53 protein-coding genes (1 of these 53 only partly in view) are annotated in these 56,208 nt (G+C 71.7%); 29 read left to right on the top strand and 24 right to left on the bottom strand.

The features are described from left to right. The 3 genes in view from ACIA8D_RS25530 to ACIA8D_RS25520 are tightly spaced (at most 2 nt apart) and all read left to right on the top strand, a layout consistent with a single transcriptional unit that may run on beyond the window. Positions 1-48, top strand: the 3' portion of a protein-coding gene (locus ACIA8D_RS25530; RefSeq protein ID WP_399235823.1) for a hypothetical protein. It extends 216 nt beyond the left edge of the window; 48 of the gene's 264 nt are visible here — the last part of the coding sequence; its start codon lies beyond the left edge, outside the window; its stop codon occupies positions 46-48. A 2-nt stretch (positions 49-50) separates the two neighbouring features. After that, positions 51-1,322 carry an adenylosuccinate lyase gene (purB, locus tag ACIA8D_RS25525; protein ID WP_399235777.1) on the top strand — a complete coding sequence of 424 codons (1,272 nt, stop codon included), beginning with the start codon at positions 51-53 and terminating at the stop codon, positions 1,320-1,322. Then, complete coding sequence (locus tag ACIA8D_RS25520) at positions 1,306-1,707, top strand: GNAT family N-acetyltransferase (protein ID WP_399235775.1); 402 nt, start codon at positions 1,306-1,308, stop codon at positions 1,705-1,707. Before purB ends, ACIA8D_RS25520 begins: the two co-directional genes overlap by 17 nt. 13 nt (positions 1,708-1,720) lie before the next feature. Here the strand turns inward: ACIA8D_RS25520 and ACIA8D_RS25515 are convergent, their stop codons facing one another. The 9 genes from ACIA8D_RS25515 to ACIA8D_RS25475 all read right to left on the bottom strand — a co-directional run bounded on the left by ACIA8D_RS25515 (position 1,721) and on the right by ACIA8D_RS25475 (position 12,385). Then, complete coding sequence (locus ACIA8D_RS25515) at positions 1,721-3,673, bottom strand: multicopper oxidase family protein (protein WP_399235773.1); 1,953 nt, start codon at positions 3,671-3,673, stop codon at positions 1,721-1,723. 95 nt (positions 3,674-3,768) lie between these two features. Further along, complete coding sequence (locus ACIA8D_RS25510; protein ID WP_399235820.1) at positions 3,769-5,574, bottom strand: ABC transporter ATP-binding protein; 1,806 nt, start codon at positions 5,572-5,574, stop codon at positions 3,769-3,771. Beyond that, positions 5,574-6,794: a ketosynthase chain-length factor gene (locus ACIA8D_RS25505; RefSeq protein WP_399235771.1), complete on the bottom strand. Its 1,221-nt coding sequence runs from the start codon at positions 6,792-6,794 to the stop codon at positions 5,574-5,576. The genes ACIA8D_RS25510 and ACIA8D_RS25505 overlap by 1 nt, the downstream gene beginning before the upstream one ends. Further along, a complete protein-coding gene (locus ACIA8D_RS25500) occupies positions 6,791-8,065 on the bottom strand; it encodes a beta-ketoacyl-[acyl-carrier-protein] synthase family protein (protein WP_399235769.1) in 1,275 nt (424 codons plus the stop codon). The genes ACIA8D_RS25505 and ACIA8D_RS25500 overlap by 4 nt, the downstream gene beginning before the upstream one ends. After that, a complete protein-coding gene (locus ACIA8D_RS25495; protein ID WP_399235767.1) occupies positions 8,062-8,388 on the bottom strand; it encodes a TcmI family type II polyketide cyclase in 327 nt (108 codons plus the stop codon). Before ACIA8D_RS25495 ends, ACIA8D_RS25500 begins: the two co-directional genes overlap by 4 nt. A gap of 292 nt (positions 8,389-8,680) precedes the next feature. Next, positions 8,681-10,033, bottom strand: coding sequence for a sulfate adenylyltransferase subunit 1 (locus ACIA8D_RS25490; protein WP_399235766.1), 1,353 nt, complete (start codon positions 10,031-10,033; stop codon positions 8,681-8,683). A gap of 2 nt (positions 10,034-10,035) precedes the next feature. After that, positions 10,036-10,974, bottom strand: coding sequence for a sulfate adenylyltransferase subunit CysD (gene cysD, locus ACIA8D_RS25485; RefSeq protein WP_399235764.1), 939 nt, complete (start codon positions 10,972-10,974; stop codon positions 10,036-10,038). Further along, on the bottom strand, positions 10,971-11,561 hold the full coding sequence (gene cysC / locus ACIA8D_RS25480) for an adenylyl-sulfate kinase (RefSeq protein ID WP_399235762.1): 591 nt from the start codon (positions 11,559-11,561) through the stop codon (positions 10,971-10,973). The genes cysD and cysC overlap by 4 nt, the downstream gene beginning before the upstream one ends. 47 nt (positions 11,562-11,608) lie before the next feature. Continuing rightward, positions 11,609-12,385: an alpha/beta fold hydrolase gene (locus ACIA8D_RS25475; RefSeq protein WP_399235760.1), complete on the bottom strand. Its 777-nt coding sequence runs from the start codon at positions 12,383-12,385 to the stop codon at positions 11,609-11,611. Positions 12,386-12,664: 279 nt separating this feature from the next. Here ACIA8D_RS25475 and ACIA8D_RS25470 point away from each other — a divergent pair, with 279 nt between their 5' ends. Next, positions 12,665-14,275 carry an AMP-binding protein gene (locus tag ACIA8D_RS25470; RefSeq protein ID WP_399235758.1) on the top strand — a complete coding sequence of 537 codons (1,611 nt, stop codon included), beginning with the start codon at positions 12,665-12,667 and terminating at the stop codon, positions 14,273-14,275. Positions 14,276-14,321: 46 nt separating this feature from the next. Here the strand turns inward: ACIA8D_RS25470 and ACIA8D_RS25465 are convergent, their stop codons facing one another. Both ACIA8D_RS25465 and ACIA8D_RS25460 read right to left on the bottom strand, forming a co-directional pair. Further along, positions 14,322-14,837: a GNAT family N-acetyltransferase gene (locus tag ACIA8D_RS25465; RefSeq protein ID WP_399235757.1), complete on the bottom strand. Its 516-nt coding sequence runs from the start codon at positions 14,835-14,837 to the stop codon at positions 14,322-14,324. A gap of 41 nt (positions 14,838-14,878) precedes the next feature. Then, positions 14,879-15,592: a hypothetical protein gene (locus ACIA8D_RS25460; RefSeq protein ID WP_399235755.1), complete on the bottom strand. Its 714-nt coding sequence runs from the start codon at positions 15,590-15,592 to the stop codon at positions 14,879-14,881. A 257-nt stretch (positions 15,593-15,849) separates the two neighbouring features. Here ACIA8D_RS25460 and gcl point away from each other — a divergent pair, with 257 nt between their 5' ends. Next, entirely contained in the window at positions 15,850-17,637 is a 1,788-nt protein-coding gene (gene gcl, locus ACIA8D_RS25455) for a glyoxylate carboligase (RefSeq protein WP_399235754.1), read from the top strand. A gap of 2,040 nt (positions 17,638-19,677) precedes the next feature. On the opposite strand, the gene ACIA8D_RS25450 is transcribed toward gcl, so the two are convergent. The 3 genes from ACIA8D_RS25450 to ACIA8D_RS25440 all read right to left on the bottom strand — a co-directional run bounded on the left by ACIA8D_RS25450 (position 19,678) and on the right by ACIA8D_RS25440 (position 23,148). Continuing rightward, on the bottom strand, positions 19,678-21,141 hold the full coding sequence (locus ACIA8D_RS25450) for a catalase (protein WP_399235752.1): 1,464 nt from the start codon (positions 21,139-21,141) through the stop codon (positions 19,678-19,680). Positions 21,142-21,350: 209 nt separating this feature from the next. Beyond that, positions 21,351-22,247, bottom strand: coding sequence for a 2-hydroxy-3-oxopropionate reductase (locus ACIA8D_RS25445; RefSeq protein WP_399235750.1), 897 nt, complete (start codon positions 22,245-22,247; stop codon positions 21,351-21,353). 64 nt (positions 22,248-22,311) lie between these two features. Then, the gene (locus ACIA8D_RS25440) at positions 22,312-23,148 is read right to left on the bottom strand and encodes a TIM barrel protein (RefSeq protein ID WP_399235818.1); all 837 of its coding nucleotides are present in this window, start codon (positions 23,146-23,148) and stop codon (positions 22,312-22,314) included. Between the two features lie 271 nt (positions 23,149-23,419). Here ACIA8D_RS25440 and ACIA8D_RS25435 point away from each other — a divergent pair, with 271 nt between their 5' ends. The 10 genes from ACIA8D_RS25435 (at position 23,420) to ACIA8D_RS25390 (ending at position 32,572) form a co-directional block, all read left to right on the top strand. Continuing rightward, positions 23,420-23,953, top strand: a complete 534-nt coding sequence (locus tag ACIA8D_RS25435) for a hypothetical protein (RefSeq protein ID WP_399235748.1) — start codon at positions 23,420-23,422, stop codon at positions 23,951-23,953. A 260-nt stretch (positions 23,954-24,213) separates the two neighbouring features. Then, a complete protein-coding gene (locus tag ACIA8D_RS25430) occupies positions 24,214-25,278 on the top strand; it encodes a hypothetical protein (protein WP_399235746.1) in 1,065 nt (354 codons plus the stop codon). Continuing rightward, positions 25,269-25,535 carry a hypothetical protein gene (locus ACIA8D_RS25425; RefSeq protein ID WP_399235745.1) on the top strand — a complete coding sequence of 89 codons (267 nt, stop codon included), beginning with the start codon at positions 25,269-25,271 and terminating at the stop codon, positions 25,533-25,535. Before ACIA8D_RS25430 ends, ACIA8D_RS25425 begins: the two co-directional genes overlap by 10 nt. A 50-nt stretch (positions 25,536-25,585) precedes the next feature. Further along, positions 25,586-25,897, top strand: a complete 312-nt coding sequence (locus ACIA8D_RS25420; RefSeq protein WP_399235817.1) for a helix-turn-helix domain-containing protein — start codon at positions 25,586-25,588, stop codon at positions 25,895-25,897. A 160-nt stretch (positions 25,898-26,057) separates the two neighbouring features. Further along, positions 26,058-26,564 carry a 2-oxo-4-hydroxy-4-carboxy-5-ureidoimidazoline decarboxylase gene (gene uraD / locus ACIA8D_RS25415; RefSeq protein ID WP_399235744.1) on the top strand — a complete coding sequence of 169 codons (507 nt, stop codon included), beginning with the start codon at positions 26,058-26,060 and terminating at the stop codon, positions 26,562-26,564. Between the two features lie 20 nt (positions 26,565-26,584). Beyond that, positions 26,585-26,983, top strand: coding sequence for a hydroxyisourate hydrolase (uraH, locus tag ACIA8D_RS25410; RefSeq protein ID WP_399235743.1), 399 nt, complete (start codon positions 26,585-26,587; stop codon positions 26,981-26,983). Positions 26,984-26,988: 5 nt separating this feature from the next. After that, entirely contained in the window at positions 26,989-27,924 is a 936-nt protein-coding gene (pucL, locus tag ACIA8D_RS25405; protein WP_399235742.1) for a factor-independent urate hydroxylase, read from the top strand. 86 nt (positions 27,925-28,010) lie between these two features. Beyond that, positions 28,011-29,420: a nucleobase:cation symporter-2 family protein gene (locus ACIA8D_RS25400; RefSeq protein ID WP_399235740.1), complete on the top strand. Its 1,410-nt coding sequence runs from the start codon at positions 28,011-28,013 to the stop codon at positions 29,418-29,420. 43 nt (positions 29,421-29,463) lie between these two features. Continuing rightward, on the top strand, positions 29,464-30,849 hold the full coding sequence (locus ACIA8D_RS25395) for an 8-oxoguanine deaminase (protein WP_399235738.1): 1,386 nt from the start codon (positions 29,464-29,466) through the stop codon (positions 30,847-30,849). A 259-nt stretch (positions 30,850-31,108) separates the two neighbouring features. Continuing rightward, positions 31,109-32,572, top strand: a complete 1,464-nt coding sequence (locus ACIA8D_RS25390) for a nucleobase:cation symporter-2 family protein (RefSeq protein WP_399235736.1) — start codon at positions 31,109-31,111, stop codon at positions 32,570-32,572. A 49-nt stretch (positions 32,573-32,621) separates the two neighbouring features. Here ACIA8D_RS25390 and ACIA8D_RS25385 read toward each other — a convergent pair whose 3' ends face one another. From ACIA8D_RS25385 to ACIA8D_RS25365, 5 genes are all read right to left on the bottom strand, one after another. Continuing rightward, on the bottom strand, positions 32,622-33,578 hold the full coding sequence (locus ACIA8D_RS25385) for a hypothetical protein (protein WP_399235733.1): 957 nt from the start codon (positions 33,576-33,578) through the stop codon (positions 32,622-32,624). Between the two features lie 183 nt (positions 33,579-33,761). Further along, on the bottom strand, positions 33,762-34,256 hold the full coding sequence (locus tag ACIA8D_RS25380; RefSeq protein WP_399235732.1) for a GNAT family N-acetyltransferase: 495 nt from the start codon (positions 34,254-34,256) through the stop codon (positions 33,762-33,764). Positions 34,257-34,281: 25 nt separating this feature from the next. After that, positions 34,282-34,704, bottom strand: coding sequence for an acyl-CoA thioesterase (locus ACIA8D_RS25375; protein ID WP_399235731.1), 423 nt, complete (start codon positions 34,702-34,704; stop codon positions 34,282-34,284). An 83-nt stretch (positions 34,705-34,787) separates the two neighbouring features. Continuing rightward, positions 34,788-35,435, bottom strand: coding sequence for a hypothetical protein (locus ACIA8D_RS25370; RefSeq protein ID WP_399235730.1), 648 nt, complete (start codon positions 35,433-35,435; stop codon positions 34,788-34,790). 73 nt (positions 35,436-35,508) lie between these two features. Further along, complete coding sequence (locus ACIA8D_RS25365) at positions 35,509-36,102, bottom strand: histidine phosphatase family protein (protein ID WP_399235729.1); 594 nt, start codon at positions 36,100-36,102, stop codon at positions 35,509-35,511. 199 nt (positions 36,103-36,301) lie between these two features. On the opposite strand from ACIA8D_RS25365, the gene ACIA8D_RS25360 reads away from it, so the two are divergent. Both ACIA8D_RS25360 and ACIA8D_RS25355 read left to right on the top strand, forming a co-directional pair. Beyond that, positions 36,302-39,190 carry a DEAD/DEAH box helicase gene (locus tag ACIA8D_RS25360; protein ID WP_399235727.1) on the top strand — a complete coding sequence of 963 codons (2,889 nt, stop codon included), beginning with the start codon at positions 36,302-36,304 and terminating at the stop codon, positions 39,188-39,190. Continuing rightward, complete coding sequence (locus tag ACIA8D_RS25355) at positions 39,187-40,509, top strand: SWIM zinc finger family protein (protein ID WP_399235725.1); 1,323 nt, start codon at positions 39,187-39,189, stop codon at positions 40,507-40,509. The genes ACIA8D_RS25360 and ACIA8D_RS25355 overlap by 4 nt, the downstream gene beginning before the upstream one ends. A 127-nt stretch (positions 40,510-40,636) precedes the next feature. On the opposite strand, the gene ACIA8D_RS25350 is transcribed toward ACIA8D_RS25355, so the two are convergent. Together ACIA8D_RS25350 and ACIA8D_RS25345 are read right to left on the bottom strand one after the other, a co-directional pair. Next, positions 40,637-41,269: a peptidase gene (locus tag ACIA8D_RS25350; RefSeq protein ID WP_399235723.1), complete on the bottom strand. Its 633-nt coding sequence runs from the start codon at positions 41,267-41,269 to the stop codon at positions 40,637-40,639. A 1-nt stretch (position 41,270) separates the two neighbouring features. Continuing rightward, positions 41,271-42,479, bottom strand: coding sequence for a pyridoxal phosphate-dependent aminotransferase (locus ACIA8D_RS25345; RefSeq protein ID WP_399235721.1), 1,209 nt, complete (start codon positions 42,477-42,479; stop codon positions 41,271-41,273). A 106-nt stretch (positions 42,480-42,585) separates the two neighbouring features. On the opposite strand from ACIA8D_RS25345, the gene ACIA8D_RS25340 reads away from it, so the two are divergent. The 10 genes from ACIA8D_RS25340 to ACIA8D_RS25295 all read left to right on the top strand — a co-directional run bounded on the left by ACIA8D_RS25340 (position 42,586) and on the right by ACIA8D_RS25295 (position 50,927). Then, complete coding sequence (locus ACIA8D_RS25340; RefSeq protein WP_399235719.1) at positions 42,586-43,230, top strand: winged helix-turn-helix transcriptional regulator; 645 nt, start codon at positions 42,586-42,588, stop codon at positions 43,228-43,230. A gap of 442 nt (positions 43,231-43,672) precedes the next feature. Then, positions 43,673-44,455 (top strand): MHYT domain-containing protein, encoded by a 783-nt coding sequence (locus ACIA8D_RS25335; RefSeq protein WP_399235717.1) that lies wholly within the window; start codon positions 43,673-43,675, stop codon positions 44,453-44,455. Between the two features lie 51 nt (positions 44,456-44,506). After that, positions 44,507-46,915, top strand: coding sequence for a nitrate- and nitrite sensing domain-containing protein (locus ACIA8D_RS25330; protein WP_399235716.1), 2,409 nt, complete (start codon positions 44,507-44,509; stop codon positions 46,913-46,915). Beyond that, the gene (locus ACIA8D_RS25325) at positions 46,912-47,352 is read left to right on the top strand and encodes a roadblock/LC7 domain-containing protein (RefSeq protein ID WP_399235715.1); all 441 of its coding nucleotides are present in this window, start codon (positions 46,912-46,914) and stop codon (positions 47,350-47,352) included. The genes ACIA8D_RS25330 and ACIA8D_RS25325 overlap by 4 nt, the downstream gene beginning before the upstream one ends. 20 nt (positions 47,353-47,372) lie before the next feature. Next, entirely contained in the window at positions 47,373-47,780 is a 408-nt protein-coding gene (locus ACIA8D_RS25320) for a DUF742 domain-containing protein (protein ID WP_399235815.1), read from the top strand. Continuing rightward, on the top strand, positions 47,761-48,339 hold the full coding sequence (locus ACIA8D_RS25315; protein ID WP_399235714.1) for a GTP-binding protein: 579 nt from the start codon (positions 47,761-47,763) through the stop codon (positions 48,337-48,339). Before ACIA8D_RS25320 ends, ACIA8D_RS25315 begins: the two co-directional genes overlap by 20 nt. Before the next feature lie 24 nt (positions 48,340-48,363). Further along, on the top strand, positions 48,364-49,278 hold the full coding sequence (locus ACIA8D_RS25310) for a HipA family kinase (RefSeq protein WP_399235813.1): 915 nt from the start codon (positions 48,364-48,366) through the stop codon (positions 49,276-49,278). 100 nt (positions 49,279-49,378) lie between these two features. After that, positions 49,379-49,861, top strand: a complete 483-nt coding sequence (locus tag ACIA8D_RS25305) for an ATPase (protein WP_399235712.1) — start codon at positions 49,379-49,381, stop codon at positions 49,859-49,861. Further along, the gene (locus tag ACIA8D_RS25300; RefSeq protein WP_399235710.1) at positions 49,858-50,196 is read left to right on the top strand and encodes an ArsR/SmtB family transcription factor; all 339 of its coding nucleotides are present in this window, start codon (positions 49,858-49,860) and stop codon (positions 50,194-50,196) included. The genes ACIA8D_RS25305 and ACIA8D_RS25300 overlap by 4 nt, the downstream gene beginning before the upstream one ends. Next, positions 50,193-50,927, top strand: coding sequence for a DUF899 family protein (locus ACIA8D_RS25295; protein ID WP_399235708.1), 735 nt, complete (start codon positions 50,193-50,195; stop codon positions 50,925-50,927). The genes ACIA8D_RS25300 and ACIA8D_RS25295 overlap by 4 nt, the downstream gene beginning before the upstream one ends. 58 nt (positions 50,928-50,985) lie before the next feature. Here ACIA8D_RS25295 and aceB read toward each other — a convergent pair whose 3' ends face one another. Then, positions 50,986-52,608: a malate synthase A gene (gene aceB, locus ACIA8D_RS25290; RefSeq protein WP_399235706.1), complete on the bottom strand. Its 1,623-nt coding sequence runs from the start codon at positions 52,606-52,608 to the stop codon at positions 50,986-50,988. Positions 52,609-52,808: 200 nt separating this feature from the next. Continuing rightward, positions 52,809-53,411 (bottom strand): NTP transferase domain-containing protein, encoded by a 603-nt coding sequence (locus ACIA8D_RS25285; protein ID WP_399235705.1) that lies wholly within the window; start codon positions 53,409-53,411, stop codon positions 52,809-52,811. A gap of 221 nt (positions 53,412-53,632) precedes the next feature. On the opposite strand from ACIA8D_RS25285, the gene ACIA8D_RS25280 reads away from it, so the two are divergent. After that, positions 53,633-53,950, top strand: a complete 318-nt coding sequence (locus tag ACIA8D_RS25280; RefSeq protein WP_399235704.1) for a DUF5955 family protein — start codon at positions 53,633-53,635, stop codon at positions 53,948-53,950. Positions 53,951-54,023: 73 nt separating this feature from the next. Here ACIA8D_RS25280 and ACIA8D_RS25275 read toward each other — a convergent pair whose 3' ends face one another. Beyond that, complete coding sequence (locus tag ACIA8D_RS25275) at positions 54,024-55,502, bottom strand: PLP-dependent aminotransferase family protein (protein ID WP_399235702.1); 1,479 nt, start codon at positions 55,500-55,502, stop codon at positions 54,024-54,026. Between the two features lie 113 nt (positions 55,503-55,615). Here ACIA8D_RS25275 and ACIA8D_RS25270 point away from each other — a divergent pair, with 113 nt between their 5' ends. Then, entirely contained in the window at positions 55,616-56,119 is a 504-nt protein-coding gene (locus tag ACIA8D_RS25270) for a universal stress protein (protein WP_399235700.1), read from the top strand. The last annotated feature ends 89 nt before the right edge of the window (positions 56,120-56,208 follow it).

The following is a 56,208-nucleotide window of genomic DNA, read 5'->3' as shown; positions in this document are numbered from 1 at the left end:
ACCCTCCTGGACGAAGGCTCGGTCGAAATCATCCGCAAGGCCGCCTGACCGTGATCGCCCGCTACGCGCTCCCGGAGATGGCCGAACTCTTCTCCGACCAGGCCCGGTACGCGACATGGACCGAGGTGGAGGTGCTCGCTTCCGCGGCGCAGACGCGTCTGGGTCTGGTCCCCGAAGCGGCGTACGCCGGCATCCGGCGGGCGCCGGTGCCGGACGCCGCCCGGGTCGCCGAACTGGAACGCGACCGCGACCACGAGATCCTCTCCTTCCTCGCGGCGTTCTGCGAGACCATGCCCGCGGACACCGCCCGCTGGGTGCACCTGGGCATGACGAGCTACGACCTCGTGGACACCGCCCTCGGACACACCCTGGCCCGCGCCTGCGACCTGCTCATCGACACGGCGGTGCGGCTGCGCGCCACCCTCGTGGAGCGGGCCGACGAGCACTGGGACACCGTGTGCATCGGGCGCACCCACGGCATGCACGCCGAGCCCACCACGTTCGGGCACAAGCTCGCCGGGTTCGCCTTCGCCGTCGACCGCTCGATCCGCCGGCTCCGGGACGCCCGCGAGCAGGTGGCGGTCGGCACGATCTCCGGCTCCGTGGGCACCTACGCGCTGATCGACCCGGCCGTCGAGGAGCACGTGTGCGGGGCGCTCGGCCTGGGCGTGGAGCAGGCCCCCAGCCAGGTCGTGGCCCGCGACCGGCACGCGCAGCTCGTCCAGGCCATCGCGACGCTCGGCGCCTGCGTCGAGCAGATCGCCGTGGAGGTGCGACTGCTGTCGCGCACCGAGGTGCGCGAGGTGGAGGAGCCGCGCGGCGCCGGCTACCAGGGGTCCAGCGCGATGCCGCACAAGCGCAACCCGACGACCGGCGAACGCCTTTCGGGCCTGGCCCGGCTGCTGCGCGGCCACGCCGGCGCCATGCTGGAGAACGTCGCTCTGTGGCACGAGCGCGATCTGTCGCACTCCTCGGTCGAACGGGTTGTGCTGCCCGACGCCTTCACCGTCGCGCACTACCAAGTGACGGCCGCCACCAAGCTGATACGCGACATGGCGGTCTTCCCCGAGCGGATGCGCGCCGCGATCGACCACACCGGTGGACTCGCCTACAGTTCAGCGGTCCTCGCCGAGCAACTGCGCTCCGGCGGTGACCGCGAGCGGATCTACCGGACCATCCAGTCCGCCGCGAACGGTGCGGACTTCCGCCGGGAACTCGACGCCGCGGGTTTCGACACGGGCAGCCTGACGCCCCAGCGGTTCCTGTCCCACCACGACGTCATCCACAAGCGATTGGACCAGCTGCGTGAGCAGGATCATTGAGCGTACGGACGGCCGGGACCTCGACCTCGACGAGGTGCTGAAGGTCTACCGGGAGTCGGGCCTCGGCGAGCGCCGGCCCGTCGAGGACACGCGGCGGATGGCCGACATGGTGCGCCACGCCAACCTCGTCGTCACCTGCCGCGTCGACGGCGAACTGGTGGGCATCGCCCGCAGCGTCTCCGACTTCGCCTACGTGACGTACCTCTCCGACATCGCCGTCGACCGCGCCCACCAGCGCTGCGGGATCGGCCGCGAGCTGATCGACGCGACCCGCAAGGAGGCCCCCCAGGCCAAGATCGTGCTGCTGTCCGCGCCCGCCGCGGCCGAGTACTACCCGCACATCGGTTTCACCCGGCACGACTCGGCGTGGGTGCTCAACCCCTGAGCCACCGCTGCCGTCAGTGGTGCATGCCGCTGTGTCCCTCGTGCTGAGCGCCGTCCGCGGGGCCCACCACGAGGGGACGCACCATGTGCTGCTCGTGCTCCAGCATGTGGCAGTGGTGCACGCCCCGGCCCAGCACGGGGAAGCGCACCGCGACGGTGACGAGTTCGCCCGGCGTGCCGTTCGGGCCCGCCGTGATGCGGCCCGCGGTCCCGACCCGGATCACGTCCTTCTCGCCGATCTCGTGCGCCTCGAGCTCCGCCGTCTCCTTGAAGGCGATCGGCCGGGCGGAGCCGCGCACCTTCCGGTCGAAGCCGGTGACGTCGTACAACGCCCGGGACAGCACCTGGAAGTGTGCCAGATGGATGTGCATCGGGTGCGGTGACGCCGCCAGGTTCAGGTACTTCCACACCTCCAGGTCCTGGTGCGCGGCCCGCACGGTGTTCCCGTCGTCGTACGCCATCGCCGTTCTGCGCAGCGTCGTGAGGGCGCCGTGCTCGTCGCGCACCTGCACGATCCCCTCCGCCGGCAGGTCAAGCCCCTGCGCCTCGCTCTCCGCCAGCTCCTCCATCTCCCACAGCTCGGGCATGTTCTGCGTGCCCGGACCCACCAGGGCGATCCAGCGCGGGGGCCGCTCGCGCGGGAGGTCGTCGGTGCCGAGCCGCCGGAACGCGGGCTCGACCGTCTTCGGCAGGGTGAAGCCGGTGTTGGGCCTGCGGTCGGCGACCCGGAACTGCATCACGTCCGGTTCCAGCATGTCGTCGCGCCTGCTGGAGCCGCCGGGGGTGACGCCGTCGATGGTGTTGACCAGCTTGAGCGTGCGGCCGCGGAACTCCCCGAAGTCGACCAGTACGTCGGCGCGTTCGCCGGGGGACAGGTTGAGCGCGCCCTCGACCTGTCGCGGCCGGTCGGTGAGGCCCTGGTCGGTGCCGATCACCTGGAAGGCGCCCCGCACCGGAACCCCGTCGGCGAGCAGCATCAACCGGTAGATCCGCGAGTTGGCGGTGTTGACGACCCGGAACCGGTACCAGCGCGGCCGCACCTCCAGATACGGCCAGACGACGCCGTTGACCAGCGTGTACGGGGCCGCGTGCACCCGCATCAGGCGCTGGGCGCCGACCATCTCCACCTTGTGCACGAGCCGGCCGGCCGGCGCGCCCGAGGCGTCGAGGTCGAAGTTGCGGTCGCTGAGCACCAGCGGCACCTCGTGCTCGCCCGCGGGCAGTCCAAGGTCCCGCTCCCGGCCGCCGCGCGCGAGGAACAGCCCGGCCATGCCCGCGTACACGCTGAAGCGGCTCACGTGGTGGGTGTGGTCGTGGTACCAGAGCGTGGCCGCGTCCCGGTTCGGATAGGCCGACAGCTGCACGTCGCCCGGGGCCAGCAGGTTCTCCATCCAGCCGTCGTTGCCGCCGCCGGTGAGCATGCCGTGCAGATGCACCACCGCCCACGGCCCGAGCCCCGAAACACCCGCCACCTCCTGGCAGCCGGCGGTCCCGGGATAGTTCGTGAGCGGGTCGGGGGAGGGGCCGGTGGCCAGGCCGAAGTCGACGGCCTTGACGGGGATCTCGCCGGTGAGCCCGTTCTCCCAGGCCACCCGGAGCGGGCGGCCCGCCGTCGTCTCGATGGTGGGGCCGGGGTAGGAGCCCTCGTAGGTCCACATCCGCACCCGGGGAAGCTGCGAGTGGACGGTGACGTCGGCCGTGCGCAGACGCACCGTCAACTCGTCGTGCCGGTCGCGCTGTTTGGGGCGCAGGACGGGCGGGACGGGCAGCCGGTCCCGGAACTTGGTCAGGATCAGCTCGGGCGGCGACGGCTCGGGGCCCGCGTCGTAGGAAGCCGCCTCCGGGGAGGTGGCGAGGACCGTGGTGGTGGTCACCACGGCGCCGAGACCGGCGGCGGCGCCACCGCGCAGCAGCGTACGGCGGTCGAGTCCGGGTCTGTCGGGTGTCCGGTCGGAAGCAGTGTCCATGGCGCGAAGTTAGGGACGGCCGCTGCAGAGCGGCTCGAGGTCCGCTCCAGAGCGGGCTCTTCACGGACCGCTCGCACCGCGGCGTCGCCGACCTCTCACACCGCGGCGAGCCGGGTGTCCCGGTCGATGAGCGTCGCGTACTGGCCGCCGAGCGCCAGGAGTTCGTGATGCGTGCCGCGCTCGGCGACCCGGCCCTTGTCGAGGACGACGATCTCGTCGGCGTCGCGCACGGTCGAAAGCCGGTGGGCGACCGTGATCGTGGTGCGGCCCGCGCTCGCCGCGTCGATGGCCGCCTGGACGGCCTGCTCGGTCTGCGTGTCCAGGGCGCTCGTCGCCTCGTCGAGGACCAGGACGGGCGGATCGCGCAGGATGGCGCGGGCGATGGCCAGGCGCTGCTTCTCGCCGCCGGAGAAGCGGTAGCCGCGCTCCCCGACGACCGTGTCGTAGCCGTCCGGAAGCGCCGTCACGTAGTCGTGGATGTGCGCGATGCGGGCGGCCGCGTACAGCTCCTCGTCGGTGGCGTCGGGCTTCGCGAACCGCAGGTTGTCGGCGACGGTCGCGTGGAAGAGGTACGTCTCCTGCGAGACGACGCCGACGGCCGCCGCGAGGGTGTCGAAGGACAGGTCGCGCACGTCGCACCCGTCGATTGTCACGCTGCCCGAACTCGCGTCGTACAGACGGGGGATGAGATAACTCAGCGTCGTCTTGCCCGACCCGGTCTCGCCGACCACGGCGAGGCTCCCGCCGGCCGGCACCCGCACGTCGACGCCCTCCAGGGTGGGCCGCGCCGCCCCCGCGTAGGAGAAGCCCACTCCGTGCAGACACACCTCGCCGCGCAACTCCTTGGGCACCACGGGGTGTTCGGGTTCGGCGACGTCGACCGGGAGGTCGAGGTACTCGAAGATGCGGGCGAACAGCTCCAGCGAACTCTGGATGTCGATGCCGATCGTGAGCAGCCGCTGCGCGGGCCGGAACAGGGCCTGCTGGAGCGTCGTGAACGCCACCAGGGAGCCGAGCGAGAGGGCCGGGCCGCCGCCGGCCGCGAGACCCGCGACCCAGTAGATGACCGCGGGCATGGACGCCATCACGACCCAGATCGTCGACTGGTACCACAGGCCCGCCGTACTGGCCCGAACCTCGATCGCGGTCAGCTTGCGGGACTCGTCCGCGAACGAGTCGGCCAGGGACCGGGAGCGGCCCATGGTGTGGCCGAGCATGATGCCGCTGACCGACAGCGACTCCTGGACCATGGACGTCAGATCGGCGAAGTGCCGCTGGCGTTCGCGGGTGATGACCCGGCGCTCGTCACCGACATGGCGGCTCACCCACACGAAGGCGGGCAGCATCACCATCGAGGCGATGGTCAGCCGCCAGTCGAGCAGCAGCATCGCCGTCGTCGTCGCGACGACGATCGTCAGGTCGGAGACCAGGGCGGTGGCGGTGGTCGTCACCGTCACCTGCATGCCGCCGATGTCGTGGGCGATGCGGGACTGCACCTCACCGGTGCGGGTGCGGGTGAAGAAGGCGAGCGACATGCGCTGGAGATGGGCGTAGACGGCGGTGCGCAGATCGTGCATCACCAACTGGCCCACCCTGGCGGAGACATGGGTCTGCCACACGTTGAAGGTGCTGGTGGCGACCGAGATGACGATCATGCCGAGGGCGAGCAGCGACAGCAGACCGGTACGGCCCTTCGGCAGCGCCTCGTCCATGATCTCCCGGATCAGGAACGGATTGACGAGGGAGACCAGGGACGAGGCCGCGACCAGCGCCGCGACGAACAACAGGCTCCGGCGGTACGGGCGGAACAGCCCGAGGACACGCCGCTTGTGCGGGGGGAGCGAGGCGGTGGCCGACCCGGTGGTGGTCACGCTGGTCTCCTTCGTGAGGTCGGGTCGGATCAGGCCCTGGCGCCGGAGCGCAGGACGAGCGCCGAGTTGAAACCGCCGTGGCCGCGGGCCAGGACGAGGGCCGTCGCCAGGGCGGTGCGCCGCGGCTCGGTGACCAGATCGAGGCCGTACGCGGCGCTCGGCACCACGTGTGCGGTCGGCGGGATCACCCCGTCGCGCAGCGCGAGCAGCGCGGTCGCCACGTCGAGGGGCCCGGCGCCCGAACCGAGGCGGCCCGTCATCGTCTTGGGCGCGGTGACCGGCACCGCCCGCGCGCCGAACACGCCGTTGATGGCGTCGGCCTCCTCGCGGTCGAGCTCCACGACGCCCGCCGCGTCGGCGAGGACCACGTCGACGTCGCCGGGGCGCACCCCCGCGTCGTCCAGCGCGACCTCGATCGCCGTGCGCAGCCCCGGGGGCCGGCCGCTGCCGGGTCGGGGGTCGAACGTGGCGCCGTACCCGCTGAGTTCGCCGTAGACCTGACGGGCGCCACGGCGCCGCGCCGCCTCGGCCTCCTCCAGGATCAGCAGCGCGCCGCCCTCGCCGGGCACATGACCGCAGGCCTCCGCGTCGAAGGGGAGGTAGGCGCGCTCCGGCTGGTCCGCGGTGCTCAGCCGGCCGGAGGTGAGCTGCGCGGCCCAGCCCCACGGACAGATCGCCGCGTCGACCCCGCCGGACAGGATGAGGTCACTGCCCTTGCGGACCAGCCGCCGCGCGTGCCCGAGCGCGTCGAGGCCGCCGGCCTGGTCGCCCACCACGACACCGCTGGGGCCGCGCATGCCGTGCCGGATGGAGATCTGGCCGGTGTTCACGGCGTAGAACCAGGCGAAGGACTGGTAGGCGCTGACGTACTGGCTGCCCTTGCTCCACAGGTTCTTCAGCTGCTCCTGGCCGAACTCGAAGCCGCCCGACGTGCTGGCGGTCATCACCCCCATGCCGTACGCGTCGGCCTGCCGCGGGTCCACGTCCGCGTCGGCCAGCGCGTGATCGGCGCCGACGAGGGCGAGCTGCGTCATCCGGTCGGTCTGCGGCAGCAGCCGGCTCGGCAGATGCTCCTCGGCGCCGAACCCGTCGATCTCGCCCGCGAGTTGGGCGGGGTACTGGCGCGGGTCGAAGCGTGTGATGCGGCCGATGCCGCTCTTGGACGCCAGGGTCGCGTCCCAGAACCCCTGGGTGCCGAAGCCGTTGGGGGAGAGGACTCCGATACCGGTCACCACGACTTGAGAACTCATGCCGTCCTGTTCCTGTCCGGTCGAGCGAGCACCATGGCGCTCTGGAAACCGCCGAAGCCGCTGCCGACGGTGAGCACCGTGTCGGTGCGCCAGTCGCGCGCGGTCAACGGCACGTAGTCGAGATCGCATTCGGGGTCGGGATCGTGCAGATTGGCCGTCGGCGGCACCACGTGGTTCTCCATGGCGAGCACCGACGCGGCGATCTCGATCGAGCCGATCGCGCCCAGCGAGTGCCCGACCATCGACTTGATCGAGCTCATCGGGGTGCGGCGGGCGTGCTCGCCGAGGCCGCGCTTGACGGCGCTCGTCTCGTGCCGGTCGTTCTGCTTGGTGCCCGAACCATGGGCGTTGACGTAGTCGACCTCCCGCGCGTCGACCCGTGCCTCGTCCAGGGCGGCGCCGATGGCCTCGGCCATCTCCAGGCCGTCGGGCCGCAGCCCCGTCATGTGGAAGGCGTTGCAGCGCGAGGCGTACCCGGCGACCTCCGCGTAGACATGGGCGCCGCGCCGGCGCGCGGACTCCCACTCCTCCAGGACGAACATCGCCGAACCCTCGCCGAGGACGAACCCGTTGCGGGTGCGGTCGAAGGGCCGGGAGGCGTGCTCCGGGTCGTCGTTGCGCGGGGTCGTCGCCTTGATGGCGTCGAAGCACGCCAGGGTGATCGGCGAGATCGGCGCATCCGTGGCCCCGGCGATCATCACGTCGGCCGAGCCGTCGCGGATCAGCTCCGCGGCGTACCCGACGGAGTCGATGCCGGAGGTGCAGCCGGTGGAGACCACCGTGGCGGGACCCTCGGCGCCGACCGCCCAGGCGACCTCGGCCGCGAACGAACTCGGCACGAAGTAGTTGTAGAGGTGCGGCACGGCGTACGTGTGGTCGACGAGGTCGAGCCGGCCGCCGTCGCTCACCACCCGGTACTCGTCGTCGAGCCCCATGGTGGCGCCCACCGCGCTCCCGACGGCCACCCCGACGCGGTGCGGGGCGCTCGCCGTCAGGTCCAACTGGCTGTCCGCGAGCGCCTCGCCGGCGGTGACCAGGGCGAACTGCGCGGCCCTGTCGGTGCGCCGGATCTCCTGCGGGCGCAGCCCGTGCTCGTAGGGGTCGAAGTCGACCTCGGCGGCCACCCGGGAGCGGAACGGCGCCGCGTCGAAGAAGGTGATCGCACGGGTCGCGGTGCGGCCCTCGCTGAGCAGGTTCCAGAAGTTCTTGGTGCCGACCCCGCCCGGCGCGACCACGCCCACGCCGGTGATCACCACGCGCCGGCCGCTCACTTGGACTCCCAGGAGTAGAAACGGCGCGCCATCGCGTCGGCGGGCGAACGCCAGGTCGCGGGGTCGTAGGCGTCGATGAACGGGTCGAGGTCGCGGCTGATGCGCACGAACCGGGGATCCGTCTTCGCCTCCTCGATGCGCTCGCCGCCCTGCTCGTCCTCGAAGTCCTGGAGGTGGAAGTACAGGCCGTTGAACATGAAGAGCTGACGCCGCCGGGTGCCCATGCGGTGCGGCATGTCCGACTCGTCGAAGTCCTTGAAGAGCCGGGCCACGTCGGCGCTCGACCCGGAATCCATTCGGGCCACTATCAGATTGCTGTGCATACGACATCTCCTCGAAGCTGTGCCGTGCCTGTCACACATTCCTGACCAGTGCCGTCCATTGGGCGATCTCCTCGTCCGACAAGGGCGGCCAGCAGGGCTGTTCGGCAAGGTGCAGGTCGTAGTCCCCCGGTGAGGAGGGCGGATAGAGTCCGTTCCAGGCGTATCCCATCCACATCAGTCCCTCTCCGATCGTCTTTCCGAGGGACCGCACGACGGACCTTTTGCGGGGCCGCATATCAATCTCCGTTCGCGGGGCATGTGTTGCCGAAATCGGCGACTCCTCAAGAGGGAATCAGCGACGCGTGGACGATTGATGGAGTGCGTCCGGAGCGACGGTCGCGTCCTTCTCGAGCGGCGCCGCATCGGCCATCCCGGCGGCGAGCGTGGCTCCGTCGTGCAGGTCGACGATCAGGAACGAGCCGGTGCGCCGGTGGTCCGCGTAGTCGTCGACGGCCAGGGGTTCGGCCGTCCGCAGCACGACCCGCCCGATGTCGTTGACGTACAGGGCGTCCGGGTCCCGCCGGCGCCGCAGGGTGTCGATGTCCATGCGGTACGGCAGGTCGCTCACGCGGGCCCGCACCGTCTTGGTGGTGTGCTTGACCAGCACGGTGTCTCCCCGGCGCAGCGGGCGTTCGTGCAGGTGGCAGACGTGTGCCCGGAGGCCGCGGGTGAGTGGTGGCAGCGCCCCGGTCGGCGCGATCAGGTCCCCGCGGCACACGTCGATGTCGTCGGCGAGCCGCACCGTCACCGACTGCGGCGCCCACACCGTCCGCTCGGGCCTGCCCAGCACCTCCAGTGCGGAGACGGTCGTGGCGCGGCCGGAGGGCAGCACGGTGACGGGGTCCCCGACCCGCAGCACACCGGACGCCAACTGGCCCGCGTAGCCCCGGTAGTCGTGGAAGCCGTCGCGCCGCGGGCGGAGCACGTACTGCACCGGGAAACGGGCGTCGGCCGTGCGCGGATCCCCGCCCACGGAGACGGTCTCCAGGTACTCCAGGAGCGTCGGACCGCCGTACCAGTCCATCCGGGCCGAGGGACTCACCACGTTGTCCCCTGCGAGCGCCGAGACCGGGATCACCGTCACGGACGTGAGCCCGACCCCGCGCGCGTAGGAGGTGAACTCCCGTGTCACGGCGGCGAAGACGCTCTCCCGGTAGTCCACCAGGTCCATCTTGTTCACGGCGAGGACGACGTGCGGCACCCGAAGCAGCGCGGCGACGGCCGCGTGCCGCCGGGTCTGCTCGACGACCCCGTTGCGGGCGTCGACAAGCACCACGGCCAGGTCGGCCGTCGAGGCACCGGTCACCATGTTCCGCGTGTACTGCACGTGCCCCGGGGTGTCCGCGAGGATGAACCGGCGCCGGGGCGTCGCGAAGTAGCGGTGGGCGACGTCGATCGTGATGCCCTGCTCCCGCTCGGCGCGCAGCCCGTCGGTGAGCAGCGCCAGGTCGGGCGCCTCCTGCCCGCGTCCGGCCGAGGCCCGCGCCACGGCGTCCCACTGGTCGCTCAGCACAGACTTCGAGTCGTGCAGCAGCCGGCCCACCAGGGTCGACTTGCCGTCGTCGACGGACCCGGCGGTGGCGAACCGCAGCAGGGTGGCCGCGGCGGTGTGTCCGGTGCCGGTCATGGCTGTGGTGGCCGTCATGGCTAGAAGTACCCCTCGCGTTTGCGGTCCTCCATGGCGGCCTCGGACAGTTTGTCGTCGGCCCGGGTCGCGCCGCGTTCAGTGACGCGGCTGGCCGCGACCTCGGCGACGATCTCCGCGTCGGTGGCCGCGTCGGAGTCGACGGCGCCGGTGCACGACATGTCGCCGACGGTGCGGTAGCGCACCATGCGCCACTGCGGCGTCTCGCCCGCTCGCGGGCCGCCCCAGGCACCGGCGGTCAGCCACATGCCGGCGCGGGCGAACACCTCGCGCTTGTGCGCGTAGTAGATCGAGGGGAGCTCGACGCGCTCCCGCTCGATGTACTGCCACACGTCGAGCTCCGTCCAGTTGGACAGCGGGAACACCCGCACGTGCTCGCCCGGTACGTGTCGCCCGTTGTAGAGCTGCCACAGCTCGGGGCGCTGGCGGCGCGGATCCCAGGCGCCGAACTCGTCGCGCAGCGAGAAGACCCGCTCCTTGGCCCGCGCCTTCTCCTCGTCACGGCGCCCGCCGCCGAGCACCGCGTCGAACCGGTGCGCCGTCACGGCGTCCAGCAGCGGAACCGTCTGCAAGGGATTGCGGGTGCCGTCCGGGCGCTCCCGCAGCCGCCCCTCGTCGAGGTACTCCTGCACCGAGGCGACGTGCAGCCGCAGCCCGGCGCGCGCCACCACCCGGTCCCGGTGGGCCAGCACCTCGGGGAAGTTGTGCCCGGTGTCGACGTGCAGCAGCACGAACGGCGGCGGCGCGGGACGGAACGCCTTCAGGGCCAGATGCAGCATCACCAGGGAGTCCTTGCCCCCGGAGAAGAGGATCACCGGCCGCTCGAACTCGCCCGCGACCTCACGGAGCACGTGGACGGACTCCGCCTCCAGGGCGTCCAGATGGGACAGGTCGAACCCGGTTCCGGCGGGCGGCGCCGGGCTCTGCCTCGCCGACGTCATGCCAGGCCCCTCTCGGTCAGGAATCCGTGCAGTCGCGCGGTGCACGCGGCCACCGTCCGGCCGGTGGTGGCCACCCGCAGCTCCGGGTCGCGCGGTTCCTCGTAGGGGTCGTCGATCCCGGTGAGACCCGTCAGCCGCCCCGCGGCCTGGAGCGCGTAGAGCCCCTTCACGTCCCGTTCGCCGCACACCTCGGCGGGCGTCGACACATGCACCTCGACGAAGTCGGTGTCGTACGCGGCGTGGTGGGCGCGGACGGCCGCCCGGGAGGCGGCGTAGGGGGCGATGACCGGAGCGAGGACCGTGACACCGTGGGCCGCCAGCTTCTGCGCCACGAACCCGACCCGTCGCACGTGTGTGTCCCGGTCCTCGCGCGAGAAGCCGAGCCCGGCGGAGAGGAACAGGCGGATCTCGTCACCGTCGAGTATCTCCACCGGTCGGCCGCGCGCCCGCAGCCGCTCGGCCAGGGCACGGGCCAGGGTGGTCTTGCCCGCGCTGGGCAGCCCGGTCAGCCACACGGTGGCTCCGCGACCGCGCGGCGCGGAGCGCGCTGCGGCCTGCGCCGGTTCCTGGGTGTGAACGGGTGTCACGGCGGTACCTCCTCGACTGAGTTGTCGTACGGGCGACGGGCGCCGCCTCAGGACGTGGCGAACTCGACGAGGGTCCGGCCGAGCACATCCATGTCGATCCGGTGCCAGGAACCGGGCAGTTCCAGGGACTGCCCGCCCGGCAGGGCCGCGGCCGTGGCACGCGCGGCGGCCCGTAGCCACTCGCTGGTGTGATCGCTGTTGAGGACCAGGGCCGGCAGCTGGCAGCCGGCCAGCCGCTCGACGGGGACCTCGCAGTCGCCGCAGATCTCCAGGTCGTACGCGAGGGTGTGCGCGTTGGCCTCGTTGATCGCCCAGATCGGGCCCTTGCGCCAGTCGGCGACCGTGTCGGGCGTCAGCCCCAGGAAGCTGCCGAGGTAGTACTCGACCGCCTCGTGGCGCCGCTCCTGTTCCATCAGTACGCGGATCGTCTTGGCCACGTTCCAGGGCGGCTTGGGGAAGCCCTCGACCCGGTAGAACGGCTCGTGCAGCGCCAGCCTGCTGACCGGGGCACCGGACAGCACGGCCTCCACCGCCAGGTTCGCGCCCGAACTGCCCGCGAACACCACGGCGGACCCGCCGGCCTCCTCGATGACCGCCTCCAGGTCCTCGATCTCGCGCGCCACGGCGTACTGCGGGGCGTCCCCGCTCTCGCCGCGCCCGCGCCGGTCGTAGACGTAGGTGGTGCAGTGCGCGGTCAGCTCCGGCACCAGCGCGTCGAAGATGGTGTGGTCCCGGAACGAGCCGTTGAGCAGCACGATCGGCGGGCCCTGGCCCGCCTTCTCGTAGGCGATCGTCGTGCCGTCCCTCGAAACGACCTTGCGCATCACGCACTCCTCACGGCCTCACCGAGGCGCTGTCACCTCGCGTACTCGCAATCGTCGAGTGGGGTGGTGGACCACCGCTCGAGGGCCGGTCGTGAGAAGGGGCAAAGGTGCGTGAGAAGCGGCGGACGTGACGGAGGGCGGTGTGCGGGCCGACATTCGGTGTGGCGGGTGTGCACCGAGGGGGCGACGGCCGGGCGACGCTCAAGGCATGCTGGTGCCGATGCAGCGAGCGGCCACCGCCGAGGAGGCGGCCGCCCCGTACTCCGAGGAGGACTTCCGGTGACCGCACTCTCCTACGCGCACGGGACCAGCGAGGTGCCGCTCCTCGGAGACACCATCGGGCGCAATCTGCGGCGGGCCGTCGAGGCCTGGCCCGAGCGCGAGGCACTCGTCGACATGGCCGACGGGCGCCGCTGGACGTACGCCGAGTTCGGCGCGGACGTCGAGGAGCTGGCGCGCGGGCTGCTCGCGCGCGGCATCGCCAAGGGCGACCGCGTGGGCATCTGGGCGGTCAACTGCGCCGAGTGGGTGCTCGTGCAGTACGCGACCGCGCGGATCGGCGCGATCCTGGTGAACATCAACCCGGCCTACCGGTCACACGAGTTGGCGTTCGTACTCCAGCAGTCGGGTGTCTCGCTTCTCGTCTCGTCGACGGAGCACAAGGGCACGGACTACCGCGAGCTGGTCCGGCAAGTGGACCCCGAGTGCCCCGAGTTGCGCGACCGGGTCTTCATCGGCACGGACAGCTGGGACGCCCTGGTGGCAGCCGCCGACGGCGCCACGGTGGACCAACTCGCGGCCCGGGAGGCCGAGTTGTCCTGCGACGACCCGGTCAACCTCCAGTACACCTCCGGCACGACCGGCTTCCCGAAGGGGGCCACGCTCTCCCACCACAACATCCTCAACAACGGTTACTGGGTGGGGGAGACGGTCGGCTACAGCGAGCAGGACCGGGTGTGTCTGCCGGTGCCCTTCTACCACTGCTTCGGCATGGTGATGGGAAACCTCGGCGCCACCTCGCACGGCGCCTGCATCGTCATCCCGGGCCCGTCCTTCGAACCGGCCACCACCCTGCGCGCCGTGCAGCAGGAGCGGTGCACGGCGCTGTACGGCGTACCCACCATGTTCATCGCCGAGTTGAACCTGCCGGACTTCGCGGCGTACGACCTGGGCAGTCTGCGCACGGGCATCATGGCGGGCTCGCCGTGCCCCGCCGAGGTGATGAAGCGGGTCGTCTCCGAGATGCACATGGCCGAGGTCTCGATCTGCTACGGCATGACCGAGACCTCGCCCGTCTCCCTTCAAACGCGCCGCGACGACGACCTGGAGCGCCGCACCGGCACGGTCGGCCGCGTGCTGCCGCACATCGAGGTCAAGGTGGTCGACCCGGTCACCGGCGTCACACTGCCGCGCGGCGAGTCCGGCGAGCTGTGCACGCGCGGGTACAGCGTGATGCTCGGCTACTGGGGCGAGCCGGAGAAGACCGCCGAGGTCATCGACGCCGGCCGGTGGATGCACACGGGCGACCTGGCCGTCCTGCGTGACGACGGGTACGCGCAGATCGTCGGGCGCATCAAGGACATGATCATCCGTGGCGGCGAGAACATCTCCCCGCGCGAGATCGAGGAGTTCCTCTACGGCCACCCGAAGATCGCGGACGTGCAGGTCGTGGGCGTGCCGCACGAGAAGTACGGCGAGGAGGTGCTCGCCTGCGTGATCCTGCGGGACCCGGCGGACACACTGACCCTCGACGAGGTACGCGCCTTCTGCCGTGACCGGCTCGCGCACTACAAAATCCCGAGCCGACTGCGCCTTCTCGAACGGTTCCCGATGACCGTCAGCGGGAAGGTCCGGAAGGTGGAACTCCGAGAGGGGTACGGGGAGTTGTAGAACGGGAAACCTGTAGACAGGACCTGTAACCGAAAGGCAGGGAGCGTTACAGCTCTCTTCGCATGCACACCCTGGGCCACCGGTCCAGGCCGTGCTCGGCCTCGGCCGCGCGGATCGCGCGCAGCCCCGGGGTGAGCTCGGCCCTGGAGAGCCGGCGAAAACCGAGGCGCTCGTAGTACGGGGCGTTCCACGGCACGTCGGCGAACGTGGTCAGGGTGAGAGCGGTCAGGCCCTGGCCGCGCGCGCAGTCGGCGGCGCACGCGATCAGGGTCTGGCCCACACCTCGGCGGGCGGCGCGGGGGTGCACGGTGACCTGCTCGATGTGGTAGGCGCCGTCGACGACCTCGGCGACGAGGTAGGCGGCGATGTTCTCGGCGTCCTCGGCGTCCTCGGCGGCGACCCAGGCGTGCCCCGCCCGCCGGTACCGCTCCAGTTCGGCGAGTGTGGGCGGTGCGTCGTCGGCGATCGCGTCCATGCCGAGCGTACGGAAGATCTCGCCCGCGGCCGACTCGATCGCCTGGAGGCGGGGGAGGTCGGCGGGCTCGGCGGTACGAATGATCATCCGGCAAGTATGCCGAGAGCGCCCGCCGCGCTCACGCGGATTCACGCCCCGGCGATCAGCTCGTCGGCCGGGCTGTTCACCGGCTGCGGCATCCCGGCCAGGTCGAGGACGAACAGCGGGACGCCGAGGGCGTCGGCGCGGCTGCCGGCCTCGTCCGCGTAACCGGCCAGCGAGAAGTAGGCGCAGGCCGCGGACTCCGTCATCGACTGGAGCCACAGGCACTCCACGTCGCGCAGCGTCGCGGGCCGCACCGACGGCTCGACCTGGGCGACGACCCCGCTCGCCGCGAGCGCGATGCCGGAGGGCGGACGCTGGTCGGCCCTGCGCACGTCGTCGTAGCCGAGCCAGCGCAGATACAGCGCCACGGCCGTCACGGCGTCGCGCGCGGTGCGGATGGCGACGGGTTGGAACGCGGGGCGGTCGGGCGGGAGCGAGGGGGTGCGTGGGGACGCGCCCGTGCGCGGCAGCGGGATGTGGGCGGGCGCGGGGGCCTGGTCGTCGTGGACCGGGACGCGCAGTACGGAACCGCAGGCGCAGCCCAGCTCGGGCCGGGGCCAGCGGTCGTGCCGGCCGCACATCGGGCAGCGCAGCGTCATCCAGTCGTCGTCCCAGGTGCGCTCGGAGACGGGGACGGGGCTGGCGCCGCGCACCATCGGGGGCGCGACGGGCGCTCCGCAGGCGCAGGGCAGGGCCTGCGGAGCGTACAGATGCTCGCGCCGGCAGGTGGGGCAGCGCAGGTGGGCGGGCTCGGCCATGGCAACTCCCCCTTGCTCCTGCCCGGAAACGGATCGACGTCAGTCTCATCATCCACCTTGACGGCCTCCAAAGCGCCCCTCTACATTGCTTCCATATAGCAGAACCTAGTTTCCACATCGTGAAAGTGCCCGAAAGGGCCGCTCGAACGAGCGGGGGGGACTGGGTGACGGAATTCAGAGCTCGCCGCGGGGCGCGACGGGAGCGCGAATCCGACAGCCGTAGCCGTACACAGTCACAGCAGGAGTCGGGAGCACTCATGGCTCGAATGACCGCCGCCCGCGCGGCCGTTGAGATCCTCAAGCGCGAAGGCGTCAGCAACGCGTTCGGCGTGCCCGGTGCCGCCATCAACCCCTTCTACAGGGAGCTCAAGGAGAGCGGTGGCATCGACCACACGCTCGCCCGGCACGTCGAGGGCGCCTCGCACATGGCCGAGGGCTACACCCGGGCCAACCCGGGCAACATCGGTGTCTGCATCGGCACTTCGGGTCCCGCCGGGACCGACATGATCACCGGCCTGTACTCCGCCACGGGCGACTCGATCCCGATCCTGTGCATCACGGGCCAGGCCCCGAGTCACCTCCTGCACAAGGAGGACTTCCAGGCCGTCGACATCGCCACGATCGCCAAGCCGGTCGCGAAGATGGCGGTGACCGTCCTGGAGGCCGCGCAGGTCCCGGGCGTCTTCCAGCAGGCCTTCCACCTGATGCGTTCGGGTCGTCCCGGTCCCGTCCTCATCGACCTCCCCATCGACGTCCAGCAGACGGAGATCGAGTTCGACCCGGAGACGTACGAGCCGCTGCCGGTCTACAAGCCGGCCGCGAGCCGCGCCCAGATCGAGAAGGCGATCAAGCTCCTCGTCGAGTCCGAGCGGCCGCTGATCATCGCGGGCGGCGGCATCATCAACGCGGACGCGAGCGAGCTGCTCGTCGAGTTCGCCGAGGTCACCAACACGCCTGTCGTTCCCACGCTGATGGGCTGGGGCACGATCCCCGACGACCACGAGCTGAACGCGGGCATGGTCGGGCAGCAGACCGGTCACCGGTACGGCAACGCCACGTTCCTGGAGTCGGACTTCGTCCTCGGCATCGGCAACCGGTGGGCCAACCGTCACACCGGTTACAAGCTCGACGTCTACCAGGGCGAGCGCAAGTTCGTGCACGTCGACATCGAGCCGACGCAGATCGGCAAGATCTTCGCGCCGGACTACGGGATCACCTCCGACGCCAAGTCGGCCCTGGAGCTCTTCGTCGAGGTCGCCAAGGAACTGAAGGCCGCGGGCAAGCTGCCGGACCGCTCCGCGTGGGTCGCCTCGCACCTGGAGCGAAAGGAGACCCTCCAGCGCCGTACGCACTTCGACGACATCCCCATGAAGCCGCAGCGCGTCTACGAGGAGATGAACAAGGCGTTCGGCAAGGACACCCGGTACGTCACGACGATCGGCCTCTCGCAGATCGCCGGCGCGCAGATGCTGCACGTCTACAAGCCGCGGCACTGGATCAACTGCGGCCAGGCGGGTCCGCTCGGCTGGACCATCCCGGCGGCGCTCGGCGTCTCCAAGGCCGACCCGGACACGCAGGTCGTCGCGCTCTCCGGCGACTACGACTTCCAGTTCATGATCGAGGAGCTGGCGGTCGGTGCGCAGCACCGCATCCCGTACGTCCACGTGCTGGTGAACAACGCGTACCTGGGCCTGATCCGCCAGGCCCAGATCGGCCTGGACATCAACTTCCAGGTCAACCTGGAGTTCGAGAACCAGAACAGCCCCGAGCTGGGCGTCTACGGCGTCGACCACGTCAAGGTCGCCGAGGGCCTCGGCTGCAAGGCGATCCGCGTGACGGACCCGAACGAGCTGGGTGCCGCCTTCGAACAGGCCAAGAAGATGGCCCAGGAGTTCCAGGTCCCGGTGGTCGTGGAGGCGATCCTGGAGCGCATCACGAACATCGCGATGAGCCCGACGGCCGACATCAGCGCGGTCAAGGAGTTCGAGGAGGTCGCGACGGAGCCGGGGCACGCGCCGACGGCCATCCGGCCGCTGAAGGTCTGACAACCGCTCCGCGCAGTACGAGGACGGGCCCCCGCTTCCACGGAACCGGGGGCCTTCCCGCGCTCCGGCCGTCCCGGGCCGGCGGCGGACAACCGCGACCGACGCACCCGCCCCTCGCGGCACGGTCCCGCCGGACCCCGCCCCCATGGGAAGTCGCCCTCCCGTGGACGTGCGCCGTGGTCGATGCCTACGGCCATCGCGACGCGTAACGGCCCTCGTCCGCCCCCGCCGTCGCCCCGCTCACCTCCCACCCACCCGCCCCCTCCGGGAGCTTCGGCCCCGCCGGTGTTGGGCGCCGTGGCCGACGCGCGCGGCCATCGTGACGCGGCACCACCCTCGGCGCGGCACCACCCTCGGCGCGGCACTGCTGGAGCCCACCGGCACCGTCGCCCGCCCATCTCCACCCGCCCCTCCGAGGGCTTCGGCCGCCCCGGGGCATGCGCCGTGGTCGGCGCTGAGGCCATCGCGACGCGTCAGGGCCCTTGTCCACCCCCGCCGTTGCCCGCCCACCTCCCACCGACCCGCCCCCTCCGGGGGCTTCGGCCCCCCCCCGAGGCAGGGTGGGTTGGTGTTCCGGGGGAAGTGCCTGTGGTCATCGTTCCGCGGCACAGCAGCCCCCGGGCCGCGCCCATGCCGCTCGTCGCCTCGGGCAGTTCGCGTGCCGTGGTCGGCGCGCGCGAGCATTTTGGCGCGGCACCGCCGGAGTCCGCCGCGCACCGGCGTCCGCTCACCTGCCCCCTCCGGGCTTCGGTCCGACCGGCGTGCGGCTTCTGTGCCGGCGTCGGCGCCTGAGCTGATGGCGCGCGGCACCGTGGACCGCCTTGCCCACCCTGCCGCCCCAGGCGGCAGATTGCCCAAGGCGGCCGGGGCACGGCCCTGCCGTCGCCGCGAGGAGCCGTGGCCGGCCGCGGCACCCCGTCGGGCCGACGCCCCTGGAGGGGGCGGGTGGCTGGGAGATGGGCGGGAGCGACGGCGCACAGGCGAGGCGTAGAAGCGTGACGTAGAGGCGCCTGGTGCGGGCGTCGTGTGGAGGCGCGCCGACGCGGCGCCCGTGCAGGTACGGCGTGCAGACGCGGTACGGGGGTGAGGCGTCGGGCGCGGCGTGGAGACGAGGCGCGGGGCGAGGCGACAGACGCGGCGCGCCGACGAGACGCAGACGCGGGGCACAGACACGAGGCCCAGGTGCGAGGCATGGGCATCGGACACGGGTCCGAGGTCCGTGCGCTGCACACGGGTACGAGACCTGTGCACGGAGCCCGGGGCCCAGGTCCAGGCGCGGGAGCCAAGTACGAGGCCTGGGTGCAGGGCCCGTACGTCGCCCTGGCGCGCCGGGCAGCGTTGAGCCAGGCCAATCAAGCCCCTGCGGCGATTGAGCAGCGGGGTCCGGGGCGGAGCCCCGAGGCGTAGGACGGTCGACTGCAATGGCCGGACACCGCCGCGCCATGGACGTGGAAAGCCGCCGACCGGCATCGGCCCCCGTCCCGGTAGCAGAAGACCCCCCGAGGCCTGGGACGGCCGACCGTCACAACCGGGAACCGAAGCGCCACGGACGCGGAAGTCGCCGACCGGCACCGCCCCCGTCCCGGTACCCCTGCGGACGCAGAAGAGCGCCGAGTCCGGGACCGTCCGAACTCGGCGCTCTGGCCGGGAAGTTGTTGCCGTCCGACGGCGCGCGACTGGCGAAACATGCATGCGCGCCACCGGACGGAGACCGCATGGGCCGGAAGGCCCAAGGGACCCCAACGGTCAGACCCCGTCAGGGAATTGGCCGGGACCACGGCGGCTGTCGTACGACGGTTCCCCGCCCGCTCTTCCTCAGGTCGAAAGAGGAGCGGCGAACCTTCACCACCGCACTGGCTCGTACGCTGCACAAGCCGCCGCGGTCCCCGCACGGCGCCAGCCGCAACGACTGGCGCAGTCTCCCGCTACCGCCCGCCAGACCACCCCTCATCCGGGTCGTGGCAGACGGCGCGGGCCATTGCGTACGAGGGAAGACCTCCCGTCAACCCTCTTACGCGGTCTGGGTGTTGCCCGGCGGGATCAGTCCTCGCGCAGGGCGCGGACCGCCTCCTCCACGCGCTTGCCGTAGTCGGCGTCGGCGGCGTGGAAGTGGGCCAGGTTCTTCTCCACGATGTCGTCGCGCGAGACCTGGGAGAGGCCGCCCGCGATGTTCGCGACCAGGCGTCCCTTCTCGTCCTCGGACATCAGGCGGTACAGCTCGCCCGCCTGGAAGAAGTCGTCGTCCTTCGTGTGGGCCGGGGCCTCGTGCGTACCCGTGTGGCCGTTGACCGCGAGCGGCGCGGCCAGCGGGCGGCCGGTCTCGACCGGGCCGTCGAAGGAGTTCGGCTCGTAGTTCTTGCGGCTGCGGGCGTACGCGTTCGCCGCCATCAGGCCGTCGCGGCCGTAGTTGTCCGCGCCGCCCTCGACGCCCTTCGGCGCGTTGACCGCGAGCTGGGTGTGGTTGACGCCCAGGCGGTAGCGGTGCGCGTCCGCGTAGGCGAACAGGCGGCCCTGGAGCATCTTGTCGGGGGAGGGGCCGATGCCCGGAACGAAGTTGTTCGGGGAGAAGGCGGCCTGCTCGACCTCGGCGAAGACGTTCTCGGGGTTGCGGTCCAGGACCAGGCGGCCCACGCGCTGCAGCGGGTAGTCCTTGTGCGGCCACACCTTGGTGAGGTCGAACGGGTTGAAGCGGTAGTCCGCGGCCTCGGCGGCCGGCATCAGCTGGACGTACACGGTCCAGGACGGGTTCACGCCGCGCTCGATGGCCTGCAGCAGGTCCGTCTGGTGCGAGTTGGCGTCCTTGCCCGCGATCTCCGCGGCCTGGTCGGACGACAGGCTGCGCACGCCCTGGTTCGTCTTGAAGTGGTACTTCACGAAGAAGGCCTCGCCCGCCTCGTTCGTCCACTGGTAGGTGTGCGAACCGTAGCCGTTCATGTGGCGGTAGGACGCCGGGATGCCGCGGTCACCCATCAGCCAGGTGATCTGGTGCGTGGCCTCGGGGGCGTGCGCCCAGAAGTCCCAGACGTTCTCCGGCTCCTGCTTGCCCGTGAACGGGTCGCGCTTCTGGGAGTGGATGAAGTCGGGGAACTTCAGCGGGTCCTTGATGAAGAAGACCGGGGTGTTGTTGCCGACGAGGTCGTAATTGCCCTCTTCGGTGTAGAACTTGAGCGCGAAGCCGCGGGGGTCACGGACGGCGTCCGCCCCACCGAGGTTGTCGGCGACGGTCGAGAAGCGCAGGAAGACCTCGGTGCGCTTGCCGACCGAGTTCAGGAAGTCGGCGTACGTGTAGTCGGTGACGTCGTCCGTCACCTCGAAGTAGCCGTAGGCGCCGGAGCCACGGGCGTGCACCACGCGCTCCGGGATGCGCTCGCGGTTGAAGCGGGCGAGCTTCTCCAGGAGGTGCTGGTCCTGGAGGAGGATCGGGCCGCCGACGCCTGCGGTGGCGGAGTTCTGGTTGTCGGCGACAGGGGCGCCGGACTCGGTGGTGAGCACACGCTTCGGCATTCTTCGAGGCGACCTTCCGTGCAGTGGCTGCTGACGATGAGAGCGGTTTACGGGGGCGATGGTGTGGAGCGTAAGGACCCCTGAACAGCTACGTCAACAGTTTGTTGAAGTTATGGGTACGCGAATGAGGGTTCCGGGCCGCGGCGGCGCCTGGGCGCGACAGGACAGGTGTCAGCGCCGCCACGGCCCGGAAGTCTGGGGGTTGGTGCCTACTTGGGCTGGTCGCCCGAGAGGCGCTCGACCGAGCGCAGCAGCGCCGAGTGGTCGAGGCCGCCGTCGCCCTGGGTGCGCAGCGACGCGACCAGCTGGGCGACCGTGGCGCCGACGGGCAGCGCGGCACCGACGTTGCGGGCGGCGTCGGTGACGATGCCCATGTCCTTGTGGTGCAGGTCGATGCGGAAGCCCGGCTTGAAGTCCCGGTTCAGGAAGTTGTCCTTCTTGCGGGTCAGCACGGTGGAGCCGGCGAGACCGCCGTTGAGGACGTCCAGGGCCGCCTTCAGGTCGACGCCGGACTTCTCCAGGAAGACCACGGCCTCGGCGCACGCCTGGATGTTCACGGCGACGATCAGCTGGTTGGCGGCCTTCACGGTCTGGCCCGAGCCGTGCGGACCGCACAGCACGATGGTCTTGCCGAGCGCGTCGAGCAGCGGCTTGGCCTCGTCGAACTCGGCCTGCTCACCGCCGACCATGATGGACAGGACGGCCTCGATCGCACCGGCCTCGCCACCGGAGACGGGGGCGTCCAGGACGCGGATGCCCTTGTCCTTGGCGGCCTTCGCGAGGTCGACCGAGGTCTGCGGGGTGATCGAGGACATGTCGACGAGCAGGGCGCCCGACTTCGCGTTCTCCAGGATGCCGTCCGGGCCGTAGGCGATGGCCTCGACCTGCGGGGAGGCCGGAACCATCGTCACGACGACGTCGGCGTCCTTGACGGCCTCGGCGATCGACTTGGCGGCGGTGCCGCCGGCGGCCGTGAGGCGGTCCAGCTTGTCCTGCTCCAAGGTGAAGCCCGTGACGTCGTAACCGGCCTTGATCAGGTTCTCCGACATGGGGGAGCCCATGATGCCGAGACCGATCCACGCGACCTTGGGGAGGTTGTTGCTCATGAGGGTGACTCCAAATGCCTTGATAAGTCGATGAGTTGGCGCCTGGCGAAGGGGCGCCGCGTGCTCAGGCCGCGCGGTGCTCGCGCGGCAGCCAGTCGAAGGCCTCGGCGCTCGGGGCGTCGCCCGGCTTGTACTCCAGGCCCACGTAGCCCTCGTAGCCGGCCTTCTTCAGCTGGTCGAGCAGGTCTTCCAGCGGCAGCGAACCGGTGCCCGGCGCGCCACGGCCCGGGTTGTCGGCGATCTGCACGTGCGCCGTCCTGTCGGTGTAGGCGCTGATGATCGCCTGGAGGTCCTCGCCGTTCATGGACAGGTGGTACAGGTCCATCAGGAACTTGGCGTTGCCGAGGCCGGTCGCCGCGTTCACCTTGTCCACGATCTCGATCGCCTTGGGGGCGCTCACGATCGGGCACTTCGGCGACTCCGGCGCGTTCAGCGCCTCGATCAGCAGCACGGCGCCGACGCGGTCGGCCGCGCGGGCGGCGAGCACCAGGTTCTCCAGGGCGAGCTCGTCCTGCTCCTGCTCGGAGACGCCCTCCACGCGGTTGCCGTACAGCGCGTTGAGCGCCGTGCAGCCGAGGGACTGGGCGAAGTCGGCCGCGACGTCGATGTTCGCGCGGAACTTCTCGCTCTCCTCGCCGGGGATCGACAGGGCGCCCCGGTCCGGGCCCGGCAGCCGGCCCGCGTAGAAATTCAGGCCGGTGAGCTGGACGCCCGCGTCGTTGATCGCGGCGCGCAGGGCGTCGAGCTCGGACTGCTCGGGGGTGGGGGCGTCGACCCAGGGCCACCACAGCTCGACCGCGGTGAAGCCCGCCGCGGCCGCGGCCGCGGGGCGCTCCAGGAGCGGGAGCTCGGTGAAGAGGATCGACAGGTTGACGTTGAAGCGCTGGTCTGTGAAGCCCATCAGGGTCGGCGCTCCCTTCAGGTTCGTCATGGTCGAGCTTCCGTATTGCGGAAGTTCGTTTCTACTTGATGGAAGATTGCCTGTAAGGGCTCGTGGCTGTCAAGAGGGGTCGTCGAAATTCGCCCTGCCCGCGCCCTGGTCGGGGTCTTGAGGAACCGGCTCGTGACACGTGTTTGGCCCTGGAGTTCTGGGAAGGTGAAGGCCCGTTGCCGGTCACGGGAGTTGGGGGAGATGGGCCAGCGCCGATTTCGCGCCGCACGAGCGGTGCAGCGTGGACCTGGTCGCCGATGCCGTGGGGCGGCTCGGCGCGCTCGGCTGGCTCACCGAGCACAACGACTCGGACGCCGACCCGCCCCTGGTCAGTCCCACCGCCGCCGGGCTCGCCGAGGTCGCCGTCTGGGACGAGGCGTACGCCGACCGGGAGGCCAGGCGGCGCTACGCCAAGGCCGCCCTGTTCGCGTACTGTGACCGGGCCGGGCAGCACCGCGGCGGCGAGGAGTCCCACCCCGAGAACTTCCTGTGGGTGAGCGAGGCCTTCTACTGCGGCCGTCAACTCCCCCTGGAAGACCTGGAGTTCGCGAGAAATCACCTGGAACTGCCCGCGCCCGTCCACGTCGGCCCGGCGGAACGGGGCGAGGGCGACGTCGCCGACCGGCACGCCGCCGCTGCTCGACAACGTGCACACCGACGCCGGCCGCGACTTCCTCGAACTCCTCCTGGAACAGCGCGCGTTGCAGGAGCGCGGCGCCCGCGACCCCCTCGTCGTGCTCGCCACCGAGCTGCGCGGCGACGCCGACGACGATGACGACACCCCCGAGGAGGAGCAGGAGACCGCCCCGTACCCGCACGCCACCCGGCAGCCCCTGCACGAGGTCGGCGCGCGCACCCGCTGGAGCCGCGACGGCACGGAGCCGTCCCAGGGCGTGCTGCTCCTGCCGCTGCCACCGCTCGACACGGAACACCTGGAGCGCATGCTCCGCAGCGACGAGCGGGGTCACGTTCGACCCGTACATCGCGACGGCGCTGCACGATCTGACCCGCGGGCACCCCATGGGGGCCCGCCGGATGTGCGACGCCGTCGTGCACAAGGCGCGCGGCGAGGAATGGGTCGCGGCCGAGGAACTGCTCGACCTGGACCATCCGGGCGGGGCCGGGGAGTCGGTCATCCGGAGGCTGCTCGACACCCTCGTCGGCAGCGAGAACCACGACGAGCTGTGCCTGCTCTCGCTGGCCTGGGACCGGGAGGCGGCCGAACAGCTGGCCGAGCGGTGGGTGCCGCGGACCATCGACGACCTGGCCGCGGCCGACGGCGTCGCCGCCCAGCTGGAACGGGAGCGCTGGTCGCGCGGTCCCGGCAGCCGCCCGTTCATCACGGACCGCTTTCTGCGCGCCCTGCTCGTGCACCAGATGCGCAGCGGACGCGGCGCGGGCGGCGTGGGCTGGGGCGACGCGCACGGGCTGCTCGCGCAGCACCACAGGCGCCGGGCCGAGGGCCGCTCCGGGCGGGCCGGGCGCGACGAGTGGGCCCGCTTCCTGTGGCACCGGCTGGCGGGCGGGGAGACCCAGGAGGTCGTCGACCGGCTGCACGCGGAGTTCGGGCGCCCCGAGGGCGACGCCCTGGAGTGGCTGCGGGCGCTGCGGACGGTGGCGCACGCGCCGCCCGCCCGGCGACCTCTGGTTCGAGCACTGCCAGGAGGCCGGCAAGGGTCGCAGGGACCGGCCGCAGGTGCGGGCGGACCCGGAGGCGAGCCTGGAGAAGCAGCCGGTCTTCCGGCTGCTGCACGCCCTCTGGTACGCCGCCGACGAGCTCGCCGAGGCGGACCGGCTGCCGGCCGCGCGGATCGGGCAGGACCTGTCGTTCCTGTCCGCCCAGCACCTGACGGGGCGCGCGGTCCTCGCCCAGGCGGCGGTCCGCCGGCCGCGCGCCGTACGGGACGGCGAGGACCGGCCGCTGGAGCGCAGCTGGGGAGGCGTGGCATGAGGGGCCGCCGGACGGACCGCAGGAACTGGCCCTGGCTGCCGCGACGGCTGCGGTTCCGGGTCTTCGGGCAGCACGTGCCCCGCACCCTGATCCCCACGGTGGCTCCCGGTAACCGCCCCATGCGGGTTAGGTTGAACGCGTGCGATTGAGAGTGGAGTTCACGACGGAGCCCTTCGACCTGGAGGAGGCGCCCGAGCACGCGCTCGCGGCGCGCCGGGTCATCGAGGCGGCCGATCTCGACGAGGTCGACGTGGGGCCGTTCGGCAATACGGCGGAGGGCGGTGCGGACGCGGTGCTCACCGCGGTCGACGCGCTGCTGCGGCGCAGCCTCGACAGCGGGGCGACGCGGATCTCGTTGCAGGTCAACGTGGTGGGGGACCCCCAGGGGAAGGGTGACGACACGTGAACGACACCGGGGACGCCTTCATCACGGCGGTGAAGCCACTGGTCGACGCGATGGGCGGGGAGCTGATGCCGCCGGACGGCGCGGGCCCCGACGACGTCGTGCTCGCGTGGCAGGGGGCCGATGTCGTGGCCGTGCGCCTGCCCCAGCTGGCGGATTCGCTCGACCACATCCTGGCGGCCATGGAGCGCACCAAGGGAATGCCGCTGTCCGCGCTCGAACGCCGGCAGAAGCAGGAGGTCGTCCGGCTCCTGGAGGCGCGCGGAGCGTTCTCCGTACGTCACGGTGTGGAGACAGTGGCCGGCGCCCTCGGCGTTTCCCGCTTCACCGTCTACAACTATCTCAACCGGGACAAGACTCCCTGACCTGGGACGATGCCGAGCCAGCCGCGTGCCTCCACACCGCCGTCCGATATCCGGACGGCGGTTTTTTGTAACTCCGAGTTTTCAACAAAGTGTTGACGTGATGTTTCCGGGGGCGTTAGCTATCTGCAGCCCGTCCAGCACAAGGCCACGGAGGCACCCCGTGACTTCAGGTTCGACGCCGGGTCTCACCCGGTTCAACGCCTCGGACGAGAGCGCGGCCCAGGCCGAGCTCCACGAGGTGTGTGCTTCATCGGCGTGGGGGAGCAAGATCCTCGCCCAGCGCCCCTTCGCCTCAGCAGAGACTCTCTTCACCGCCAGTGACGCCGCGATGGCGGAACTGACCGCGGACGACCTCGCCGAGGCGATGGCGGGGCACCCGCCGATCGGCCGCCCGAAGCCGGGTGACCCGACGTCCTCGCGTGAGCAGCGCGGCATGGCGGGGGCGTCCGAGGAGCTCAAGAAGGAGATGCTCGAGCTCAACCTGGCGTACCAGGACAGGTTCGGTCACGTCTTCCTCATCTGCGCCACCGGCGCCACCGGGGAGCAGATGCTCGATGCGCTCAGGACCCGGCTCGGCCACACCGCCGAGCAGGAGCGGGAGATCGTCCGCACCGAACTGGGCAAGATCAACCGCATTCGCCTGACCCGCATCGTAGAAGCACCGTAAGAACAGGAAGCGAACGCCTGATGAGCACCGAGACCACGGCATCGGTGTCCACGCACATTCTGGACACCAGCATCGGACGCCCCGCCGAGGGCGTCGCCATCTCCCTTGCGGCGCGCGCCGGTTCGGGCGCCGCGTGGCAGGCGCTCGGCGGCAGTGCCACCGACGCGGACGGGCGCTGCAAGGACCTGCCGGCGCTGCCGGAGGGCACCACCCACGTACGCCTCGACTTCGAGACCGAGGTGTACTTCGACAAGAAGCAAGCCGATGCGCAGCAGGACGCCCCCGCGAATCGGGACAGCGACACGACCGGAGCGTTCTTCCCGGAGGTGGCGATCACGTTCGCCGTCAAGCCGGGCGAGCACTACCACGTGCCGCTGCTGCTCAACCCGTTCGGCTACTCCGTTTACCGAGGGAGCTAGCAGACATGCCCACGATCCTGGGACACAACCAGTACGGCAAGGCCGAGAACCGAGTCGTAAAGATCACGCGGGACGGCGACACCCACCACATCAAGGACGTCAACGTCTCGGTCGCCCTCAGCGGTGACCTCGACGAGGTCCACCTCACCGGTTCGAACGCCAACTGCCTGCCGACGGACACCACCAAGAACACCTGCTTCGCCTTCGCCAAGGAATTCGGCATCGAGTCGGTGGAGCAGTACGGGATCGAGCTGGCCCGGCACTTCGTCGACAGCCAGCCGTCCATCCACCGGGCGCGCATCCGCCTCGAGGAGTACTCCTGGGAGCGCATCGCCGGCTCCGACGCGGGCTCCAAGTTCATCGGCGCCGACGAGGTCCAGCACTCCTTCGTCCGCAAGGGCCAGGAGACGCGCCTCGTCCAGGTCACCTACGACGGCGAGAAGTTCGAAGTCCTGTCCGGGCTCAAGGACCTGACCGTGCTGAACACCACGAACTCCGAGTTCTGGGGCTTCATCAAGGACAAGTACACGACGCTCAAGGAGGACTACGACCGCATCCTCGCGACGTCGCTGTCGACGTGGTGGCGGCACAGCTGGACGGGCGTCGACAACGAGCGCACGCCCAACTGGAACAAGTCCTACGAGCAGTCCAAGAAGCACCTCCTGCAGGCCTTCGCGGAGACGTACTCGCTGTCGCTGCAGCAGACCCTCTTCCAGATGGGTTCGCGCGTCATCAACAACCGCAACGAGATCGACGAGATCCGCATGTCCGCGCCGAACAAGCACCACTTCCGGCAGGACCTCTCGGCCTTCGGTCTGGAGAACGAGGCGAAGGACGGCGCCGTGTACTGGGCCGCAGACCGCCCCTACGGCCTGATCGAGGCCACCATTCTGAGGGACGGCGCCGACCAGCGCATCCCGGTCGACATGACCAACCTCTGACGCCATAGGCGTAGTTGACGCGGCAGCGCGCCCCCGTCCACCCGCAGTCGGCGGGGGCGCGCAGCACCCGGAGGGAACATAAAGCAATGGCAGTGCCAGCAAAGGGGCCGGCTGAAGCCGAGGGCCCGTGTTCCACCCCATCGGAGAGCAGCACCGCTACGCAGGTGCATCCGGTGGACGAAAAGCTCCAGCCGTCGCGGCTCGCGCCCGCGGCACTCCAGCACATCGCCGCCATGTACGCAGGCGTTGTCACCCCGCCGCTCATCATCGGCCAGGCCGTCCACCTCGACACTGCGGGCCAGACCCGGCTCATCGCCGCGTCGCTGCTCATCGCGGGTGTGGCCACCCTGCTCCAGACGCTCGGCGTCAAGGGCTTCGTCGGCAACCGGCTGCCCTTCGTCAATGCCGCGTCCTCCGCGGGCATCGCACCGATGCTCGCCATCGCCGAGACGAACGCCAAAGGCGACCAACTCCCCGCGATCTACGGGGCGGTCATGGTCGCGGGCGTCTTCTGTCTCGCGATCGGGCCGTTCTTCGGACGGCTCCTCAGATTCTTCCCGCCGCTCGTCACCGGCGTCGTCATCACCCTCATCGGTGTGACCCTGATGCCCGTGCCCGTCGGCTGGGCCCAGGGCGGCGACAAGACCGCCGCCGACTACGGCGACATGCGCTACCTCGCCCTCGCCGCCTTCACGCTCGTCGTCATCCTGCTGATCCAGCGCTTCGGCAAGGGCTTCGTCAAGCAGGTCGCCCTGCTCTTCGGCATGTTGATCGGCACGCTCGCCGCGATCCCGTTCGGCATGGCGGACTTCAGCTCCCTCAAGTCCGCGCCCGTCGCCGCACTCCCGACGCCGTTCGCCTTCGGCGCCCCGGAGTTCCAGCCTGCCGCGATCATCTCGCTCTGCCTCGTCATGCTCGTCCTGATGACCGAGTCGAGCGCCGGCATGCTGGCCATCGGCGAGATCTGCGAGCGCGAGTGCGACGGGAAGACCATCACCCGGGGCCTGCGCACCGACGGCATCGCCACCTTCCTCGGACCGATCTTCGGCGGCCTGCCGACCTCGGCGTTCGCCCAGAACGTCGGCGTCGTCTCCCTCACCAAGGTGCGCAGCCGCTACGTCGTCGCCGTCGCGGGCGGCACCCTGCTGATCCTCGGCATCTTCCCGATGCTCGGCGCGGTCGTCTCCCTGGTCCCCATGCCGGTCCTGGGCGGCGCGGGCATCGTGCTGTTCGGCTCGATCGCCGTCAGCGGCATCCGTACGCTCTCCGAAGCGGGCCTCGACGACAGCTCCAACATCATCCTCGTGGCCGTCTCGCTCGGCGCGGGCATCATCCCGCTCGCCGCGCCGAGCTTCTACGCCGACTTCCCGGCCTGGGCACAGACCGTGCTCGGATCCGGAATCAGCGCGGGCGCGCTCGTCGCCGTCTCGCTCAACCTGTTCTTCCACCATCTCGGCACCCGTGGCGCACCTGCCGCGGCACTCAAATCTTCCTAGGGTCCTGCCGTGCCCACACGTCACACCGACTGAAGGAAGCACCATGGCTCCTGCCACGGCAAACCGCATCGTCATCGAGAACGTCGCCATCGCGACGGTCGACGCGCACGACACCGAGTACGCCTCGGGCCACATCGTCGTCGCGGACAACCGGATCGAGTCCATCGGCGCGGGCAGCGCGCCCGAGGGCCTCGAAAACGTGGTCCGCCGCATCGACGGCACCGGTCACCTGGCCACACCCGGCCTCGTCAACACGCACCACCACTTCTACCAGTGGATCACCCGTGGCCTGGCGACGGACCACAACCTGTTCAACTGGCTGGTGGCGCTGTACCCGACGTGGGCGCGCATCGACGAGCAGATGACGTACGCGGCGGCGCAGGGCTCCCTCGCGATGATGGCCCGCGGCGGTGTCACCACCGCCATGGACCACCACTACGTGTTCCCGCGGGGCTCGGGCGACCTCTCCGGATCGATCATCCGGGCGGCCGCCGAGACCGGCGTGCGCTTCACCCTGGCGCGCGGCTCGATGGACCGCAGCGAGAAGGACGGCGGACTGCCGCCGGACTTCGCCGTCGAGACCCTCGACGGCGCGCTCGCCGCGACCGAGGAGACCGTAAGGAAGCACCACGACGACTCCTTCGACGCGATGACGCAGGTGGCCGTGGCCCCCTGCTCGCCGTTCTCGGTGTCCACCGAACTCCTCAAGCAGGGCGCCGAGTTGGCGCGCCGCCTCGGGGTTCGGCTGCACACCCACGGCAGCGAGACCGTCGAGGAGGAGAAGTTCTGCCACGAGCTGTTCGGCATGGGCCCGACCGACTACTTCGAGTCGACGGGCTGGCTCGGCGAGGACGTGTGGATGGCGCACAGCGTCCACATGAACGACTCCGACATCGCCGCGTTCGGCCGTACGAAGACGGGGGTGGCGCACTGCCCGTCCTCCAACGCCCGCCTCGCGGCGGGTATCGCCCGCGTGCCCGACATGCTCGCGGCCGGTGTCCCGGTCGGCCTCGGCGTCGACGGCACCGCCTCCAACGAGTCCGGCGAACTCCACACCGAGCTGCGCAACGCCCTCCTCATCAACCGCCTCGGCGCACACCGCGAGGCGGCCCTGAACGCCCGTCAGGCGCTGCGCCTCGGGACGTACGGAGGAGCCCAAGTCCTCGGCCGGGCCACCCAGATCGGGTCGCTCGAAGCCGGCAAGCTGGCCGACCTGGTGCTGTGGAAGATGGACACCCTCGCCCACGCATCGATCGCCGATCCGGTGACCGCGCTCGTCTTCGGCGCGGCCGCACCGGTCACCCTCTCCCTCGTGAACGGCAAGCCGGTGGTCGAGGACAGCCGCCTGCTCAACGTCGACGAGGACGCCATCGCCCGCTCCACGCGGGCGGAGGCGCAGCGACTCGCGCGGATCACCGCCGAGAGCTGATGTCTTGAGACTCCGGTCAGGGGGGACGGCCCCTGGCCGGGGACTCGATCGAGCTGCCGAGCGGGCTGCTCGACCGAGTGCCGCCCCGGAACGTGGCCCAAAGCCTCACGTTCTCGGGGCGGCCAGTAATACCTGGGCGCACAACAACTGAATACGGCGGTACGAGCACCACCAGCACGACCTTGCACCTTGCACCACCTCCCAGAAGCGAAAAGCGCCGGCGGCCTGCCGGGGCTGGAAAACAACCGGAGGAGCCGCAGTGGCGACGAAGCCCAGGTTCACCAAGCAAGGCACGACCCCCGACGAGCCCGAGGACGTGGGCGCGGGGCATACCAAACATCCGGTAGACGAGAAGTTGCCACCGCTGAAGATGGCGACGACGGGTCTGCAGCATGTGGCGGCGATGTACGCGGGCGTGGTCGCGCCCCCGCTCATCGTCGGCGCGGCGATCGGGCTCAGCCCGAAGGATCTGACGTTCCTGACGGGCGCCTGCCTGTTCACGGCCGGTCTCGCGACCTTCCTCCAGACGCTCGGCATCTGGAAGATCGGCGCGCGCCTGCCGTTCGTGAACGGTGTGACCTTCGCGGGCGTCGCCCCGATGCTCGCCGTCGTCGGCTCGACGAAGGACAAGGACGACGCGCTGCCGATCATCTTCGGCGCCGTGATCGTCGCGGGTGTGCTCGGCTTCATAGCCGCACCCTTCTTCTCGAAACTGGTGCGGTTCTTCCCACCGGTGGTCACCGGCACGGTCATCACCCTCATCGGTGTCTCCCTGATGCCGGTCGCCTTCGGCTGGGCCCAGGGCCCCGACGCCAAAGCGCCCGACTACGGGTCGATGAAGAACCTGGCGCTCGCCGGCATCACACTCGTGATCGTGCTGGTCGTCCGCCGCTTCACGACGGGCTTCGTCAAGCAGATCGCGGTGCTGCTCGGCCTGGTGATCGGCACGGTGGTCGCGATCCCGTTCGGCGCCACGGACTTCTCACCTGTCGGCCAGGCGGACATCGTCGGGTTCCCGACCCCGTTCCACTTCGGTGCCCCGCAGTTCGCGGGCGCGGCCATCGTCTCGCTGTGCGTCGTCATGGTCGTCTCGATGACCGAGTCGACCGCCGACATGCTCGCCCTCGGTGAGATCGTCGACCGCCCGGCCGACGAGAAGACCATCGCGGCCGGCCTGCGCGCCGACACCCTCGGCACCGCGATCAGCCCGCTGTTCAACGGCTTCATGTGCAGCGCGTTCGCCCAGAACATCGGCCTCGTCGCCATGACGAAGATCCGCAGCCGGTTCGTGGTCGCGGCCGGTGGCGGCTTCCTCGTCCTGATGGGCCTGTGCCCGATGGCGGCCTCGCTGATCGCGGTCGTGCCGCGCCCGGTGCTCGGCGGTGCGGGCGTCGTGCTCTTCGGCTCGGTCGCGGCCAGCGGTATCCAGACCCTGGTCAAGGCCAACCTGGACAAGGACAACAATGTCCTCATCGTGGCCGTCTCGCTCGCCGTGGGCCTGATCCCGATCGCGGTGCCGGAGTTCTACCACGCGTTCCCGGAGAACGCGAAGATCATCCTGGACTCGGGCATCTCGACGGGCTGTGTCGCGGCGGTCGTGCTCAACCTGCTGTTCAACCACATCGGCAAGGGGCGCGACGCCGACGACGTCACGCATCCGATGGAGGGTGGCAGCGACATCGCGGGACCACGCACCGAGGCGACGACGGCGGGGGCGCACTGAGCGACGCGGCGGGGGTGACGCGGTCGGCGGCGCCACCCCCGCCCGCGTCTCAGCCGCCGCACACGGGCGCGGACTTCAGGTACCCGCCCAGATTCTCGTCGTCCGTGCCGAGCAGCGCCCGGCCGCCCGCCCCCGGCAGACACTCGACCGCCTCGATCTTGCGGCCGTCGAACCTGTCGGGGGCGCCGTGCCGTTCGGCGATCCGCAGCGTCGCCCCGGTGCCCGACGTGTTCAGCGACACCCGGCCTGCCTCGCTCACCGCCGAGGCGAACGGCCCGTCGTCCCCGGCGTCCGAGGCCGAACCGACCATGATCCGGCCGGACTTGGTCAGCGAGATGTCGGAGACGTGCCGCACCTCCCCCTTCGGGTAGGCCGCGCGGAACTCCGCCTTGCTGACGTTCCCGAACTCCGCCTCCCCGTACTCGTTCACGGCGAACGGCGCCGCGAACACCGTCGCCGGGCGGTCCTTGCCCGCGCCCCGGTCGGCCCACACCGCGACCGTCCGCCCGTGCGCCGACGTGCCGAGCGCGAAGCCCTCGAAGTCCGCGCCCTCGGGGATCGCGGGCAGCGGCGCCAGGTCGAGCACCCGTGCGGTGTCGCCGTCGACGTGCAGCCGGTACACGAGACCCCTGCTGGCCAGCGCCATGAACTCGCCGTCCGAGCCCGGCACCGCCTCGATCGCCTCCAGGTCCTTGGGGGCCATGCCCTCCCACGCGAGCGGGGTGACCTTGGTGTCCTTCGGCGCGGAGGGGTGGAAGGCGACGCGGCTGATCCGGCGCTCGCCGGGCATCTTGTTGTCGTGCACGACGAGGGCCTGGACCGCGCCGTCGGCCGTCGTCTTCCCGGTGAGCGCGAGGCCGCTGACCCCGGACCTGGCGTCGTCGCCGACCTGCTGCCAGCCGGTGGCGGGCGGCTCGGGCCGCGCCGGGGCGCCCGCGCGGGCGGGGGCGGCGAGGGCCAGCGTGACAAGGGCGGCGGAGAGCAGGGACTTGTGGCGCAACTGCATGGGCGGGGCCTCTCGCGTGGGGGCGTTCGGGTGGTGCCGTGCACGGGGTTGACGCGCGTAGAAAGGCGGCTCGAACGGGACCGTAGCGATCTTCGCGGGAGGTGGCAAGGGGGAGCGGGGCGCCGCTAGGGCTTGTCGTTTGGATCAGGCCCCGCGAGCCCGGCCTGATCCAAACGACAAGCCCTAGGACCCACAAGCGCCGGGAGCCGTGAGGGACTTGGCGTAGAAGCGGCTGTCGTCGTAGTCGCGGAACGGGCCGAACGGCGGCGTCGGGCCGTAGCCGTCGGCCTCGTACAGGCCGATCGCCTCCGGCAGGTGGACGCCCGTCTCCAGGACCATGCGCGTACGGCCCGCGTCCCGCGCGCTGTCCTCAAGCGCGGTCAGGATCCGCCGCGCCAGGCCCCGGCCGCGCGCCCGCTCCACGACGAACATCCGCTTCAGCTCGGCGTCACCGTCCGCGTAGCCCGCGTCGTCGCGCTCCTGCGCCCGCCAGCCGCCGCAGGCGACCGGGACCCCGGCGTCGTACGCGACGAGGAACAGGCCACGCGGCGGGTCGAAGTGCCCGGGGTGCAGATCGGTGAAGTCGTCGTAGCCGAAGCGCTTGCGGTACTCGGCCTGCACCTGGTCGCTGAGCGCAACCGCGTCGGGGTGTCCGTAGGAACGGCTGTGGAGGTTCATGACGGGGGAGCGGCGGGCGCGCCGGTCAGAGGCCGAGGACGGCCGGGGCGGCGGCCAGTTCCTTGAAGATCTCCCCAGGGTCGCGCACCAGCTTGCGCTCGGTGAGGTCCATGACGCCGCTCACGGCGGTCACTTCGGCCGCCACCGAGCCGTCGGCCCTGCGGAGCGTCTGGTGGACGCGGAACACCTTGCCGTCTCCGAACTCGAAGGCGCAGCTCACGTCGACGACATCGCCGGCGCGCAGCTCCCGCAGATAGCGGATGTTCGTCTCCAGGACGACGGGGCCCACCCCACGGCCCAGCAGGGCGTTCTCGTCGAGACCGGCGTGGCGCAGGAACGACCAGCGCGCGTGCTCCGCGTACTGCAAGTAGACGGCCTGGTTGAGGTGCCCGTTGACATCGATCTCGTACCCGCGGACCTCGACCGGTACGGAAAACTGCTCTGCCACGACGTTCCTCTCGATGGTGGGCGTTGTGCCGATCATGCCAACAGGGGGGTGGGACACGGCAGTCCGCGCCGCCGTGAGGTGCGTTACGCACGTCTGGGCGACGCCAGCAGATAACGGGACCCGCCGCCTGCCCGCGCGTGCTCGCCGACCTGCCAGCCCGCCTCCCGCAACGCCGCCGCGCACGCCGCGAGCCCGGCCGGGTCCGGGTGCTGCACGGCGACGGCCTCCGGCTGCGGGGTGTCCCGCACGCGATAGCCGGGGACGGAACCGTCCTCGCCGTCTGCCTCCGCGGGCGCGCAGCCCGCGGCCTCCAGGGCGAGCGCGGCGGACGGGGCGAGCCGACCGCGCTCCCAGGCGCACGGCCGGTCCGTCGCGCTGTCCGGGTTCGTCATCCGACGTATCTCCAGCAGGCCCTGCCAGGCCGTGCGCACCTCGCGCGCCCGCGCGGGCCCCGTGTCGGAGCCGGACCACGGCTCGCCGCCGAGCCGCGCGGCGAACACCCCGCCGGACTCCGCCGGGCCGGGCTCGGCGGCCGGCGGCTCGTCCCCGGCCTCGCGCAGCCGGTGACCCGCCGGGGTCAGGAAGTGCTCGTGCGGGGGCCTCGGATGCCGGAACGCCAGCTTCAGGGCGATGAGCCGGTCGAGCTGGGCGGGCGTGCCGGAGATCCGGCCCGTCTCCGGATCGGCGGCCTCGATGATGCGGCGCTGCGCGGCTGTCGGCGGTCTGGTCATGGCGTGCCTCCCGTCTTGCGTCGATGGTGCACGACGGGACTGACAACGGGCCGGTGCGGCCGGGCGGACGCCCTCAGGGCCGCAGGTTCCAGCCGGAGATCACCGGCCTGCCGTGCTCGTAGGTGAGGCGGCTGACCGTGCCCGTCGCCAGCAGGAAGTGCGAGCCGCCCGACGGCGGCAGCCCGAGGCGCCGCGCGGTCAGCACCCGCAGGAAGTGGCCGTGCGAGACGAGGACGACGCTGCCCTCGTTGTTGGAGAGCGCCGCGTCGACCTTGGAGAGCATCCGGTCGGCCCGCTCGCCCACCTGCTCGGGCGTCTCGCCGGGATGCTCGGGCGGCCCCGGCGGCACCCCGTCGTCGAACAGGTACCAGTCGGGCCGGGTGCGCTGGATCTCCCGCGTGGTGACGCCCTCGTACGCGCCGTAGTCCCATTCGTGCAGGTCCGCATCGACGGTGTAGCGCTTGAGGCCGGCCAGCTCGGCGGTCTCCCGGGTGCGCTGGAGGGGGCTCACGAAGACCGCCCCGATGTGATAGCTGCCGACGAGGGGAGCGACGCGGCGCGCCTCCTCCCTGCCGTTGTCGGTGAGCGGGATGTCGGTGAGGCCGGTGTGCTGCCCGGTGAGGGCCCATTCGGTCTCGCCGTGCCGGACGAGAAGCAGATCACCCAAGGTTCGCGCCTGTTCGCTAGGAGGTGGGCAGAGGCACGGCCATTGTCTCCGGGCGGGCGTGAGCGGGCCCGGCGGGCGGGCCGGACGCGGGCCGCCGGGCATGGGATCAAGGATTGTCAGACCCGGCCCGTAAGGTCTTAGGGGTCGTCGAGGCCGGAGTCGAGGCCCGAGCGGAGAGTGGGAAGGGAGGTGGCGCGACGTGCCGGAGCTGTCTGGTGTCCCGCTGAGCGCTGCCGCCGTCTTCCTGCCGGATCCACTGCCCCGTGCCGGGCGGATCGCCTTCTGGTTCCCCGACGCGGAGGGCGGCCGGGAAGAGCCGGGCCTGCCGGGCGCCGAGGGCGAGCTGACGGTCGTACGGCCGCACGGCTCGACCGTGCGCAGCCGCACGGTGCCCGCCCTCGTCCTGCCGGTCCTCGACGCGCTGCCCCTGCTGCTGCGGGCCCGCCGCACCAGGGGCGCCCACCCGGCGGCGGCCGCCTGGGGCGCGGCCGCGGCGCACGCCCTGCACCTGGTGGCGCGGGGCCGCCTGCTGCCGGGGCTCACCGCGTCCGACCACGACGCGTGGCGCGCGGGCCCGCTCGACGAGGACGACGTGGCGCAGGTGCGGGGCATCGCCGCCGCCCTGCCGCCCGAGGGGTACGCGACGCCGGTGCCGGGGAGCAGGCCGCTGCGGGTCCCGCAGCCCGAGGCGCTGGTGCGGGCGCTGCTCGACGCCGTGGCCGACGCGCTGCCGCGCACCCCGGCCGCGGCGCACGCGGCGGGCGCGCCGTTCGCGGCGGCCGCCGCCCAGCACATTCCGCGGGCCCGCCCCTGGGCGGTCGAGGCGGCGGCCGGACTCGACGCGGGCGTGAAGGTGTCGCTGCGGCTCGACCTGTCGCAGTACGCGCTGTTCGAAGGGGACGACGCCGGGTACGAGGGCGAGGAGCCCGAGGAGGACCCCGGGGCGCGCCGCGCGGGCGCCGCCATCGTTCAGGTGCACAGCCTCGCCGACCCCACGCGCGTGGTCGACGCCGCCGGACTGTGGGCCGGGGAGGCCGGTGACCACTTCGGGCCGCGCGCCCGGATCGACGCGGTCCTCGCGGTGCGGCGCGCCGCGCTCGCCTGGCCGCCGCTCGGCCGCCTCCTGGAGCAGGACGTGCCGGACGTGCTCGCCCTGTCCGAGAGCGAGCTCACCGACCTGCTCGGGCCCGGCGCGGCGCGCCTCGCCAAGGCGGGCGTGACCCTGCACTGGCCGCGCGACATCGCCCGCTCGCTGACCGCGACCGCCGTGGTGCGCGCGCAGGCCGCGCCCGGCTCGGCCACCGACGGGACGCCGTTCTTCGACAGCGACGAGCTGCTGAAGTTCGACTGGCAGGTGGCGCTCGACGGGGACCCGCTGACCGAGCGCGAGATGGACCTGCTCGCCGAGTCGCACCGCGCGGTGGTGCGACTGCGCGACCAGTGGGTGGTCGTCGATCCCGATCTCGTCCGCAAGGCCCGCAAGCGGGAGTTGGGCCTCCTCGAGCCCGTCGACGCGCTGGCGGTCGCGCTGACCGGCGAGGCCGAGGTGGACGGGGAGCGGGTCGCGGCCGTGCCCGCGGGCCGCCTCGCCGAGCTGCGCGACCGGCTGACCCGGGGCATCGACACCGTCGAGCCGCCCGAGGGCCTGCGCGCGACGCTGCGCGACTACCAACTGCGCGGTCTCGCCTGGCTCGACCTGATGACCTCGCTCGGCCTCGGCGGCTGCCTCGCCGACGACATGGGCCTCGGCAAGACCGTCACGCTCATCGCGCTGCACCTGCGTCGTGCCAGGACCGCGCCCACGCTCGTCGTCTGCCCGGCGTCCCTGCTCGGGAACTGGCAGCGGGAGATCGAGCGGTTCGCCCCCGGTGTCCCGGTGCGCCGCTTCCACGGCGTGGACCGCGCCCTGACCGGCGTCGAGGGCGGCTTCGTCCTCACCACGTACGGCACGCTGCGCACCCGCGCCGCCGAACTCGCGGGCCACACCTGGGGCATGGTCGTGGCGGACGAGGCGCAGCACGTGAAGAACCCCAACTCGGCGACGGCGAAGGCACTGCGCACCATCGAGGCCCCCGCGCGCGTGGCGCTCACCGGCACGCCCGTGGAGAACGACCTGTCCGAGCTGTGGGCGCTGCTCGACTGGACGACACCCGGGCTGCTCGGGCCGCTCAAGGCGTTCCGCGCCCGGCACGCGCGCGTGGTCGAGGGCGAGGTCCCGCTCCAGGGCCACGGCGGGACGAACCCGGAGGCGATCGAGCGCCTCGCCCGCCTGATCCGCCCGTTCATCCTGCGCCGCAGGAAGTCCGACCCCGGCATCGTCCCCGAACTGCCTCCGAAGACCGAGTCCGACCATCCCGCGCCGCTCACCCGCGAGCAGGTCTCGCTCTACGAGGCGGTGGTGCGCGAGTCGATGGCGCAGATCGAGGAGGCCGAGGGCATCGGCCGACGCGGCCTGATCATGAAGCTGCTCACGTCACTGAAGCAGATCTGCAACCACCCGGCGCAGTACCTCAAGGAGGGCCAGGGCGACGGTTCCCGCCCGCGCCTGTCGGGCCGCTCCGGCAAACTCGCCCTCCTGGACGAGCTGTTGGACACGATCGTCGCGGAGGACGGGGCCGTCCTCGTCTTCACCCAGTACGTCTCCATGGCCAAGCTCCTCGCCACGCACCTCACGACCCGCGGCATCCCCAGCCAGCTCCTGCACGGCGGCAGCACGATCGTCGAGCGCGAGCGCATGGTCGACCGCTTCCAGTCCGGTGAGGTGCCCGTCTTCCTGCTCTCCCTGAAGGCGGCCGGCACCGGACTCAACCTCACGCGCGCGGGGCACGTGATCCACTTCGACCGCTGGTGGAACCCGGCCGTGGAGGAGCAGGCCACCGACCGGGCGTACCGCATCGGGCAGACCCAGCCCGTGCAGGTCCACCGGCTCATCACCGAGGGCACGGTGGAGGACCGGATCGCCGAACTGCTCGCGACCAAGCGGGCGTTGGCGGACGCGGTGCTCGGCACCGGCGAGGCGGCGCTCACCGAACTGACCGACCGGGAACTCACGGACCTCGTGACGCTGCGCAGGGAGGCGACGCGATGAGCCCGACGCGCAGGCCCCACAGGACGCACCGGCCGCACGTGCCGGGCCGCGCGGGCGCCGACGAGCAGGCCAGGGCCCGGCACCTGGACACGCGCCGCACGTTCCCGCCGCTGGCGCCGCGCGCCGAGCCGGGCGGCAGCTTCGCCCTCACGTGGTGGGGCAACGCGTGGGTCGACGCCCTGGAGGACACAGCACTCGACCAGGGCCGCCTCGCCCGTGGCCGCGCCTACGCGGACCGCGGCCACGTCGACGCGATCACGGTCACCCCGGGCCGCGTCGTCGCCTACGTGCACGGCTCGCGCCCCCGCCCCTACCGGGCCGAACTGCGCCTGCGGGAACTGCCGGACGAGGCCTGGGACCGCTTCCTGGACACGGCGGCGGCCCGCCCCGAACACCTGGCGTCGCTGCTCGACAAGGACGTGCCGCACGCGCTGGCGGCGGCCGCCGACCTGCTGCCCACGGTCGACGACCTCAGCCCCGAGTGCACCTGTCCGGACCGCGGCCACCCCTGCAAGCACGCGGCGGCGCTCTGCTACCAGGCGGCCCGGATCCTCGACGAGGACCCCTTCGTTCTGTTCCTGCTGCGCGGACGCGGCGAGCAGGAGCTGCTGCGGGCGCTGACCCGGCGCAGCTCGGTGCACGAGGCGCAGGAGCGCTCGAAGGCGCGGGCCCCCGAGCTGGACTCGCTCCCGGCGAAGGACGTGTACGCGAGCGCCGAGACTGGTCAACTGCCTCAGCTGCCACCGGAGTTCCCGGCCCCGCAGTACCCCGAGCGGCCGCCCTCCTACCCGCAGGCGCCGGACGCCCCCGACCCGCTCGCGCTCGACCTCCTCGCCACGGAGGCAGGGGCCCGCGCGCACGCGCTGCTCAGCACCGGCGCGGACCCGATCGCCGCGCTCACTCCGTGGCAGGACGCGGTCCGCCTCGCAGCGGCGCACCCCGGTTCCGGTCTCACGGCGGCGACCCGTGCGCTCTACGCCTCGTTGTCGCGGGGGACGGGCCGTACGCCCACGGATCTGGCGCGGGCCGTCGCGGCGTGGCGGCAGGGCGGGCTCGACGGTCTCTCGGTCCTGGAGGAGGAGTGGGACCCGCCGGCGGGCCCCTTCGACCGCGCCCGCCCGGCCCTCCTGGCCATGGGGCACCCGGAGTTCCGCCCGCACCGCAACCACCTGTCGACCCGGTCCGTCCAGCTTCGGCTCGGCCGTGACGGGTGGTGGTACGGGTACGAGTCCGAGCCGGGCCGCGAGGACTGGTGGCCCCGCGGGGAGCCGGGCCGCGACCCGGTGTCGGCGTTGGACTCCGTCCTGGGCGGCGGCTGACACCTGGGCTGCGCCCCTGGCCACGGGACCGTCCGCCGGTTTCGGGGCGCTGCCCCGGACCCCGCTGCTCAATCTCCCCCAGCTACCGCTGGGAGGTGCTCCCTGCAGGGGCTTGAATGGCGGAGCCTCAGTCCGCCCCCACTGCCAGGGACATGCCGCGTCCGGCGAAGAAGTCCGCGAACCGGGCTACGGGCAGCTGGGCCGTGCGGGTTGCCGCGTCCGTGCCGGAGGGGTTGTGGAAGTGGTACCCGGAGCCGTCCGGCGTGCGGGACGTGACGAGGACGAGGTGGCCGCCGCGGCCGGGGGCCGGCTCCTGCGGACGGCGGATCGCGTAGTGCACGGAGGCGACGACCAGGCGGCCCGCGTCGAGCAGTTCGCCGATCCCGTCCGCGCCCAGGGTGCGGTGCACCGCCGCGCCGACGCCGTGCACCTCCCGTACGTACTCCACCGCGGGCGCGTAGATCATGCCGCGGATCTCGCCCTCGGCGTCCACCCGGTACGCGCCGAACTTCAGGGCCCCGTCGCGCAGTTCGAAGAGCGAGGGGGCGCCGGGGCCGAGCGCCATGCGCAGGCACGTCGCCCCGCACAGGTGCCCGCACCAGCGCGCGTAGTCCTCGACCGTCGCCGCGCCCGACTGCCGCCATGCCGGGTCCCGGGCCCGGTCGAACCGGCCGGAGACGATGGGCCCGACCAGGTCGGGGGAGGCGAACTGCGTGTGGCTGGGATGCCCACAGGTGCTGCACGACGTCGAAGTGATCATGTCATTGACGGTATCCGCTCAAGAAGCGGCCGATCCGGCTGATCGCAGCATCGAGGTCGTCGGCGTGGGGGAGGGTCAGGATGCGGAAGTGGTCCGGGCTCGGCCAGTTGAAGCCGGTGCCCTGGACGACCTGGATCTTCTCGCGCAGCAGCAGGTCGAGGACGAACTTCTCGTCGTCGACGATCTTGTGCACCTTGGGGTCGATGCGCGGGAAGGCGTACAGCGCGCCCTTGGGCTTCACGCAGCTCACCCCGGGGATCTCGTTCAGCTTCTCCCACGCCTTGTCGCGCTGCTCCAGCAACCGGCCGCCGGGCGCGGTGAGTTCGCGGATCGACTGGCGGCCGCCGAGCGCGGCCTGGATGGCGTACTGGGCGGGCGCGTTCGGGCACAGGCGCATGGAGGCCAGCATGGTCAGGCCCTCCAGATAGTTCCGCGCGTGCTGCCGCGGGCCCGTGACCACCATCCAGCCGGAGCGGAACCCGGCGACGCGGTACGTCTTCGACAGACCGGAGAAGGTGAGGACGACGAGGTCCGGGGCGAGGGTGGCGGCGGTGTGGTGCACCGCGTCGTCGTAGAGGATCTGGTCGTAGATCTCGTCGGCGAACACCATCAGGCCGTTCCGGCGGGCGAGATCGAGGATGCCCTCGACGATCTCCTTCGGATAGACCGCGCCGGTCGGGTTGTTGGGGTTGATGATGACGACCGCCTTCGTGCGGTCGGTGATCTTCGACTCCATGTCGGCGAGGTCGGGGTACCAGTCCGACTGCTCGTCGCAGAGATAGTGGACGGCCCGGCCGCCGGAGAGCGTCGTGACGGCCGTCCACAGCGGGAAGTCCGGGGCGGGGATGAGGATTTCGTCGCCGTCCTCCAGGAGCGCCTGGACCGCCATGGAGACCAGTTCGGACACGCCGTTGCCGAGGAAGACGTCGTCGACCCCGACGCCGAGGCCCAGCGCCTGGTAGCGCTGGGCGACGGCGCGGCGGGCGGAGAGGATGCCGCGCGAGTCCGTGTAGCCGTGCGCCTGCGGGAGCATCCGGATCATGTCCTGGACGATCTCCTCCGGCGCCTCGAAGCCGAACAGCGCCGGGTTGCCGGTGTTCAGGCGCAGCACGCTGTGGCCCGCCTCCTCGAGCGCGTCGGCGTGCTCGATCACCGGGCCGCGGATCTCGTAACAGACCTCGCTCAGCTTGCTCGACTGCCGGAACTCCATGCGCTTGCCCTCCAGGCGGACCAGGTGCCACTGTGCTGAACCGTTGTTGCTTGGTTTTACCAAGTGGGTGCTTGGAAAGTCCAACAAGTTGCATAGACTGCGCGTCATGCCACGCCGAAGTTACGACCAGTACTGCGCCGCAGCCCGTGCCCTCGACGTCGTCGGGGACCGCTGGACCCTGCTGATCGTGCGCGAACTCCTCGCCGGGGCGCGCCGCTACACGGACCTGCACGCCGATCTGCCGGGTGTGAGTACGGACATGCTGGCCACGCGTCTGAAGGGCATGGAGCGGGACGGGATCGCCGAGCGCAGGCGGTTGCCCGCGCCCGCTTCCGTATACGTGTACGAACTCACTCCGCGCGGTCGGCGGTTGCTGCCCGTGCTCCAGGCGCTGGGGGAGTGGGGCGCACCGGAACTCGCCGAGCGCAGGCCCACCGACGCGGTGCGGGCGCACTGGTTGGCGCTGCCGTTGTCGCGACAGTTGGAAGGGTTGGGGGAGCCGGGTTCGGTCGAGGTCCGGGTCGACGAGGGGGTCTTCCACGTCCGGCTGGGCGGGGAATCCGTGTCGCCCGTATATGGGGACGGCGGGTACCCGGACGGGGAGCCGGACGTGCGGCTGACCCTTGAGGCCGGGGTGTGCGGCGAGGTCGCCCGCGGTGCGGTCGGCCTGGTCGAGGCGGTGCGCGACGGACGCGTCTCCGTGGCGGGAGAGAGCGCATTGGCGAAGGCACTGCGCGCTGGCACCTCCTGAGTGCGCGTCTCTCCTTAAGGCGGTGACGCCTCCTGAGTGCGCGTCTCTCTCCAGGGCGGCGCCTCCTGGGTGCGCGTCCCGCTTCAAGGAGTGGTGCCTCCTGAATTGGCGTCCCTTCTCAAGGGGGACGCCCTCCTGAGTTCTCACCCCTCTCCAGGGAGTGGCACCTCCTGAAACCTCTCCTCATGGGCGTCCCGCGAGGGAACGGCGGCAATGTCCGGACCGTCCCGAGGCGCGGCGTGACAAGAGTCGCAACCGCGCCCGTGGTCACAGGACGCGCCACTTTGTGAAGACCCCATGAACTCGGGCTCTACCAGTCGGTAACCCGTCTGATTCGGGCCAATTACCGCTCTGATCAAGCCGTCATATGCGTGTTAGCGTCCCGGTCGGTCGGGGGGCCGATGCCAATCCTTGTGAAGAGTGAGAGGGGCCCGTAGAGAACATGGGGCACATGCACCACATGACAGGCGGCTGGATCACCCCCGTCCTGTCCTATGTGATGGCAGTCGTGGGATCCGCACTGGGCCTGCGCTGCACCGCCCGCGCCCAGGCCGCCGGACAGCGGTCCAAGCGCAACTGGCTGCTCACCGCGTCCGTCGCGATCGGCGCCGGCATCTGGACGATGCACTTCATCGCGATGCTCGGCTACGCCGTCGACGGCACGGCGATCCGCTACGACATCCCCCTGACCCTCCTGAGCCTGCTCGTGGCGATCCTGGTGGTCGGCGCGGGCATGTTCGTCGCCGGATACGGGAAGTCGCGCGCCCTGTCCGTGGTGCTCGGCGGTCTCGGCACCGGACTCGGCGTCGCCGCGATGCACTACATCGGCATGTCGGCGGTGCGGCTCAACGGCTCGCTCACCTACGACCCCGTGCTGGTCGCCGCCTCCGTGGTGATCGCCGTCGTCGCCGCGTCCGCCGCGCTGTGGGCCGCGCTGTCCGTGCGGGGGCCCGTGATCGCGGCCGTCGCCGCCCTCGTGATGGGGCTCGCGGTGAGCAGCATGCACTACACCGGAATGGCCGCCGTGAAGGTCTCCGTGCACCCGGGAACCGCGCCGCTGTCCGGTGCCACCGCGACCGCGTTCATCCTGCCGCTGGCCGTCGTGCTCGGCTCGTTCCTCTTCCTCACCTGCGCCTTCGTCGCGCTGTCGCCGACGGCCGACGAGCGTGCGCGCAGCGCCGCCGCCGCCCGCCCGCTGCACGAGGTCGAACTCCCCGTCGCGTAGGCGCGTTTCCCACCCCCTCACACCACTCAGGCCCGGCCGAGGAGCTTCCCCATGCCCGCGCGCTTTCCGCTGCCCGAACGGCTGCGCTCCAAATCGATCAGAGCCAAGGTCGTCACCCTGCTCACGGTCCCCGTCGTCTCCGTGATGGCGCTGTGGGGGCACGCCGCGGTGACCACGGCGTCCCAGATATCCGACAAGGAGCAGCTGAAGGAGGTGAACTCGGCGCTTGTCACGCCGATTTCCCGCTTCACCGTCGCCGTCCAGGGCGAGCGCGCGGCCGCCATGAAGTACCGCGCCGCCCACGACGCCACCACGCGCCAGGACTTCACCGACGCGACCGCCCGCACCGACAAGGCCGTCGGCGCGCTCAACGCGGGCCTGCGCTCCATCAGCACCGACCTCGCCGACCTCGACGCCGCGTTGCCCGACCGCATCCAGAAGCTCAAGTTCAGCGCCGACTCGCTGTCCGGGCCGCGCCAGAAGGCCGGCGCCCGGGGCGGCACCGACACCATCGGCGGCTACGACACCGCCGTCCAGCGGGCCCTGTCCGTACGGGCCGGACTCGCGGCGGCCGACAGCGACACCGCCCGTACGCTCCTCCAACTCGCCCGCGCCCGCGACGCGTTGAGCCGCCAGGACGCGCTGCTCGGCGCCGCGCACGCGGCCGCGGGGGGTATGACGCCCGCCCAGTACCGCGACTTCGTCGGCGACGTGGCGGTGCAGCGCAGCCTCACCGAGGCCGCGCTGCCCGACCTGCCGGACGGTGACGCCGCCGCCTTCCGTGCCGCGCTCGGCACCGCCGGCGCCAAGGACCTGGAGCACGTGCAGGACATGGTGCTCGCCGCGGGTGCCGGGCACGCCACCGACGCGGTGCCCGCCGGGCGCTGGCAGTCGGACGTGCGCGCCACCCTGACCGCCCTGGACAAGGCCGAGTCGCGCGCGATCGACGAGGCCGCGGGCGCCGAGCCGTACTCCCTGTCCTCGCTGGGCAGTTCCGGCATCGCCGTGCTGCTCGGGCTCGTCGGTGTGATCGTGTCGCTGTTGCTGTCGGTACGGATCGGGCGTGGGCTCGTCGCCGACCTGACGGGCCTGCGCAACGCCGCGCTCGACATGGCGGCGACCCGGCTGCCCGCCTCCATGCGGCGCATCCACAACGGCGAGGACGTCGACCTCGACAAGGAGGCGCCGCTCGACGAGACGCCGCACAGCGACGAGGTCGGGCAGGTCGCCGCGGCCCTCACCACCGTGCAGCGCGCGGCGCTGCGCGCGGTCGCGGACCGGGCCGCGGTCCTCACGGGTGTCTCCGGTGTGTACGTGTCGCTGGCCCGGCGCAGCCAGGTGCTGCTGCACCGGCAGCTCGACCTCCTCGACGCGATGGAACGCCGCACGGAGGACCCCACCGACCTCGAGGACCTGTTCCGCATCGACCACTTGACGACGCGCATGCGCCGGCACGCCGAGTCCCTGCTCATCCTCTCCGGTTCGGCGCCGGGGCGTGCCTGGCGCAATCCGGTGCCGCTGATCGACGCGGTCCGTGCGGGCCTCGCGGAGACGCCCGACTTCGACCGGGTCCAGCTCCAGGACATCCCCGACCTGTCCCTCGCGGGTTCGGCCGTCGCGGATGTGGTCCACCTCGTCGCCGAACTCGCCGAGAACGCCTCGGCGTTCTCGCCGCCGCACACGCCCGTGGTGGTGCGCGGTGAGCCGGTCGGGGCGGGGGCCTGTCTGGAGATCGAGGACCGTGGGCTCGGCATGAGCGACGAGGCGCTGGCCGATGCCAACGCGCGGATCACGGCCAGTGACATCGACCTGCTCGACTCCCGCAAGCTCGGGCTCTTCGTGGTCAACCGGCTCGCGGAGCGGCAGCGGTTGGATGTCACGCTGCGGCGGTCCGTTTACGGGGGCATCACCGCGGTCGTCTTCATCCCGCAGAACCTGTTGGAAGCGATGCATCTCGACCGCCCTGCGCCCCGGGGCTCCGCCCCGGACCCCGCGCCTCAATCGCCGGCGGGGCTTGATCTGCCCACCCGCCCGCGTGCTGAGCAAGCCGAGGAGCTTGATCTGCCCACCCGTACGGTGCCGCCCCGCCTTGGGCAATCTGCCGCCTTGGGCGGCAGGGTGGGCGAGGGGGTCCCCCCTGCTCGAGCGAAGTTCGAGAGCTTGGGGGAGGCACCCCGGCGCGGCGTGCCAGATACGGAAGGCGTCGACCACGGCATGGCGGAGACCCCGGTGCAGCGCACCCACGATCAGGACGCCGACCCCGGCACCGGAGAAGACCTTCCGCGGCGCGTACGGCAGGCCAACATCAGTCCCGAGTTGCGGGACACCGCACCCGCGCAGAGCGAGGGCACGAGGGCCGGCGGACGGTCGCCGGAAGCCGCCCGCGCCACCATGACGTCGCTGAGCTCGGGCCGCCGCCGCGCCCGCGCCGCCCGCGAGGAAGACGGAGGACCCCGATGACCCCGACGTACAACGTCACCGGCCTCGGCAGCCAGGACGAACACCGCATGGGCATCGACTGGCTCCTCGACGAGCTGGCCGCCCGCGTCCTGGAAGTCCGGTACGTGGTCATGCTCTCCGGCGACGGCCTCTGCGTCGGCGCCTCCACCGGCCTCGGCCGCGACGAGTCCGAACGCTTCTGCGCGATCGCCTCCGGCTTCCACTCCCTCGCCAAGGGCGCTGGCCGCCACTTCTCCGCGGGCGGCGTCGTCCAGACGATGGTCGAACTGGAGGGCGGCTTCCTGTTCGTGGTCGCCGCGGGCGAGGGCTCCTGCCTCGCCGTGTTCACCGACGGCCACGCCGACATCGGCCTCGTCGCGTACGAGATGGCGCTGCTCGTCGACCGGGTCCGCGAGCACCTCGGCGTACCGACCCGCTCGGACGGCGATACTCCGTGACGTCACAGCCCCCCGACCGCATGGACGCCTGGTCCGACCGCTACGACGAGGACGCGGGGCCCCTGGTCCGGCTCTACGCCATGACCGCGGGCCGCGCCCGCACCGGCAACGGCGCGGAACGCATGGACCTGATGGCCATCGTCCGCCCCACCCGCACCAGGCCGCAGGGCCCGCTGCCGCCCGAACAGCGCGAGCTGCTCGCCCTGTGCCTGCGGGGCCCGCGCCCGCTGGTCGACCTGGCCTCCGACTCCGGCCTCCCGCTCGGCGTCGTACGCGTGCTGCTCGGCGACCTGGCGGTGAAGTCCCTCGTCAGGGTCACGCCGCCCAGCACCCCGGCCGCCGACCCCGCCACGGGCGCACCCGCCGGGTACGCCCGCCCCGACGCCCACCTCCTCCGAGAAGTGATCAATGGCCTTCGCGCACTCTGACCAGACCGCCCGCGCCGACTTCACGGCCCTGAAGGTGCTGATCGCGGGTGGCTTCGGCGTCGGCAAGACCACGATGGTGGAGTCCGTCAGCGAGATCCGTCCGCTGCGCACCGAGGAGGACCTCACGGTCGCCTCGCGCGGCGTGGACCACCTCGACGGCATCACCACCAAGTCGACGACGACCGTGGCCATGGACTTCGGCCGCATCACGCTGCGCGAGAACCTCGCGCTGTACCTGTTCGGCACGCCGGGCCAGGACCGTTTCTGGTTCCTGTGGGACGAGCTGGCGACGGGATGCCTGGGCGCGGTCGTCCTCGCGGACACCCGCCGGCTCGCCGACTGCTTCCCGGCGGTCGACTACTTCGAGAGCCGCGGCATCCCGTTCATCGTCGCCGTCAACTGCTTCGACGGCGTGCGGTCCCACTCCTCGGAAGCGGTCTCCCGCGCGCTCGACCTCGGCCCGGACACCACGGTGCTGCTGTGCGACGCCCGGGATCGGGAGTCCGGCAAGGAGACGCTGATCTCGCTCCTCGAACAGGTCCTGCGCCAGGACGCCTGACCGGGGGGGAAGTACTAGCCTGACCTGGTGCCCACGCTCAGAGAGATCACCGCGACCCGCTACGTGAACCCGCTGCGCACCGGCGGCTCCGTGCCGGGCGTGGTCGAGGCCGACGACCTCGGTACGTACGTCCTCAAGTTCACCGGGTCCGCGCAGGGCGTGAAGGCGCTCGTCGCGGAGATCGTCGTGGGTGAGCTGGCGCGCGCGTTCGGGCTGCGCTTCCCGGAGTTGGTGCTCGCGGACTTCGATCCGGCACTCGGGGCGGACGAGCCGCACCAGGAGGTCAAGGAGCTCCTGGAGGCCAGCGCCGGCCTCAACCTCGGGATGGACTTCCTGCCGGGCGCGGTCGACTTCACGCCGGAGGTCGCGGAGTCCTTTCCGGTCGACCCGCTGGAGGCGGGCCGAGTCGTCTGGCTCGACGCGCTCACCGTCAACGTGGACCGTACGGTGCACAGTTCGAACCTCATGGTCTGGCCCACGCTCGGCATCGCCCCGCCGAAGCTGTGGCTGATCGACCACGGTGCGGCGCTCGTCTTCCACCACCGGTGGGACGGCGCGGACCCGGCGAAGGCGTACGACTTCCGGCACCACGCGCTCGGCGGGTACGGCCCCGACACGCGCGCGGCCGACGCGGAGCTGGCGCCGAAGGTCACGGAGGGGCTGCTCCACGAGATCCTGTCCCTGGTCCCGGACGCGTGGCTCACGGACTTCGCCACGCCCGACGAGGCGCGGGACGCGTACGTCACTTACCTCCTGGCCCGCGCCCGCACCTCCGCCTCCTGGCTGCCCACGGACTTCCCGTCCCGCGACGAACTGGCGGCGGCCGACGCGCGGCGCGCGGCGGCGACGGAACGCGGCCGCCCCGCCTGGCTGAAACGCGTCCCCGACCTCCACGGAAAGCCCCCGGCAGAACAGGACTGGTCCCGCCACGTGGGCTGACGCCTTCGGAACGGCGAACCCCAACCTGCAACCCGCCCATTGCGGGTCGCGGCATCATGTGCAACCCTGGAGTTGCAGGAAGAGTCGTCAGGAGGACCCCATGTCCGACACCCACGCCACTCACACCGCCGCCGACCTCGCGGAACTCGACCGCATCGCCCGCCGCATCGACATCGACGCCCCCGCCGACCGGGTCTGGGACCTGGTCGTACGACCTGGGTGGTACGTCAACGACGGCACCGTCGAGGCCGAGCCCGACATCCGGTACGAGGGAGACGTCGCCGTCGTGCGCCACGCCACGCTGGGCGAGTTCCGGTTCCGCACCGTCGAGCTCGACAAGCCGCGCTACGCCGCGTTCCGCTGGATCGGCACCCCGTACCGGGACGAGTCCACGGCCTCGACCCTCGTCGAGTTCTGGATCGACGAACGCCCGGAGGGCGGCGTGACCCTGCGCGTCGTCGAGAGCGGGTTCTCCGGCCTCGCCGACGACCCGGCCGCATGGCTCAAGGAACGCGCGGGCAACGACGAGGGCTGGCTCACCGAACTCGCCGCCGCGAAGACGTTCGTCGAGGCCCGCGCGTGAGCGCCGAGCCCTCCGTCATGTGTGCCGCGCTCGGCGACGCGACCCGCTGGGAGATACTCACCCAACTGGGGCGGGGCCCGATGTCGGCGTCCGCGCTCGCCCGCGAGCTGCCGGTGAGTCGGCAGGCCATCGGCAAGCACCTGGAGGTGCTGCGCGAGGTCGGGCTCGTCGAGTCCGAGCAGCGCGGCCGCGAGGTGGTCCACATCGCCGTCGGCGCCCGGCTGGGGGCGCTCGCCCGGGAGCTCGACCGGATCGGCCGTTCCTGGGAGACCCGCCTGCTGCGCCTCAAGGAACTGGCCGAAGTGCCGGACGCGGGAAGGGAGAAGGAGTCATGAGCGACCACGCACCTGCGCTGCCGCCGGTGACCGACCGGGCCGCCTTCGAGGCCGAGGTCGGCAAGCTGCGCGCACGCGAGAAGGCCCACACCCGCGAGGGCGACGCCATCGCCGCCGCCCGGCGCCGGCTGCCCATGGTGGAGGTGGACGGCGGCCTGGAGCTGACCGGGCCCGACGGACCGCTCACGCTGCTCGACGCCTTCGAGGGGCGCCGACAGCTCCTCGCGTACTACTTCATGTGGCGCGAGGGCCGGCCGGCCGCAGAGCAGTGCGAGGGCTGCACGTGGTGCGCGAGCCAGGTCAGGGAGCTGTCGTATCTGCACTCGCGCGACATCACGTACGCGGTCCTGTGCCAGGGCCCGTACGACGAGAGCAGGCGCTACCGGGACTTCATGGGCTGGGACATGCCCTGGTACTCGGCGGTGCCCTCCCTGGACCGGCTCCTCGTCGGCCGGCACGTCGGCATGATGCACCTGGTGAGCTATCTGCGGGACGGCGACCGCGTCTTCGAGACCTGGTGGACCACGCTGCGCGGCGTGGAACAGCTGGACAACAGCTACCGGCTGATGGACCTCACCGCCTACGGCCGCCAGGAGCTGTGGGAGGACTCGCCGGAGGGCTGGCCGCAGGGCCAGGGGGAACCGGCCGAGGACATCCGGCTGCGCAGCGGGGGCCGGCCCATCCCGCACTGGCCGCGCCTCGCGGCGGGACACTCGGACGACCTGGGCTGAGAACGCGGGCGGGGCCCGGCGCCACCCCGGCGCCGGGCCCCACTTCACCGCGTATGCGTCAGCCGAGCTGCTCGTACGCCGGGAGCGTCAGGAAGTCCGCGTAGTCCGCGTCCAGGGAGACCTGGAGGAGGAGGTCGTGGGCCTGCTGCCACTTGCCGGCGGCGAACGCCTCGTCGCCGATCTCGGTCTTGATGTTCGCCAGCTCCTCGGCGGCGACCTTGCGGGCCAGCTCGGCGGTGACCGGCTCGCCGTTGTCGAGGACGACACCGGCGTTGATCCACTGCCAGATCTGGGAGCGGGAGATCTCCGCCGTGGCCGCGTCCTCCATGAGGTTGAAGATCGCGACGGCGCCGAGGCCGCGCAGCCACGCCTCGATGTAACGGATGCCGACCTGGACGGCGTTGACGAGGCCGTCGTAGGTGGGCTTCGCGTCGAGGGAGTCGATGGCGATCAGGTCACCGGCGGCCACCGAGACGTCCTCGCGCAGACGGTCCTTCTGGTTCGGCTTCTCGCCGAGGACCTTGTCGAAGGACTCCATGGCGATCGGGACGAGGTCCGGGTGCGCGACCCAGGAGCCGTCGAAGCCGTCGCCGGCCTCGCGGTCCTTGTCGTCGCGGACCTTCGCGAAGGCCACCTTGTTGACCTCGGCGTCCCTGCGGGACGGGATGAAGGCCGCCATGCCGCCGATGGCGTGTGCGCCGCGCTTGTGGCACGTACGGACGAGGAGCTCCGTGTACGCGCGCATGAACGGGGCCGTCATCGTCACCGCGTTGCGGTCCGGCAGGACGAACTTCTGGCCGCCGTCACGGAAGTTCTTGACGATGGAGAAGAGGTAGTCCCAGCGACCCGCGTTCAGGCCGGAGGCGTGGTCGCGCAGCTCGTAGAGGATCTCCTCCATCTCGTACGCGGCCGTGATCGTCTCGATCAGGACCGTGGCGCGCACGGTGCCCTGCGGGATGCCGACGTAGTCCTGCGCGAAGACGAAGATCTCGTTCCAGAGGCGGGCCTCCAGGTGCGACTCCGTCTTCGGGAGGTAGAAGTACGGGCCCTTGCCGAGCTCGATGAGCTTCTTCGCGTTGTGGAAGAAGTACAGGCCGAAGTCGACGAGCGCGCCGGGGACCGGCTTGCCGGCCTCGTCCACGAGGTGGCGCTCGTTCAGGTGCCAGCCGCGCGGGCGCATGACGACCGTGGCCAGTTCGTCGGCGGACTTCAGCGCGTACGACTTGCCGGAGCGCTCGTCCGTGAAGTCGATGGCGCGGTTGTAGGCGTTGGTCAGGTTGAGCTGGCCGCCGATGACGTTCTCCCACGTGGGGGCGGAGGCGTCCTCGAAGTCGGCGAGCCAGATCTTCGCGCCGGAGTTGAGCGCGTTGATGGTCATCTTGCGGTCGGTCGGGCCGGTGATCTCGACGCGGCGGTCGTTCAGGGCGGCCGGAGCCTCGGCGACCTTCCAGGTGTCGTCCGCGCGGACGGCGGCGGTCTCCGGGAGGAAGTCGAGCGTGGAGGTGCGGGCGATCTCGGCGCGGCGCTCGGTGCGACGGGCGAGCAGCTCGTCACGCCGGGGCGTGAACAGGCGGTGCAGCTCGGCCACGAAGGCGAGGGCCGCCTCGGTGAGCACCTCGCCCTGTCCGGGGAGGGTCTCGGCGTCGACGATGGCCAGCGGGGACGGCGCTGGTGCGGACATGTGGCTGTCACTTCCTTCAGCGAGCGAACGGCGCCGGCGGCACTGGGTGCCGGGGCCGCCTGGGTATGACTGCTGGCCCCGCTTTGGGGGACCGGCCCTTCTCAACAGTGGATATTAGTTTCCTCATTGTGGAAGTTCAATGGTTTGTTGACGTCGAGATTCTCAGAGTCGACAGAACGTGGCTCTGCGTGCCATCCGACTTACTCAAGGTGCTTGAGATCGGCCTCCGTGTCGATGTCGTACGCCTCGGCGATGTCCCCGCACTCCACGAGCTCCAGCACCCCCGTGCGCTCCTTGAGGTACGCGCGCGCGCCGCGGTCGCCGCTCGCGCTCGCCGCGATCCCCGCCCAGTGGTCCCGGCCGAACAGCACCGGATGCCCGCGCTCCCCGCCGTACGCGGCCGCCGCGAGCGAGGCGGGCGATGCGTATGCCGCACGCACGCGCGCCACCGCGTCGGGTCCGATCCCAGGCTGATCCACCAGGAGGACGAGCGCGGCGTCCGCCGCCGTGTCCGCGAGCGCTTCGAGCCCCGCCCGCAGCGAGGAACCCATGCCGTCCCCCCAGTCCGGGTTCTCCGTCACCCGGCACCCGTCGAGGTCGGCCCGCTCCCGTACGTCGCGGGCCGCCGCCCCGAGTACCACGTGCACGGGATCGCATCCCCCCGCGCGCAGAATGCGCACCGCGTGCTCCACGAGCGGCCGCCCGCGGTGTTCGAGGAGTGCCTTGGGTCGGCCGCCGAGCCGGCGCCCGCCGCCCGCGGCGAGCAGCAGCCCCGCCACCGTGCCTGTGCTCTTCGTCGTCATGCCCCTTGCATATCGCACGCAAGGCGCGACCGAAGTCGTTCGGATTTTCACAGTTGCCTTGCGCAACGGACTGGCGAAACGCTTGCGCGTGGCGTTAACTGGGCCGCCACAAACCCGAGTTGGACGCCCGACCGACGCTCCGGCCGGGTTACGCGTGAGTAGGACCCGAGAAGTACCTGAGCAGGACAACACACGCACAAGGACGTGCGAGGGGGAGAGCTGTGTTGCGGAGCGTGGAGCAGAGGCTTGTGACCGGGAGCGACGAGGACCCGCGGGTGGACGAGCTGCGCACCGCGGTGTCCCGGTTGCGCCGGGAACTCGCCGCGCATCCGGTCGAGTTTCCCGACCGGGGGATCGCCGAGGACGAGCTCGCGGCGCTGGACGCGATGGCCGGCGGGGGCCGGCCCGAGGTGCCCAGGCTGCGTCGCTCACTGTTGCTGGTCGCGGGGGCGATCGGTTCCGTGAGCGCGCTGTCCGGGGCGCTGTCCCAGGTCAGGGGCGCCGTGGAGCTGTTCGGAGGACCGCCGGCGAAGGGCTGACGTCCTCGGGGACGAGCAGACGAGAAGGGGGCCGCGCCATTCGGCGCGGCCCCCTTTCTTTCGCAACAGCGCGCTACGCCACCCAGTGCGGCCGCCCCGGCTCCTCCTCCGCCCCGCCGAGCCCGCCGTCGAGGGCCGCCGCGATCCGCCGCACCGCCTCCTCCGCGACCTCGACCGGCTGGACGTAGGGCACGCGCAGCCGGTGCTCGAACGTGCCGGGGTCCGCGCCGAACCGCGAACCGCCCTCGATCCGCACCCCGTGCCGCAGCGCCGCCCGCCCGAGCGCCGAGGCGACCGGCCGCCCCAGATCCACCCAGAGGGAGAGCCCGCCGGGCGGCACCTGCCAGCGCCAGTCCGGGAATTCGCGGCCGAGCGCCTCCGTGAGCCGGTCGCGGCGCTCGCGCAGCACCGGGATCCGGCCGCGCAGAATGCTCTCCTCACGGTCGAGGAGCCGCCCCGCCACCAGCTGGTCGAGGACCGAGCCCGACATGTCCGCGGTCACCCGCAGCGCCGTCAGCTCGGTGATCAGACGGGTGCCCGCGCGCACCCAGCCGACCCGAAGGCCGCTCCAGTGCCCCTTGCTCAACGAGCCGACAGTGACGATCTGTTCGCCCCCGCCGGGTGGCGCGAGCGAGGCGAACGGCGGCTCGCTCACCCCGTCGAGCGCGATGTCCGCGATGGTCTCGTCGATGACCAGCCAGGTGCCGGTCGCCCGCGCGGCGGCGATGATCCGCCGCCGCTGCTCGCTCGGCATGAGCCGGCCCGTCGGGTTCTGGAAGTCGGGAATCAGATACGCGAGCCGGGGCGCCGACTGCCGCAGCGTCGCGCCGATCAGCTCCACGTCCCAGCCGTCCTCGGTGACCGGCACCGGCGCGGTCCGCAGCCCCAACTGCCGGATCACCGACAGGGCGTTGGCGTACGAGGGGTTCTCGACCACGATCCGGTCGCCGGGCCTGCCCAGCAGCGTGAGGGTGAGGGATACGGCCTGCTGGGCGCCCGTCGTGACCAGGATCTGCTCGGGCAGCGTGGGCAGGCCGCGCCGCGTGTACCGCTCGGCGATCTGGGCGCGCAGCTCCGGAAGCCCGTACGGGTGGTAGCCGTTGGTCACCGCGTGCCGGGCGACGTCCGGGGCCGCGGCGGCGTACGCGGCCGACAGCTCGTCCTCCAGGAACCCGGGCGCGGCGACCGCCAGATCGATGACATCGTCCCCGGCGGCGGGCGTCGCCACGACGGTCGGACGCGCGCCCTCCGGCAGCTCGGTCCACGTCCCGGCGCCGCGCCTGCTGCGCGCGTACCCGCTCTCGCGCAGCAGGTCGTACGCGGCCGTGACGGTGGCCCTGCTGACTCCGAGGGAGGCCGCGAACTCGCGCTCCGCGGGCAGCCGGGTGTGCAGTGGGATCCGCCCGTCCAGGAGCAGCGTCCGCACGCCCTGCGCGAGCGCACGGTAGCCGGGCCGCTCCCCGGCCACACCGGTCACGAGCGCGCCGAGCCGCCTGCCGCCGAACCCGCGCCCGCCGCCGTCCACGCTGCGGACCACCGTCTCGTCACCCATGCCACAACTCCGTGATTGGCCCTGCTGTCCAGGCCAATCAGCGTACAGAGTGGGGCTCGATCGGTACGGAGTGGCCTGGAGGCGGCCGCGGTGCGTGTACGAGGAGGGGTGTCATGGACGGCGAGCGGGTCGGTGGGCGCGTGGTGGCCGGGGTGAGCGGTTCCCCGGCGAGCCTGGCCGCGTTGCGCTCGGCGGCCGCCGAGGCCCGGCGGTCGGGGCGGCCCCTGGTGGCGGTGCTCGCGTGGGAGCCGCCGGAGGGCGAGGCCATGTACCGGCGGTGGCCGGACGCCGCGTGGGCCCGGCACTGGTACGAGGAGGCCCGCGCCCGCCTCGCGGCGGCGTTCGCCGAGGCGCTCGGCGGCCTTCCGCCCGACCTCGACGTGACGCTCCGCGTGGTGCGCGACCGCCCGGGACCGGCCCTGGTGGAGGTCGCGACGCACCCCGACGACCTGCTCGTCGTCGGCGTACGCCCCCGCAGCCTGGGCCGGGCGGCCCACCGCCACGTACGGCGGCACGCGGTGTGCCCGGTGCTGACGGTGCCGGTGCGGCCGTTCCAGCGGGCGGACCTGCGGGCACTGAAGCGGATGCGGGCGACGGACTTCGAGGTGGTCCCCTAGGTCGTGTCCGCAAAGTCATGGCAGCCAGAGTCGTAGGCAGGCGATGGTGACCATGGCTTTGTAGTGGAGGGCGCGTTTGTCGTAGCGGG

The organism is Streptomyces sp. NPDC051684 (assembly GCF_044453445.1).
GTDB lineage: Bacteria > Actinomycetota > Actinomycetes > Streptomycetales > Streptomycetaceae > Streptomyces.
Note: the sequence above shows the minus strand (reverse complement) of the source record. Positions and strands in the feature narration are given on the sequence as shown.

Excerpts from the sequence above, each read along its gene's own strand:
- ACIA8D_RS25400 (WP_399235740.1), top strand. The coding sequence starts at position 28,011 with ATGGCAGTGCCAGCAAAGGGGCCGGCTGAAGCCGAGGGCCCGTGTTCC.
- ACIA8D_RS25430 (WP_399235746.1), top strand. The coding sequence starts at position 24,214 with ATGTGCGACGCCGTCGTGCACAAGGCGCGCGGCGAGGAATGGGTCGCG.
- ACIA8D_RS25270 (WP_399235700.1), top strand. The coding sequence starts at position 55,616 with ATGGACGGCGAGCGGGTCGGTGGGCGCGTGGTGGCCGGGGTGAGCGGT.
- ACIA8D_RS25330 (WP_399235716.1), top strand. The coding sequence starts at position 44,507 with ATGCCCGCGCGCTTTCCGCTGCCCGAACGGCTGCGCTCCAAATCGATC.
- ACIA8D_RS25320 (WP_399235815.1), top strand. The coding sequence starts at position 47,373 with ATGGACGCCTGGTCCGACCGCTACGACGAGGACGCGGGGCCCCTGGTC.
- ACIA8D_RS25420 (WP_399235817.1), top strand. The coding sequence starts at position 25,586 with ATGGGCGGGGAGCTGATGCCGCCGGACGGCGCGGGCCCCGACGACGTC.
- uraH (WP_399235743.1), top strand. The coding sequence starts at position 26,585 with ATGAGCACCGAGACCACGGCATCGGTGTCCACGCACATTCTGGACACC.
- ACIA8D_RS25475 (WP_399235760.1), bottom strand. The coding sequence starts at position 12,385 with ATGCGCAAGGTCGTTTCGAGGGACGGCACGACGATCGCCTACGAGAAG.
- ACIA8D_RS25305 (WP_399235712.1), top strand. The coding sequence starts at position 49,379 with ATGTCCGACACCCACGCCACTCACACCGCCGCCGACCTCGCGGAACTC.
- ACIA8D_RS25295 (WP_399235708.1), top strand. The coding sequence starts at position 50,193 with ATGAGCGACCACGCACCTGCGCTGCCGCCGGTGACCGACCGGGCCGCC.
- ACIA8D_RS25275 (WP_399235702.1), bottom strand. The coding sequence starts at position 55,502 with ATGGGTGACGAGACGGTGGTCCGCAGCGTGGACGGCGGCGGGCGCGGG.
- ACIA8D_RS25445 (WP_399235750.1), bottom strand. The coding sequence starts at position 22,247 with ATGAGCAACAACCTCCCCAAGGTCGCGTGGATCGGTCTCGGCATCATG.
- ACIA8D_RS25505 (WP_399235771.1), bottom strand. The coding sequence starts at position 6,794 with ATGAGTTCTCAAGTCGTGGTGACCGGTATCGGAGTCCTCTCCCCCAAC.
- ACIA8D_RS25370 (WP_399235730.1), bottom strand. The coding sequence starts at position 35,435 with ATGACCAGACCGCCGACAGCCGCGCAGCGCCGCATCATCGAGGCCGCC.
- cysD (WP_399235764.1), bottom strand. The coding sequence starts at position 10,974 with ATGACGTCGGCGAGGCAGAGCCCGGCGCCGCCCGCCGGAACCGGGTTC.
- ACIA8D_RS25355 (WP_399235725.1), top strand. The coding sequence starts at position 39,187 with ATGAGCCCGACGCGCAGGCCCCACAGGACGCACCGGCCGCACGTGCCG.
- ACIA8D_RS25285 (WP_399235705.1), bottom strand. The coding sequence starts at position 53,411 with ATGACGACGAAGAGCACAGGCACGGTGGCGGGGCTGCTGCTCGCCGCG.
- ACIA8D_RS25335 (WP_399235717.1), top strand. The coding sequence starts at position 43,673 with ATGGGGCACATGCACCACATGACAGGCGGCTGGATCACCCCCGTCCTG.
- ACIA8D_RS25395 (WP_399235738.1), top strand. The coding sequence starts at position 29,464 with ATGGCTCCTGCCACGGCAAACCGCATCGTCATCGAGAACGTCGCCATC.
- pucL (WP_399235742.1), top strand. The coding sequence starts at position 26,989 with ATGCCCACGATCCTGGGACACAACCAGTACGGCAAGGCCGAGAACCGA.
- ACIA8D_RS25465 (WP_399235757.1), bottom strand. The coding sequence starts at position 14,837 with ATGATCATTCGTACCGCCGAGCCCGCCGACCTCCCCCGCCTCCAGGCG.
- ACIA8D_RS25450 (WP_399235752.1), bottom strand. The coding sequence starts at position 21,141 with ATGCCGAAGCGTGTGCTCACCACCGAGTCCGGCGCCCCTGTCGCCGAC.
- ACIA8D_RS25460 (WP_399235755.1), bottom strand. The coding sequence starts at position 15,592 with ATGGCCGAGCCCGCCCACCTGCGCTGCCCCACCTGCCGGCGCGAGCAT.
- ACIA8D_RS25340 (WP_399235719.1), top strand. The coding sequence starts at position 42,586 with ATGCCACGCCGAAGTTACGACCAGTACTGCGCCGCAGCCCGTGCCCTC.
- ACIA8D_RS25380 (WP_399235732.1), bottom strand. The coding sequence starts at position 34,256 with ATGAACCTCCACAGCCGTTCCTACGGACACCCCGACGCGGTTGCGCTC.
- gcl (WP_399235754.1), top strand. The coding sequence starts at position 15,850 with ATGGCTCGAATGACCGCCGCCCGCGCGGCCGTTGAGATCCTCAAGCGC.
- ACIA8D_RS25345 (WP_399235721.1), bottom strand. The coding sequence starts at position 42,479 with ATGGAGTTCCGGCAGTCGAGCAAGCTGAGCGAGGTCTGTTACGAGATC.
- ACIA8D_RS25385 (WP_399235733.1), bottom strand. The coding sequence starts at position 33,578 with ATGCAGTTGCGCCACAAGTCCCTGCTCTCCGCCGCCCTTGTCACGCTG.
- ACIA8D_RS25325 (WP_399235715.1), top strand. The coding sequence starts at position 46,912 with ATGACCCCGACGTACAACGTCACCGGCCTCGGCAGCCAGGACGAACAC.
- ACIA8D_RS25440 (WP_399235818.1), bottom strand. The coding sequence starts at position 23,148 with ATGGGCTTCACAGACCAGCGCTTCAACGTCAACCTGTCGATCCTCTTC.
- ACIA8D_RS25490 (WP_399235766.1), bottom strand. The coding sequence starts at position 10,033 with ATGACGGCCACCACAGCCATGACCGGCACCGGACACACCGCCGCGGCC.
- ACIA8D_RS25350 (WP_399235723.1), bottom strand. The coding sequence starts at position 41,269 with ATGATCACTTCGACGTCGTGCAGCACCTGTGGGCATCCCAGCCACACG.
- ACIA8D_RS25495 (WP_399235767.1), bottom strand. The coding sequence starts at position 8,388 with ATGCACAGCAATCTGATAGTGGCCCGAATGGATTCCGGGTCGAGCGCC.
- ACIA8D_RS25515 (WP_399235773.1), bottom strand. The coding sequence starts at position 3,673 with ATGGACACTGCTTCCGACCGGACACCCGACAGACCCGGACTCGACCGC.
- aceB (WP_399235706.1), bottom strand. The coding sequence starts at position 52,608 with ATGTCCGCACCAGCGCCGTCCCCGCTGGCCATCGTCGACGCCGAGACC.
- ACIA8D_RS25315 (WP_399235714.1), top strand. The coding sequence starts at position 47,761 with ATGGCCTTCGCGCACTCTGACCAGACCGCCCGCGCCGACTTCACGGCC.